The organism is Achromobacter sp. T5-5 (genome assembly GCF_055397965.1).
The window spans coordinates 3,164,974-3,217,627 of record NZ_AP027919.1 but is presented as its reverse complement, the minus strand read 5'-3'; the positions used below and the strand labels follow the sequence as shown (position 1 = coordinate 3,217,627).

Annotated in this window: 62 protein-coding genes (2 of these 62 running past the window's edge); 26 read left to right on the top strand and 36 right to left on the bottom strand. The window is 65.4% G+C overall.

The features are described from left to right. The 4 genes from ACZ50Q_RS14615 to ACZ50Q_RS14600 all read right to left on the bottom strand — a co-directional run. Nucleotides 1-50, bottom strand: the beginning of a protein-coding gene (locus ACZ50Q_RS14615) for a (R)-mandelonitrile lyase (RefSeq protein WP_464078770.1). 424 nt of this gene lie to the left of the window's left edge; only the first 50 of its 474 coding nucleotides appear in the window; its start codon is at nucleotides 48-50; its stop codon lies off the left edge, out of view. A 90-nt stretch (nucleotides 51-140) separates the two neighbouring features. After that, nucleotides 141-992, bottom strand: a complete 852-nt coding sequence (locus ACZ50Q_RS14610) for an aldo/keto reductase (RefSeq protein WP_464078769.1) — start codon at nucleotides 990-992, stop codon at nucleotides 141-143. Nucleotides 993-1,001: 9 nt separating this feature from the next. Next, nucleotides 1,002-1,595 carry a flavodoxin gene (locus ACZ50Q_RS14605; RefSeq protein WP_464078768.1) on the bottom strand — a complete coding sequence of 198 codons (594 nt, stop codon included), beginning with the start codon at nucleotides 1,593-1,595 and terminating at the stop codon, nucleotides 1,002-1,004. Nucleotides 1,596-1,611: 16 nt separating this feature from the next. Continuing rightward, the gene (locus tag ACZ50Q_RS14600) at nucleotides 1,612-2,601 is read right to left on the bottom strand and encodes an aldo/keto reductase (protein WP_464078767.1); all 990 of its coding nucleotides are present in this window, start codon (nucleotides 2,599-2,601) and stop codon (nucleotides 1,612-1,614) included. Between the two features lie 158 nt (nucleotides 2,602-2,759). On the opposite strand from ACZ50Q_RS14600, the gene ACZ50Q_RS14595 reads away from it, so the two are divergent. From ACZ50Q_RS14595 to ACZ50Q_RS14575, 5 genes are all read left to right on the top strand, one after another. Beyond that, entirely contained in the window at nucleotides 2,760-3,662 is a 903-nt protein-coding gene (locus tag ACZ50Q_RS14595) for a LysR family transcriptional regulator (RefSeq protein ID WP_464078766.1), read from the top strand. A gap of 5 nt (nucleotides 3,663-3,667) precedes the next feature. Then, nucleotides 3,668-4,561, top strand: a complete 894-nt coding sequence (locus tag ACZ50Q_RS14590) for a LysR family transcriptional regulator (protein WP_464078765.1) — start codon at nucleotides 3,668-3,670, stop codon at nucleotides 4,559-4,561. A 180-nt stretch (nucleotides 4,562-4,741) separates the two neighbouring features. Next, entirely contained in the window at nucleotides 4,742-5,566 is an 825-nt protein-coding gene (locus ACZ50Q_RS14585; protein WP_464078764.1) for a carboxymuconolactone decarboxylase family protein, read from the top strand. A gap of 2 nt (nucleotides 5,567-5,568) precedes the next feature. After that, complete coding sequence (locus ACZ50Q_RS14580) at nucleotides 5,569-6,648, top strand: alpha/beta hydrolase (protein WP_464078763.1); 1,080 nt, start codon at nucleotides 5,569-5,571, stop codon at nucleotides 6,646-6,648. A gap of 189 nt (nucleotides 6,649-6,837) precedes the next feature. Next, the gene (locus ACZ50Q_RS14575) at nucleotides 6,838-7,848 is read left to right on the top strand and encodes an alpha/beta hydrolase (protein ID WP_464078762.1); all 1,011 of its coding nucleotides are present in this window, start codon (nucleotides 6,838-6,840) and stop codon (nucleotides 7,846-7,848) included. A 155-nt stretch (nucleotides 7,849-8,003) separates the two neighbouring features. On the opposite strand, the gene ACZ50Q_RS14570 is transcribed toward ACZ50Q_RS14575, so the two are convergent. From ACZ50Q_RS14570 to ACZ50Q_RS14520, 11 genes are all read right to left on the bottom strand, one after another. Beyond that, nucleotides 8,004-8,996, bottom strand: a complete 993-nt coding sequence (locus ACZ50Q_RS14570; RefSeq protein ID WP_464078761.1) for a Bug family tripartite tricarboxylate transporter substrate binding protein — start codon at nucleotides 8,994-8,996, stop codon at nucleotides 8,004-8,006. An 85-nt stretch (nucleotides 8,997-9,081) separates the two neighbouring features. Then, entirely contained in the window at nucleotides 9,082-9,879 is a 798-nt protein-coding gene (hpaI, locus tag ACZ50Q_RS14565; protein ID WP_464078760.1) for a 4-hydroxy-2-oxoheptanedioate aldolase, read from the bottom strand. Between the two features lie 5 nt (nucleotides 9,880-9,884). After that, on the bottom strand, nucleotides 9,885-10,691 hold the full coding sequence (gene hpaH, locus ACZ50Q_RS14560) for a 2-oxo-hept-4-ene-1,7-dioate hydratase (protein ID WP_464078759.1): 807 nt from the start codon (nucleotides 10,689-10,691) through the stop codon (nucleotides 9,885-9,887). 32 nt (nucleotides 10,692-10,723) lie between these two features. Further along, nucleotides 10,724-11,155 (bottom strand): nuclear transport factor 2 family protein, encoded by a 432-nt coding sequence (locus tag ACZ50Q_RS14555; RefSeq protein WP_464078758.1) that lies wholly within the window; start codon nucleotides 11,153-11,155, stop codon nucleotides 10,724-10,726. Further along, nucleotides 11,152-12,396 (bottom strand): NAD(P)/FAD-dependent oxidoreductase, encoded by a 1,245-nt coding sequence (locus ACZ50Q_RS14550; protein WP_464078757.1) that lies wholly within the window; start codon nucleotides 12,394-12,396, stop codon nucleotides 11,152-11,154. Before ACZ50Q_RS14550 ends, ACZ50Q_RS14555 begins: the two co-directional genes overlap by 4 nt. After that, complete coding sequence (locus ACZ50Q_RS14545; RefSeq protein WP_464078756.1) at nucleotides 12,393-12,722, bottom strand: non-heme iron oxygenase ferredoxin subunit; 330 nt, start codon at nucleotides 12,720-12,722, stop codon at nucleotides 12,393-12,395. The genes ACZ50Q_RS14550 and ACZ50Q_RS14545 overlap by 4 nt, the downstream gene beginning before the upstream one ends. A 2-nt stretch (nucleotides 12,723-12,724) precedes the next feature. Then, complete coding sequence (locus ACZ50Q_RS14540; protein WP_464078755.1) at nucleotides 12,725-14,014, bottom strand: SRPBCC family protein; 1,290 nt, start codon at nucleotides 14,012-14,014, stop codon at nucleotides 12,725-12,727. A gap of 14 nt (nucleotides 14,015-14,028) precedes the next feature. Further along, nucleotides 14,029-14,520, bottom strand: a complete 492-nt coding sequence (locus ACZ50Q_RS14535; RefSeq protein ID WP_464078754.1) for an aromatic-ring-hydroxylating dioxygenase subunit beta — start codon at nucleotides 14,518-14,520, stop codon at nucleotides 14,029-14,031. 26 nt (nucleotides 14,521-14,546) lie between these two features. Beyond that, nucleotides 14,547-15,647: a cupin domain-containing protein gene (locus ACZ50Q_RS14530; protein WP_464078753.1), complete on the bottom strand. Its 1,101-nt coding sequence runs from the start codon at nucleotides 15,645-15,647 to the stop codon at nucleotides 14,547-14,549. 61 nt (nucleotides 15,648-15,708) lie between these two features. After that, complete coding sequence (locus ACZ50Q_RS14525) at nucleotides 15,709-16,710, bottom strand: ornithine cyclodeaminase family protein (RefSeq protein ID WP_464078752.1); 1,002 nt, start codon at nucleotides 16,708-16,710, stop codon at nucleotides 15,709-15,711. 3 nt (nucleotides 16,711-16,713) lie between these two features. Next, nucleotides 16,714-17,562, bottom strand: coding sequence for a fumarylacetoacetate hydrolase family protein (locus ACZ50Q_RS14520; protein WP_464078751.1), 849 nt, complete (start codon nucleotides 17,560-17,562; stop codon nucleotides 16,714-16,716). A gap of 208 nt (nucleotides 17,563-17,770) precedes the next feature. Between ACZ50Q_RS14520 and ACZ50Q_RS14515 the strand changes: the two genes are divergently transcribed. The 3 genes from ACZ50Q_RS14515 to folE2 all read left to right on the top strand — a co-directional run bounded on the left by ACZ50Q_RS14515 (nucleotide 17,771) and on the right by folE2 (nucleotide 21,036). Further along, nucleotides 17,771-18,517: a GntR family transcriptional regulator gene (locus ACZ50Q_RS14515; protein ID WP_464078750.1), complete on the top strand. Its 747-nt coding sequence runs from the start codon at nucleotides 17,771-17,773 to the stop codon at nucleotides 18,515-18,517. 344 nt (nucleotides 18,518-18,861) lie between these two features. Then, on the top strand, nucleotides 18,862-20,076 hold the full coding sequence (zigA, locus tag ACZ50Q_RS14510; protein WP_464078749.1) for a zinc metallochaperone GTPase ZigA: 1,215 nt from the start codon (nucleotides 18,862-18,864) through the stop codon (nucleotides 20,074-20,076). Between the two features lie 60 nt (nucleotides 20,077-20,136). Then, complete coding sequence (folE2, locus tag ACZ50Q_RS14505; protein WP_464078748.1) at nucleotides 20,137-21,036, top strand: GTP cyclohydrolase FolE2; 900 nt, start codon at nucleotides 20,137-20,139, stop codon at nucleotides 21,034-21,036. 75 nt (nucleotides 21,037-21,111) lie between these two features. On the opposite strand, the gene ribA is transcribed toward folE2, so the two are convergent. The 8 genes from ribA to ACZ50Q_RS14465 all read right to left on the bottom strand — a co-directional run bounded on the left by ribA (nucleotide 21,112) and on the right by ACZ50Q_RS14465 (nucleotide 27,128). Next, complete coding sequence (gene ribA / locus ACZ50Q_RS14500) at nucleotides 21,112-21,693, bottom strand: GTP cyclohydrolase II RibA (RefSeq protein WP_369825620.1); 582 nt, start codon at nucleotides 21,691-21,693, stop codon at nucleotides 21,112-21,114. A 255-nt stretch (nucleotides 21,694-21,948) separates the two neighbouring features. Continuing rightward, nucleotides 21,949-22,368: a YgiW/YdeI family stress tolerance OB fold protein gene (locus ACZ50Q_RS14495; protein ID WP_464078747.1), complete on the bottom strand. Its 420-nt coding sequence runs from the start codon at nucleotides 22,366-22,368 to the stop codon at nucleotides 21,949-21,951. A gap of 75 nt (nucleotides 22,369-22,443) precedes the next feature. Continuing rightward, on the bottom strand, nucleotides 22,444-23,850 hold the full coding sequence (locus ACZ50Q_RS14490) for an ATP-binding protein (RefSeq protein WP_464078746.1): 1,407 nt from the start codon (nucleotides 23,848-23,850) through the stop codon (nucleotides 22,444-22,446). 1 nt (nucleotide 23,851) lies between these two features. Continuing rightward, complete coding sequence (locus ACZ50Q_RS14485) at nucleotides 23,852-24,508, bottom strand: response regulator (RefSeq protein ID WP_092576099.1); 657 nt, start codon at nucleotides 24,506-24,508, stop codon at nucleotides 23,852-23,854. 54 nt (nucleotides 24,509-24,562) lie between these two features. Then, nucleotides 24,563-25,696 carry a Fic family protein gene (locus tag ACZ50Q_RS14480; RefSeq protein WP_464078745.1) on the bottom strand — a complete coding sequence of 378 codons (1,134 nt, stop codon included), beginning with the start codon at nucleotides 25,694-25,696 and terminating at the stop codon, nucleotides 24,563-24,565. Between the two features lie 155 nt (nucleotides 25,697-25,851). Next, complete coding sequence (locus ACZ50Q_RS14475; protein ID WP_076520816.1) at nucleotides 25,852-26,349, bottom strand: outer membrane lipoprotein; 498 nt, start codon at nucleotides 26,347-26,349, stop codon at nucleotides 25,852-25,854. Between the two features lie 37 nt (nucleotides 26,350-26,386). Beyond that, entirely contained in the window at nucleotides 26,387-26,815 is a 429-nt protein-coding gene (locus tag ACZ50Q_RS14470; RefSeq protein ID WP_076520815.1) for a hypothetical protein, read from the bottom strand. A gap of 76 nt (nucleotides 26,816-26,891) precedes the next feature. Next, nucleotides 26,892-27,128 (bottom strand): LapA family protein, encoded by a 237-nt coding sequence (locus ACZ50Q_RS14465; protein ID WP_076520814.1) that lies wholly within the window; start codon nucleotides 27,126-27,128, stop codon nucleotides 26,892-26,894. Nucleotides 27,129-27,424: 296 nt separating this feature from the next. On the opposite strand from ACZ50Q_RS14465, the gene ACZ50Q_RS14460 reads away from it, so the two are divergent. Continuing rightward, a complete protein-coding gene (locus ACZ50Q_RS14460; protein WP_464078744.1) occupies nucleotides 27,425-28,180 on the top strand; it encodes a carbonic anhydrase family protein in 756 nt (251 codons plus the stop codon). A gap of 178 nt (nucleotides 28,181-28,358) precedes the next feature. Here the strand turns inward: ACZ50Q_RS14460 and ACZ50Q_RS14455 are convergent, their stop codons facing one another. Both ACZ50Q_RS14455 and ACZ50Q_RS14450 read right to left on the bottom strand, forming a co-directional pair. Next, nucleotides 28,359-28,931, bottom strand: a complete 573-nt coding sequence (locus ACZ50Q_RS14455; RefSeq protein WP_464078743.1) for a class I SAM-dependent methyltransferase — start codon at nucleotides 28,929-28,931, stop codon at nucleotides 28,359-28,361. Nucleotides 28,932-29,212: 281 nt separating this feature from the next. Next, nucleotides 29,213-30,652, bottom strand: coding sequence for an NAD-dependent succinate-semialdehyde dehydrogenase (locus ACZ50Q_RS14450; RefSeq protein ID WP_076520811.1), 1,440 nt, complete (start codon nucleotides 30,650-30,652; stop codon nucleotides 29,213-29,215). A 215-nt stretch (nucleotides 30,653-30,867) separates the two neighbouring features. On the opposite strand from ACZ50Q_RS14450, the gene ACZ50Q_RS14445 reads away from it, so the two are divergent. After that, on the top strand, nucleotides 30,868-31,131 hold the full coding sequence (locus tag ACZ50Q_RS14445) for a hypothetical protein (protein ID WP_156902855.1): 264 nt from the start codon (nucleotides 30,868-30,870) through the stop codon (nucleotides 31,129-31,131). 46 nt (nucleotides 31,132-31,177) lie between these two features. Here the strand turns inward: ACZ50Q_RS14445 and ACZ50Q_RS14440 are convergent, their stop codons facing one another. The 7 genes from ACZ50Q_RS14440 to ACZ50Q_RS14410 all read right to left on the bottom strand — a co-directional run bounded on the left by ACZ50Q_RS14440 (nucleotide 31,178) and on the right by ACZ50Q_RS14410 (nucleotide 36,610). Beyond that, nucleotides 31,178-31,417, bottom strand: a complete 240-nt coding sequence (locus ACZ50Q_RS14440) for a DNA-3-methyladenine glycosylase (protein WP_464078742.1) — start codon at nucleotides 31,415-31,417, stop codon at nucleotides 31,178-31,180. A 33-nt stretch (nucleotides 31,418-31,450) separates the two neighbouring features. After that, nucleotides 31,451-31,999 carry a cytochrome b gene (locus ACZ50Q_RS14435; protein WP_254791918.1) on the bottom strand — a complete coding sequence of 183 codons (549 nt, stop codon included), beginning with the start codon at nucleotides 31,997-31,999 and terminating at the stop codon, nucleotides 31,451-31,453. 132 nt (nucleotides 32,000-32,131) lie between these two features. Beyond that, a complete protein-coding gene (gene ligD / locus ACZ50Q_RS14430) occupies nucleotides 32,132-34,666 on the bottom strand; it encodes a DNA ligase D (RefSeq protein WP_464078741.1) in 2,535 nt (844 codons plus the stop codon). Nucleotides 34,667-34,668: 2 nt separating this feature from the next. Next, nucleotides 34,669-35,634 carry a non-homologous end joining protein Ku gene (gene ku, locus ACZ50Q_RS14425; RefSeq protein WP_464078740.1) on the bottom strand — a complete coding sequence of 322 codons (966 nt, stop codon included), beginning with the start codon at nucleotides 35,632-35,634 and terminating at the stop codon, nucleotides 34,669-34,671. 25 nt (nucleotides 35,635-35,659) lie between these two features. Next, a complete protein-coding gene (locus ACZ50Q_RS14420) occupies nucleotides 35,660-35,938 on the bottom strand; it encodes a hypothetical protein (RefSeq protein ID WP_464078739.1) in 279 nt (92 codons plus the stop codon). A gap of 11 nt (nucleotides 35,939-35,949) precedes the next feature. Continuing rightward, a complete protein-coding gene (locus tag ACZ50Q_RS14415; protein WP_076520804.1) occupies nucleotides 35,950-36,342 on the bottom strand; it encodes a PRC-barrel domain-containing protein in 393 nt (130 codons plus the stop codon). Nucleotides 36,343-36,361: 19 nt separating this feature from the next. Then, a complete protein-coding gene (locus ACZ50Q_RS14410) occupies nucleotides 36,362-36,610 on the bottom strand; it encodes a hypothetical protein (protein WP_464078738.1) in 249 nt (82 codons plus the stop codon). Nucleotides 36,611-36,845: 235 nt separating this feature from the next. Between ACZ50Q_RS14410 and ppk2 the strand changes: the two genes are divergently transcribed. Continuing rightward, nucleotides 36,846-37,667: a polyphosphate kinase 2 gene (ppk2, locus tag ACZ50Q_RS14405; protein ID WP_464078737.1), complete on the top strand. Its 822-nt coding sequence runs from the start codon at nucleotides 36,846-36,848 to the stop codon at nucleotides 37,665-37,667. Nucleotides 37,668-37,684: 17 nt separating this feature from the next. Next, nucleotides 37,685-37,939: an RNA-binding protein gene (locus ACZ50Q_RS14400; RefSeq protein ID WP_464078736.1), complete on the top strand. Its 255-nt coding sequence runs from the start codon at nucleotides 37,685-37,687 to the stop codon at nucleotides 37,937-37,939. A gap of 42 nt (nucleotides 37,940-37,981) precedes the next feature. Here ACZ50Q_RS14400 and ACZ50Q_RS14395 read toward each other — a convergent pair whose 3' ends face one another. The 3 genes from ACZ50Q_RS14395 to ACZ50Q_RS14385 form a co-directional block, all read right to left on the bottom strand. Further along, entirely contained in the window at nucleotides 37,982-38,188 is a 207-nt protein-coding gene (locus ACZ50Q_RS14395) for a hypothetical protein (RefSeq protein WP_139208471.1), read from the bottom strand. 95 nt (nucleotides 38,189-38,283) lie between these two features. Beyond that, complete coding sequence (locus ACZ50Q_RS14390; RefSeq protein ID WP_464078735.1) at nucleotides 38,284-39,690, bottom strand: PepSY-associated TM helix domain-containing protein; 1,407 nt, start codon at nucleotides 39,688-39,690, stop codon at nucleotides 38,284-38,286. A 72-nt stretch (nucleotides 39,691-39,762) separates the two neighbouring features. After that, nucleotides 39,763-40,248 (bottom strand): DUF2946 family protein, encoded by a 486-nt coding sequence (locus ACZ50Q_RS14385; RefSeq protein ID WP_464078734.1) that lies wholly within the window; start codon nucleotides 40,246-40,248, stop codon nucleotides 39,763-39,765. A gap of 266 nt (nucleotides 40,249-40,514) precedes the next feature. Here ACZ50Q_RS14385 and ACZ50Q_RS14380 point away from each other — a divergent pair, with 266 nt between their 5' ends. From ACZ50Q_RS14380 to ACZ50Q_RS14345, 8 genes are all read left to right on the top strand, one after another. Continuing rightward, nucleotides 40,515-41,636 carry a PepSY-associated TM helix domain-containing protein gene (locus ACZ50Q_RS14380; RefSeq protein WP_464078733.1) on the top strand — a complete coding sequence of 374 codons (1,122 nt, stop codon included), beginning with the start codon at nucleotides 40,515-40,517 and terminating at the stop codon, nucleotides 41,634-41,636. After that, the gene (locus ACZ50Q_RS14375; protein ID WP_092576139.1) at nucleotides 41,633-42,172 is read left to right on the top strand and encodes a thiamine pyrophosphate-binding protein; all 540 of its coding nucleotides are present in this window, start codon (nucleotides 41,633-41,635) and stop codon (nucleotides 42,170-42,172) included. Before ACZ50Q_RS14380 ends, ACZ50Q_RS14375 begins: the two co-directional genes overlap by 4 nt. Next, nucleotides 42,169-42,495 (top strand): hypothetical protein, encoded by a 327-nt coding sequence (locus ACZ50Q_RS14370; RefSeq protein WP_464078732.1) that lies wholly within the window; start codon nucleotides 42,169-42,171, stop codon nucleotides 42,493-42,495. Before ACZ50Q_RS14375 ends, ACZ50Q_RS14370 begins: the two co-directional genes overlap by 4 nt. A 19-nt stretch (nucleotides 42,496-42,514) precedes the next feature. Beyond that, nucleotides 42,515-43,135 (top strand): DUF6162 family protein, encoded by a 621-nt coding sequence (locus tag ACZ50Q_RS14365; protein ID WP_464078731.1) that lies wholly within the window; start codon nucleotides 42,515-42,517, stop codon nucleotides 43,133-43,135. A 72-nt stretch (nucleotides 43,136-43,207) separates the two neighbouring features. Continuing rightward, on the top strand, nucleotides 43,208-44,158 hold the full coding sequence (locus ACZ50Q_RS14360; RefSeq protein WP_217646920.1) for a metal ABC transporter solute-binding protein, Zn/Mn family: 951 nt from the start codon (nucleotides 43,208-43,210) through the stop codon (nucleotides 44,156-44,158). Further along, nucleotides 44,155-44,925, top strand: a complete 771-nt coding sequence (locus ACZ50Q_RS14355) for a metal ABC transporter ATP-binding protein (protein WP_092576148.1) — start codon at nucleotides 44,155-44,157, stop codon at nucleotides 44,923-44,925. The genes ACZ50Q_RS14360 and ACZ50Q_RS14355 overlap by 4 nt, the downstream gene beginning before the upstream one ends. Next, the gene (locus tag ACZ50Q_RS14350) at nucleotides 44,922-45,827 is read left to right on the top strand and encodes a metal ABC transporter permease (protein ID WP_464078730.1); all 906 of its coding nucleotides are present in this window, start codon (nucleotides 44,922-44,924) and stop codon (nucleotides 45,825-45,827) included. The genes ACZ50Q_RS14355 and ACZ50Q_RS14350 overlap by 4 nt, the downstream gene beginning before the upstream one ends. Beyond that, nucleotides 45,824-46,849: a metal ABC transporter solute-binding protein, Zn/Mn family gene (locus tag ACZ50Q_RS14345; protein WP_464078729.1), complete on the top strand. Its 1,026-nt coding sequence runs from the start codon at nucleotides 45,824-45,826 to the stop codon at nucleotides 46,847-46,849. The genes ACZ50Q_RS14350 and ACZ50Q_RS14345 overlap by 4 nt, the downstream gene beginning before the upstream one ends. A 24-nt stretch (nucleotides 46,850-46,873) precedes the next feature. Here the strand turns inward: ACZ50Q_RS14345 and ACZ50Q_RS14340 are convergent, their stop codons facing one another. After that, nucleotides 46,874-47,812, bottom strand: a complete 939-nt coding sequence (locus ACZ50Q_RS14340; protein WP_464078728.1) for a LysR substrate-binding domain-containing protein — start codon at nucleotides 47,810-47,812, stop codon at nucleotides 46,874-46,876. A gap of 145 nt (nucleotides 47,813-47,957) precedes the next feature. Between ACZ50Q_RS14340 and ACZ50Q_RS14335 the strand changes: the two genes are divergently transcribed. The 6 genes from ACZ50Q_RS14335 to ACZ50Q_RS14310 form a co-directional block, all read left to right on the top strand. Continuing rightward, a complete protein-coding gene (locus ACZ50Q_RS14335; RefSeq protein WP_464078727.1) occupies nucleotides 47,958-48,980 on the top strand; it encodes a Bug family tripartite tricarboxylate transporter substrate binding protein in 1,023 nt (340 codons plus the stop codon). Nucleotides 48,981-48,986: 6 nt separating this feature from the next. Continuing rightward, on the top strand, nucleotides 48,987-50,510 hold the full coding sequence (locus tag ACZ50Q_RS14330; protein ID WP_464078726.1) for a UxaA family hydrolase: 1,524 nt from the start codon (nucleotides 48,987-48,989) through the stop codon (nucleotides 50,508-50,510). A gap of 23 nt (nucleotides 50,511-50,533) precedes the next feature. Beyond that, entirely contained in the window at nucleotides 50,534-51,340 is an 807-nt protein-coding gene (gene hpaI / locus ACZ50Q_RS14325) for a 4-hydroxy-2-oxoheptanedioate aldolase (protein ID WP_464078725.1), read from the top strand. A 154-nt stretch (nucleotides 51,341-51,494) separates the two neighbouring features. Further along, nucleotides 51,495-51,884 (top strand): hypothetical protein, encoded by a 390-nt coding sequence (locus ACZ50Q_RS14320; RefSeq protein WP_175493067.1) that lies wholly within the window; start codon nucleotides 51,495-51,497, stop codon nucleotides 51,882-51,884. Nucleotides 51,885-51,892: 8 nt separating this feature from the next. Then, the gene (locus ACZ50Q_RS14315) at nucleotides 51,893-52,114 is read left to right on the top strand and encodes a hypothetical protein (RefSeq protein ID WP_076520784.1); all 222 of its coding nucleotides are present in this window, start codon (nucleotides 51,893-51,895) and stop codon (nucleotides 52,112-52,114) included. Between the two features lie 204 nt (nucleotides 52,115-52,318). Next, nucleotides 52,319-52,654, top strand: the 5' portion of a protein-coding gene (locus ACZ50Q_RS14310; RefSeq protein ID WP_464078724.1) for a hypothetical protein. 1,128 nt of this gene lie beyond the right edge of the window; 336 of the gene's 1,464 nt are visible here — the first part of the coding sequence; the start codon lies at nucleotides 52,319-52,321; the stop codon falls past the right edge of the window.

Here is a 52,654-nt window from a genome sequence, read left to right as displayed (position 1 = left end):
GACGCACCAAGGGACAAGGCAAGGGCTGCTGCGGGGAGTCTCATGTTCATCCCTTCTGAAATCTCTTTAATTGGTTCATGGTGTTTGCTTGATTTCCTTGTTCATTTCATTTTCTTCAGAACAGGGCTGACCACGGCCCGTCAAATGTCGAGCTGACGCTCGCTCATCCACTTCACCATGGCCGGATTCCGGTGCGAGAAGAAGCTGCTTTCGCCGGTCTCAAGCTGGGCGATGCGGGCCATGTCCGCTTCATCCAGGGTGAAGTCGAGCACTTGCAGGTTCTCTTGCATCCGTTCCTTGCGCACCGACTTGGCCAGCGCCACGATGCCGCGCTGCGTCACCCAGCGCAGCACGACCTGCCCCACCGATTTGCCGTGCTTGCGGCCGATGTCCACCAGCGCTTCGTTCTGGAACAGGTTGTTGCGACCTTCGGCGAACGGCGCCCAGGCCTCGGCCTGCACGCCGTTTTCGCGCATGAAGGCCACGCTAGTTTCCTGCTGATGGAACGGGTTGACCTCCACCTGGTTCACGGCCGGCACGACATCGTTGAAGCCGATGATGTCCATCAACCGGTCGGGATGGAAGTTGCTGACACCGATAGCGCGAACCTTGCCGGCCTTCAGGGCGTCTTCCATCGCGCGCCACGATCCATGCACGTCACCGAATGGCTGGTGGATGAGGTAGAGGTCAAGATAGTCCAGCTGCAAGCGGCGCAGCGATTTGTCGATGGCTTGCTGGGTACGCTCGTACCCGGTGTCTTGCACCCAGAGTTTCGTCGTCACGAAGAGGTCGGCGCGCGGGACGCTGGCATTCTTGATGCCCCTGCCCACCGCTTCCTCGTTGAGGTAGGACGCCGCCGTGTCGATCAGCCGATAGCCGGTGTCGATGGCCTCGACCACGCAGCGCTCGCATTCCTGCGGGTCAGGAATCTGGAAAACGCCATAGCCGAGGATGGGCATCACGACGCCATTGTTCAAAGTGACTTGTTGCATGGTTAGCTCCTATGTTTTCGGGACGCCGCCGAGCCAGCTCGTCACGCGCTCCATCGTTCGCCGCTCCTGGTCCATCTCCATGACGAAACCATCGAGCAGCCGCGCCTTCGGCGCATCGCTTGCCAGCACTGACTTGCTGTTCCCTGGCCCGTAGCCGCCGTGGGTGATGAAGGGGATCAGGGCCTTTCCGGACAGGTCGTGCGCGGACAGGAAAGAACGGACCACTGGGGGCACGGTCGTGCCCCAGATGGGAAAGCCGAGGAACACCGTGTCATAGCCCGCGATGGCGGGCACCGTCGCCTCCAGAGGCGGCCTGTAGCCGCTCTCGGTCTCCTTGCGGGCTTGCTCGACCGTTTGCTCGTAGTCTTCTGGATAGGCACTGGCCGGCCGGATCTCGAACAGGTCAGTACTACGCGCACGATGTATCAGACCGGCGACGACGCGCGTATTGCCCGATCGTGAAAAATAGACCACCAGTGTCCGCGAGCCCACCTGTCGCATCTCACCGCCCTGAGCGTTCGATGCCGTGGCTGCGGCTCCCAGGGGAAGTGTCACAAGCGCAGCCATCACCGTACGTCGAGTCGAATCATGGGCGACAGTCATCCAAGCCTCCTTGATGTCATCGACCCACGCGGGCCTGTAATGCGGCCGGATAGCGGTCGCCTTGAATTTTCACGTCCCCCAAGGCCTGCGCGATCCTGGAAAGATCGGTGGCGGACAGGTCGACGGAGGCGGCGCCCAGGTTCTCTTCCAGGCGATGCAGCTTGGTGGTTCCAGGGATAGGCACGATCCAGGGCTTTTGGGCCAGCAGCCAGGCAAGTGCGATCTGCGCGGCCGTTACGCCCTTGTCCCTGGCAATCTGGCCGAGCAGGTCCACCAAGGCCTGGTTCGCCCGGATCGCCTCCGGCGAGAAGCGCGGCACTTTGCTGCGGAAGTCGTCGCTGCCGAAGGTCGCGCCGTCCTTGATGGCGCCCGTCAGGAACCCCTTGCCCAACGGACTGAAGGGGACGAAACCGATGCCAAGCTCTTCCAAGGTCGGCAAGACTTCCTGTTCCGGCTCGCGCCACCACAGCGAATACTCGCTCTGCAAGGCGGTGACCGGCTGCACAGCGTGCGCGCGGCGGATCGTCTGTACGCCCGCTTCCGACAGGCCGAAGTGCTTGACCTTGCCTTCGGCGATCAAGTCCTTGACCGTGCCAGCGACTTCCTCAATGGGCACGTCGGGATCGACGCGATGCTGGTAGAGCAAATCGATCACGTCGGTCTTCAGGCGCTTGAGAGAACCTTCGACGGCCCAACGGATGTGCTCGGGGCGACTGTTGAGGATCTGCTGCTTGTTGTCGTCGCCGAAGGTAAAACCGAACTTGGTGGCGATTACGACCTGGTCGCGCACAGGGGCCAGCGCTTCGCCCACGACCTCCTCGTTAAGGTAGGGGCCGTACACCTCCGCCGTATCGAAGAAGGTCACACCGCGATCGACTGCGGCGCGAATCAGCGATACCGCTTGCCGGGTGTCCGTGGCCGGCCCATAACCGTGACTCAGGCCCATGCACCCTAACCCGAGGGCTGAAACTTCCAACGTGCTATTTCCAAGTTTCCGCTTTTGCATATGTCTTACTCCTTCAAACGCGCCCGTCCAATATGACCCGCCAGAGTTCGCCATACGGCGGGACAGCTGGCGGCATCGCTACCTCAGCCAATGTAGCCATCATGTCTGGCCAGCACTAGAGAGTAAAATCCGCAAATACTTATGAGGTGAACTCATAGATGGCGAAAAACAGCTACAACGACCTCTTGGCGTTCATTGCGGTCGCGCGTGAACAGAGCTTCACGCGTGCCGCGGCGCAACTCGGCGTCTCCCAATCGGCATTGAGCCATCTGATTCGCGCTCTTGAGGCCAAGATGGGCGTTCGCCTGTTGACGCGCACCACCCGGAGCGTTTCGCCGACAGAGGCCGGGGAACGATTGATGCAAAACATCGCTCCCCGTTTCCAGGAAATCGAGGCCGAGCTGTTGGCTGTCGGAGAACTGCGGGACAAGCCGGCCGGCACGATCCGCATCACTGCCAGCGAGAACGCTGCCGACACCGTGCTCTGGCCCAGGCTTGCGAAAGTGCTTCCCGAGTACCCCCTGATCAAGGTCGAGATCAACGCGGAATCACGCTTCGTCGATCTCGTCGCGGAGCGCTACGACATGGGCGTGCGCCTTGGCGGCGATCTGGCCCGGGACATGACCACCGTACGCATCAGCCCGGACTTGCGTTTCGTGATCGTCGGCTCACCCGCCTACTTCGCCAAACGGCCCATTCCCTTGAGACCGCAGGAGCTGGCCGATCACGACTGCATCAATCTGCGCCTGATGAGCCACGGGGAGCTCTACGCGTGGGAGTTCAAGAAGGGAAAACAGCAGATCAGCGTTCGAGTCGATGGGCCGCTTGTCTTCAACCGGACCAAGCCCATCCTTCAGGCGGCGCTGGCCGGCTTTGGCCTTGGATACCTGACCGAAGAGATGGCTGCCCCCCATATCGCGAAGGGCCGCCTGCGGACGGTCCTCGCGGATTGGTGTCCGACGCTTCCTGGATACCATCTCTATTACCCCAGCCGCCGGCATCTGTCCCGAGCAATGACCGTGCTGATCGACGCATTGCGTCACCCCGAGAAAGAGGTGTGACTGATATGGCCCTGGAGACTTTCAGCGATGTTCTCGCCTTTGTTCATGTCGTGCGTGAAGGCAGTTTCACTCGGGCGTCCGCCCTGCTTGGCGTATCGCCCTCTGCCTTGAGCCATGCCGTTCGCGGCCTCGAAACCCGGCTGGGCGTCCGGCTGCTGACGCGCACCACTCGCAATATTGCGACCACCGAAGCGGGCGAACGCCTGTTCAACAGTGTGGCGCCTCGTTTCGACGACATCGATGCCGAGGTGGCGGCCGTCAAGGATCTACGCGACAAGCCGGTGGGAACCATCCGCATCACTTCCGCCGAACATGCAGCAACCAGCGTTCTCTGGCCCAAGCTGTCCAAGGTCATGCGCGACTATCCCGACATCAACGTCGAGATCAGCATCGACTACACGATGGCGGACATCGTCTCCCAACGCTTTGACGCCGGCGTTCGAGTGGGAGACCAAGTCGCCAAGGACATGATCGCTGTACGCATCAGCCCGGACCTGCGCATGGCGGTAGTGGGCTCGCCGGAGTACTTCGCCGCACGGTCCACCCCCCGCTCGCCCCAGGAACTGACTCGACACGATTGCATCCGGCTGCGACTTCCGACGCACGGAGGCTTCCTTCCTTGGGATCTTGACCGGGATGGCGAAGAGGCCAAGTACCCCGTCAGCGGCCAATGGGTGTTCAACAATAGTTCCTCCATTGCCCGGGCAGCCTTGGCGGGCTGTGGGTTGGCCTACGTTCCGGAGGATATGGTGTTGGAGGATATCGCCGCGGGGCGGCTTATTCGTGTGCTGCAAGACTGGTGCAGCCCGTATCCGGGGTACCACCTTTATTACCCAAGCCGGCGCCAGTCCTCCGGCGCTTTGGCAGTCATTGTCGAAGCATTGCGACATCGCGCATAGCCAGTTCGCGGCTCCGCGTCATTTATGAGTTCACCTCAGTAGTGAATGCGGAATCAGGGGCTTAATCGACGCGTCCGCATCCCGTAGCATTTCAGCTCCCAGAAAGGAAAGGCAAACTCAAGCCCTCATCCGGCGTTTTGCCTTTCGCCGACACCATGCCGCCACCCCTGGCCGATATGCATGCCGGCCAAACCGAGCAACGGGATGGAGCTGTCACCGATGATTCAAAAAAAGCCTGCTTACAAGCCCGCGATCAGCACGTTGGGCGTCGTGATGGCACTGACTTCCGGGCTAACGCTCGCATCCGGTCATGCCACTGCAAAAAATGAGGCAACGCAAGCGATGCCCGCACAAGCCGCCTCGGATACCTTGTCCGCCAAGCAGCAGGCCGTGCCCCTGATCGCCGCCTTCATGGCCGCAAGCGATATGCCCCAATTGAACACAGCCTTGAACCAGGGGCTTGACGCCGGCATGACCATCAGCGAGGCCAAGGAAATCCTGGTGCAGCTGTATGCATACGTCGGCTTTCCTAAAAGCCTTAACGCGCTCGGCGAACTCCTGAAGGTGGTCGAGGCACGCAAGCAACGCGGGATTCAAGACGCACCGGGACGCGAACCCAGCCGCGCCATTCCCACCGGGGACGAACTGATAGCGGTAGGCAAGGCCAATCAGACCCGCATCTCGGGCGCGCCGGTGACCGGCCCCGTCATGGACTTTGCCCCCATCATCAATCAATTCCTGCAAGCTCATTTGTTCGGCGACATCTTCGAGCGCGACAACCTCGACTGGCAGAGCCGCGAATTGGCCACTGTCGGGGCGCTGGCGGCCACGCCCGGCGTGGAAGCGCAGTTGCGTTCGCACATGCGGGCCAGCATGCGGGTAGGCTTGACGGCAGCGCAGTTGCGCCAGTTGACCCAGGTTCTGGCTGAGCGCGGCGACAAACAGGCCGCGGAGCGTGCGGATGCGGCCTTGACTCAGGCCCTTGCCGCGACCTCGGGACGCTGAACATGAACCTCACCAAAACCCTGTTCGCGTGCATCGCGCTGAGCTCGATGACGGCTTGCACAGCCCTCCCCGACAACCCGCGCAATGCCAGCGGTCCGCTTGTCATCCAGGAACAAGGCAGCTTCGCTGTCGGCGGAAGCGTCCTGCAGAAGCCTGGCCAGTACGACAACAACAAGCCAACCGCCGAAGGGCAGACATTCCACGGCGATCACCTCTACGCCTTCTATCAAGTCCCGCAGAACCCCAGACCGCTGCCTTTGGTCATGCTGCATGGTGCTTACCAATCGGCGCGTAGCTGGGAAACGACGTCAGACGGCCGTGAAGGTTTTCAGACCCTCTTTCTGCGTCGTGGCTTTCCGGTTTATCTCGTCGATCAGCCTCGCCGCGGTCGCGCCGGCAATAGCACCGTGGCAACCACGATCGAGCCCTCCCCCTTTGATCAACTGTTCTTCGATCAATTCCGGATCGGCAAATGGCCACGTTACTTCGACAACGTGCAGTTCGACCGCAAGCCTGAAACGCTGGATCAGTTCTTCCGTTCGGTCACGCCCAATACCGGTCCTTTCGATGCCGGGGTGATTTCGGACGCCATGGCCGCGCTGTTCGAAAAGACGGGGCCCGCCATCCTGATATCGCATTCTCAGGCAGGCGGACCGGGGTGGTTGACCGCGATCAAAAGCAAGAACGTCAAGGGAATCGTCGCCTTGGAACCCGGTAGCGGGTTCATCTTCCCTGAAGGGGAGCTTCCCCCCGCGATGCCAAGCGCGGCAGGGACGCTTACGCCCGAGGGTGTGCCGCTGGCAGACTTCGAGAAGCTCACGCGCATCCCGATCATCATCTATTACGGCGACAACTTTCCGACCGAGCCGACCACGGAGCGCGGACAGGACAACTGGCGGGTGCGCCTGGCCATGGCCCGCCTTTGGGTCGCTGCCATCAACAAACATGGTGGCGACGCGCAACTCGTGCACCTGCCGGAAGTCGGCATTCGGGGCAACACGCATTTTCTGATGTCCGACCTGAACAACATCCAGATCGCCGACCTGGTGTCACGGTTTCTTGCCGCGAAAGGTCTGGATTGACAAGCGCGCAAGTGCAGCCTGATGCATCGCCTAGACATTGGGAAATCCGCCCAGCTACCGCAACACCAGCCGCCGCAATCAACAATAGTGGGAATTGAGATGAAAGATCCATTTATCAGCAGAACCCGACGCGATTTTCTCGGCGCATCCGCGTTCGCTGTCACCAGTGCAATCATAGGAGTTCCAATAATGAGCGCCACCGCCACCGCCGCCGCAGCCGACTACAAGAAGAATCCCTTTACGCTGGTCTACGCTGGCGCCCTCTCGAAGAATGAACCGGGCAAGGTCAATATTCATCCGGTCAAGTACAAGCTGAACGGCCTGGATATCGTTGCCAACGTCTACACCCCGTCGAACTACGATGCGCAGAAAAAATATCCCGCGATCGTCGTGGCCCATCCCAATGGCGGCGTGAAGGAGCAGGTCGCTGGCCTGTATGCCCAGCACCTGGCCGAACTTGGCTACATTACGATCGCGATGGATGCCGCCTATCAGGGCGGCAGTGGCGGCGAGCCCCGCAGCACGGACAAGCCGCAATTCCGCATAGAGGACATCCACGGCGCAGCGGACTTCATCACTCAGTACCCGGGTGTTGATGCGACGCGCCTGGGGCTACTCGGCATTTGCGGCGGAGGCGGCTACTCGTTGTCCGCGGCAAAGTCCGACAAGCGCTTCAAGTCGATCGCGACCCTCAGCATGTTCAACTCCGGCCGGGTTCGTCGGAATGGCTTCGCCGATTCTCAACTGAACACGATCCAGCAGCGCCTGAAGCAAGCGTCCGAAGCACGCGCTCAGGAAAAGGCGGGAGGAAAGATTCCGTACTCTGGCGACGCCGACATGACAGATGCTCAGATTGCCGCGCTGCCGTTCGAAATGTACCGGCAGGGCTACGAGTATTACTGGAGGACGCACGCCCACCCCGGCTCGACCTTCAAGTACACGACCAGCAGCCTGTTGGATCTGATGCGCTGGGATGCAACCGAACAGATCGAATTGATCAACCAGCCCTTGCTGATGATCGCCGGCAGCAAAGCGGACAGCCTGTATATGACCGAAGAAGCCTTCCCGAAGGCCACGGGTACCAACGACAAGCAACTGTTCCTGATCGAAGGCGCGACCCATATCGAGACCTACTGGGTGCCCAAGTATGTGGATGCCGCGCTCGGTCAACTCAAGCCGTTCTACGCTCGAACCCTGTGATCGAAATAAGGCGACGTTGATGCAGCACGGGCGGTCCTCGCGCCAGCAGGCCGCCCGATTGACCGTACGCTGACTGCCGTCACCTCCCCTGTCGGTGCTTCGATACGGCGTTGACGGCGAACTGGTAGTCGCCGCCAACGCATCAGGTAAATGACTCAGTCGATCATGGCGCCGGCAGTACGAACGACCTTGCCCAATCGGTCGTACTCTTCATTTGAGAACTGTTTCAGTCCTTCGCGAGACGTCGGTGCGGGCTGAGCCCCCCTAACCTCCAATTGGGATCGCACTTCGGCTTGAGACAGAATTTTGTGCACGGCGGCGTTCACACGATCCAGTACCGCAGTCGGTGTCCCTTTGGGTGCATACAGTGCATCCCAGGCAAAGAATGAGTACCCCGGAACGCCCGCCTCGGCCACGGTAGGAATATCAGGCACGGAGGCTACTCGCTCGCTGGTGGTGACCGCAAGCGCTCGTAAGCGGTTCGCTTTAATTTGCGGTGCGACGTTTGGCATCACGTCGATCAGCAGGGAAAGTCGGCCACCCATCAGGTCGGTCATTGCCGCCGCTCCTCCTTTATAGGGAATGTGAACAATGTTTACGCCTGCCATCTGCTTAAGCTGTTCACAGGCCAGGTGCGAGGTTGTGCCGTTGCCGGCTGATCCACAGGTAAGCGAACCAGGCTTCGCACGCGCGGCGTCGAGCAGTTCTTGAAGCGAGCGGTAAGGATCATTAGGATTGACCACGACCGCGGCGGCGATCGTGGTCAGGCGCGAAATCGGTTCGAAATCGTCACGGGAGAATCCTGTCGTCTTGTAGAGCCAGTGATTGATCGCCTGCGTGCCATTGGTAGCGTATGCCAGCGTATAGCCGTTGGGTTCCGCGCGAGACGCAGTGGCCGTCCCGATATTGCCGCCGGCACCTGGCTTGTTCTCGATCACGATGGTCTGGCCCAGTTCGCGTGCCAGCGGCTCACTGATCAGCCGCGCCAGCGTGTCTCCACCGCCGCCCGCCGGGAACGGTACGATCAGGTTGATTGGCCGGCTGGGCCAAGAATCGCCACCGATCGCGCTGCTGACCGGTGCGGCCGATGCGACTAAGGATGCGATGCTGATGGCCCACAGGGCCCTTTTCGACTTGCCGAAACTCATATCGTTGTCTCCATAGGTTTTCCGATGGCCTTATCCTGGCCTTTCGGTGTGCAGAATCCTCGGCGAAATGTCCGCCGACTCTGATTCAATAAATGCCCGCCACGCCGCTGGTGGCGGCGCGGCCATACCCCGCAGCCAAATCGGTTGCGGCCCGAGCAAGCAATGTGGCGTCCACGCCCACGGCAGTGAACAGGCTGCCGCATGCGATGTACCGTGCTGCGAGTTTCTGGTCGCTGATCAGGATGCCCGCCGCCTTGCCGTGCAGCCGGATGCGCTTCAATGCGGCCTCGATAACCTCTTGCATTGCCGGATCACCAGGCCTTCCCAGATACCCATAGTCGGCCGCGAGGTCCGCCGGCCCGATGAAAACGCCGTCCACGCCGTCAACGGCGCAGATTTCGTCCAGCGCCTCGATCCCGCGCCGGGTTTCGACCTGAACGAGCGTGCACATTGCGCCATTAGCCTCATCCAGATAGGCAGGCAGTCGTTGCCAGCGCGAAGCCCGCGCCAGGGCACTCCCCACGCCCCGTATACCGGACGGCGGATACCGCATCGCCGCCACCGCCGCGGCGGCTTCATCGGCGCTCTGTATCATCGGCACCAGCAGCGTTCGCGCGCCCAAGTCGAGTAGGCGTTTGATCTCTACGGGATCATTCCAGGCTGGGCGCACCACGGGTTCCAATGGATAGGCGGCTAGTGTCTGCAGCTGCGCCAGAATGCTGTCCAACGTATTGGGCGCATGTTCGCCATCGATGAGCAGCCAGTCGAAACCAGCACCCGCCACCACTTCCGCGGCATAGCCATTGGCCAGCCCCAGCCACAGACCGATTTGAGAGTCGCCGCGCGCCAGCGCGGCTTTGAAGGTGTTGTTCGGTGTTTTCATGGACATCACTTGAAGCAGCAGCTCACGGCACCCAGCGGGCCGTAGTCGACATGAAAGACGTCGCCGCGCTCGGCATAGACGGGACGCGTGAAGGACCCGCTCAGCACGATCTGATCGCGCTCCAGGCCCACATCGTGGCCGGCAAGCCTGTTGGCCAACCACACCACGCCGTTCGCGGGATGGTTCAGGACGCCGGCGGCGAGGCCGGTCTCCTCAATCACGGCATTGCGCGACAGGATGGCGCCAACCCAGCGCAGGTCGACATCATTGACGCGGACCGGACGACCACCCATCACGACCCCGGCGTTGGCGGCGTTATCGGCGATGGTGTCGAAAACTTTGCGCGGCCGATGGGATTCGGGGTCTATCTGATGAGATCGCGCATCGATGATCTCCAACGCCGGAATCACGTATCGCACCGAATCCAGCACGTCGAACAGCGTGACGTTCGGCCCCCGCAGCGGCTTGTCCAGAATGAATGCGAGTTCGACCTCCAGCCGCGGCACGATGAATCGATCACGGTCGATCACCGCCCCGTCAGCAAACAACATATCGTCGAGCAGCGCGCCGAAATCGGGCTCGTCGATCTGCGACGACAATTGCATGGCACGAGAGGTAAGCCCGATCTTGTGACCCACCAGTCGGCGGCCTTCGGTTAGTTTGAGCTCGACCCAACGGCGTTGAATCGCGTAACCGTCGTTGATATCCATCTCGGGATGATCGAGCGATATTTGTCGGATCTGGGTGCGGGAGCGTTCCGCCTCGTGTAGGCGGCGCGCAATGGCATCAATGAGGGTGGCGTCAAGAGCCATGAATGACCTCTATTAGGAAAGGGATTCGGGTATCAGCGCGCGAGCGCCTCAGGAGGCAGGTGGCGGTGGCTTACCCGGCTGGCGAAGCGCCAGCCTGATTCGCCATGCACAAGCTCGTCAGTGCAGAAGCGGATCGCGACCAGACGTGGTGCTGCGTCCTGCGTACCCCCGTCGGTTCGGCTCTCGTAAGCAAGCAGATAGAAGCGCACGCGCGCGCGGCCGGGATCGGTAAGCTCCGCCTGTAGGTTGGTGACGATGTGCGCCGTCTGCCGAGCGGGGTCACGTGTGGCAAGCGCCGCCGCCACTTCGTCGGGACCGGTCAGCGCGCGCCCTTGCCGGTGCCAGGTTCCATCGCTGGCCATCAGCTTGGCAACATCGCCGTGACGCCGCTGGTCCAGCGCTTCAAAGAAATTCAGCACCTGCGCAGCGGCGTCCTCGCAGCGTGGGGGGGTCTTATCGTTCATGCCGTCAACTCCGAGTTCGCGGACGACCCGGCGGGGGCTGAGGCGTCACAGGATTGGTAGCCGGCGAGCGGCGCTTGCGCGTTCTGCTCGACCGATTTTCGAGCGGCTCGGAAGTCCCGACCGGCATCGATGCCGACCGCCGCGACCGTTACGCCGCTGGTATCCACGCCGAGGTAAAGCCTGCCGCCGCCGGGCGTGGCGCGCCACACTGTGTGCTGCGCCAGATTCGGGAAACCTGCGATCTGGATCATGTGTTCATATTGTTCGGACCAAAGCAGCGGCACCGGCATGTAAGCGACCGTCTGCCCCAGCATGGCGCGCGCTGCCGCGACGCCCTGATCCTGAGCGTTCTGCCACGACTCGAGACGCAGCCCCTGCGGCGCGCGGGGATGCGCCAGCACCGCCACATCGCCAGCCGCATAGATGTGCGGATCCGAGGTCCGGCAAGCGGCATCGACACGAACGCCCTGCCCGCAGTCCAACCCTGCCTCCCGCGCAAGCGCGTCGTTGGGTTGCATGCCCACGCCCACCAACACCAGATCGGCCACGATCACGCTGCCGTCGTCAAGGCGCACGCGAATGCCGTCGGCATCGTCGTTGAGCGCTGTCACGCCATGCCCCAGCCGTACGCAGACGCCGGCGGCCTCGTGGCGTTCAAGTAGCCATTCCGACACCGGCGACATCAGACTGCGGCCGCAAAGGCGTGGGCTGGCCTCGATCACGGAAACCGAACAACCCAACGAACACGCCGTAGCGGCTGTCTCCAGCCCAATCCAGCCGCCGCCAATGATTACGGTTCGCGGCGCTTTGGCGAATGCCCGCCGCAGCGCCAACGCATCGTCAAGCGTGCGCAACGTGTGCACCCGCGGGCTGTCGAGCCCCGGCAGACGCGGGCGGCAGGGACTTCCGCCGGTGGCCAGCAACAACTTTTCGTAGCTGATTTGTCGCCCATCGCCAAACAACACGACGCGGCTGGCCGGATCGATCTTCACGGCTTCCAGAGATGGCAGGAATTCAATCGCTCGATCCTCCATTTCGGCAAGCCCGAGAACCTCGGAATCCGCCACGCCGCTGACGCCAGTAATCAGCCCCTTCGACAAGGGCGGGCGCTCGTACGGTGCATGTCTTTCCGCGCCGCACAGCACGATGCGGCCGGCATGCCCGCTCTCGCGCAGCGTACGCGCCGCCCACGCACCCGCCTGGCCCGCGCCAACGATCAGCATGGTGCCGGGCGCGCTCATGCCGCCTCGGACCGTAGGAACACGGTGCCGTCCTCGATCCGGACTTCATAACAGCGCAGGTCGGAGGTCACGGGCGGACACTGATGTTTGCCTGTGGCGATTTCGAACACGCCTTGGTGCAACGGGCATTCGACTGTGCCATCCTCGACCCAGCCTTCGGCCAGACTGGCATTGCCGTGCGGACACTTGTCCTGCGTCGCACAAACCTTTCCGTCCAAGTCATAGAGACAGACGGCCTCCCCTTCCAGCATCACGCGCAGGGTGTGGGTGTCCGGCGAAATGTCCTTCACCAGCGCCACCGGTTTCCAAAGTTCGGTATCGACCATGATCAAAACCCCATTGCCTGGCGGTAATACTGATAGAACGACCGGATGAGCACCTCGGTCACCATGTAGTCAGCGGGTTCCGTGTCCCGCCCACCCATCTCCACGATGCCGCGCGCATCGGGATAGCCGGTGACGCCAATCTGGACCTGGTTGAGCATTTCGCTGTCGTCCATCGACACGAACCCCGCCGGTCCAAGCAAATTGGCATGTTTGAGACGCAATCGCGTCATCTCCTCATCGTCGTCTTCGTAGCCGTAATAGGTGAAGACCAGTTCGTGTTCAGTCGGGCTACGCGGTATCACGTGCCGCGTCTTGAGCGAGTTGGCCTGGATGCCGAACTGCGCCGCTGGAAACACCCACGCGCCGCCGACTCGACCCCGGTTGAACTCTTGCCTGGGCGTTACGGTTTCCAGATCGAGCAGTTCCAGGTCATTGCGGAAGCGGCTCATCTCGGAAGTCGCCTCCGTGACTTTCTTCCCTTCGTTGTGCGACACCATCACGCTGTGCGCGCCGCCGCCGGTCGGAATGCACTCGGATTTGGAATCGGCGCGCCACAGGCCGAAAGTGATATAGAACGTGTGCAGCAGCGTGGCGTGGTAGGGATCCTTGAGGTTTTCCAGGTACATCTTCCAATTGCTGGGAATCAATTGGCGGCTATACCCAAGCAACTTGAGCTTCTTTCCCGGCAGCATGTGATCAATTTCTGCCAACACCTCGGCCCCGCAGAATTCCTCGAAGCTGGGCGCCTCATCCGAAAACGTCGCCCAGATCGATCCGCCACGATTGACGCTGCGGAGTTTCCGGATCCCGTTCTGCTTGGGATCGAAATCGCGTGGCATGCCGCCCTTGCCCATCGCGCCGCGGCGGAACGGCACGCCCTGCAGATTGCCGTTCAAGTCATAGTTCCACTGGTGGTAGGGGCATGTGAAGTCTTTCACCTTGCCGGTGTTCTGCCAGCAGATTTGCGCACCACGGTGCGCACACCGGTTTTCGAGCACAGCGATCTCGCCGCTGTCGGTACGCACCATGATGACTGGGCTGGTGCCTATCCAGTTGCGCTTGTAGCAACCGACTTCCGGCACCTCGCACTCCAATCCAATGTAGTTCCAGGTCTTGCCGTTGAAGAAGACGTCCATCTCCTTTTGAAATACGGCAGGATCGGTGTAAACCCAGTTCGGTATGCGAGTGTGGCCTTCTTCGGGCCAGCGGCGTTCGATATGGATAGGTTGCTCGGCGATGGCCGGCGCGTGAGAGGAACAGGCCTCGGTGGGGTGGGTATGAGTGCAGGTCATGGCGGATTCCAGATTCAGACGGGAATGATGAGCGACGTGCGCACGCGGTAGTTGTCGTAGACACAGTCGCGGCTGGCCAGTCGCCAGCCCGCGTCCGTTTGCCTCCAGGTGTCGAGGTAGCGGCCAACCATATTCAGGCTAGGTTCGCGATCCGAGAGCGATTCCATGATGGCGAAGTTGGCCTGAGCAACCACCCGGTCTGCATGTTGCTGCCGTACTTTCACGCCGCTGATGAAGTGGCGCAGCGAACGTGGTTCGAACATGGTCGTCTCACGTAGCGCCGTAACCCGGTCCTTCAGCATGTTCTTGTTCATGCAGTAAATCAGGCCCAACGGCAGGCCGGCGTCGTGGTTCTCGCGTGACAACACGCGATAGTGGCAATCTTCGGTAAAGAAGTCCGGCCAGGCTTCAAGTTCACCCTCGTCCAGGCACAAGGCGTAATCCTCGTAGAGATCACGCAGTTCGGCACGCAGCGCCGCTGCGGAAACGTCGTTGAGATGGGGCATATCAGTACGGATCCTTGCAGTTGATATCAGCGCGCCGCGGCGAGCTGGGCCCTGTTGCTTTCGAAGCCGCCTTGGCTACCGAGCGCGAGAATGGGTTCTTGCATCCGCTCCTGCCAGATCAGGGACTCCATCGCGATCTGAAGTGGATGGTCCTGGACCGTGAGCGAAGATGTGGTGCTGTTTTTGGTGTGATGGGAATGCATGGCCCAGCCAGGCGCCGACAAGATCAGATCGCCGGCCTTCCAGTCGAGGCGCACTCCGTTGACCTTGCTATAGCCCTCACCGCGCAGGTAGTAGTTGATGGCGGAAGAACTGTGGCGATGCGGGACATGATGGTTGTCAGGGGGTGAACTCGAAATGGTGGCAAAGAAGCTGTGGGTGGTGCCGATGCGCCGCTCGGTGGCGGGGTTGTAGAGCACGAACAGACGGCGGCCGTTGTAACCCTTGGCGATGTCTTCTACCGACGGCAAGTGCGCTGCCACGCTGGCGTAGGGCCAATGCAGTGCCTTCGATTCAAGCACGTCGATGTCGATCAACCATTCATAGCCCAGCAGCCGCGCACCCTCGGTGCCAACTGGCGCGTTGAGCGCCAGGTCGCGCGCACGAGCGACTCCCGATGGCGGCCCTTCGCGACGCGTGGTGTTGGCGTCGGATGGTGCCACCTCACCTTCGAATTCCTCAACGAAATGCACCTCGAGCTTCTCGAGCAGCGGGGCATTGGAGTACGACAACCGCACCCAGGGTGTCTTGCCTTCGTTCCGATAGCTATGAATCTGCATTGAGGGGGTGTTCCAGACATCCCACTTGCCGATGGAAAAGGAGCGGCCTCCAACCTTTGCCACCCCTTCCCCGCTGATACAGATCTCCAGCATGTTGGAATTCTTGCGCAGGTTTAGTGTGCTTTCTCCCGGATTCACCACGTTGATCGTGACATCGGTTCCCGGCGCCAGGCCCAAACCCGGCGCGGTCGCCTCGGGATGAACGATCAAGCTGGCGCGGCGACCGTTGGCCGGGCGCGGTGCGTCGATCAATCGCTCAATTTCCCGATCAATGTCTTCCTTGGCTATCACGACCGACGGCCACATATTCTGTTGTCGGGGCGCCGCCCCACTCACGTCCACGAACATCTCGTTCTCCTCGTCTGTCGGCAGGTTCAGTCCGCCGGATTGATTTTTGGGGGGGCTGCCCTCAGCGCGCGAGCAGCAGGTTTTCGCGTGTTTGCGGAGCCAGACACTGGCCTAGGTCGCGATCACACGCGGCCTGATACACCACCCGGGCCAAAGCCAGGTCGGAGAGCCCCATTCCCATTCCTTTGAACAGCGTCATTCGTGCATCCGCCGGACGTGGCGAGCACGTACCGTCCGCCAGGAGATCGGACAACACCGACACGCCCTGCCACGGGTCATCGCCTGCGCCATAGCGTTCGCGGAGTTCGCGGGAACCGCGACGCGCGTTCTCAAGATCGTCAACAACCACGAGGTCGGCAAGCTCGAAGACGTCCTGCGTGAACTCCGCCTTGGCCGGCAGAATCGCCCCCACAGCGTTAAGGTGACGGCAGTCGCGCAAGGCGGCCGCATTGACAAAGGGGTGTTCGGCGCGCGTGATCAAGGTCACGATCTCGGCGCCCGCCAGCGCGCGGTCCAAAGTGATCGCTTCCACGACGGGGAACTCGTAGCGAGCCTGCGCCTGGCGCACGAACTCAGCGCGCTTCTCCGGCGTCGGGCTGTAAACACGTATGGACTGCAGGTTGCGAACCGCGGCCAGCGCCGCGAGCTGCGTTACCGCCTGCGGTCCCGTACCGATCAGTGCCGCATGCTGAGCCGTCTCGGGGGCCAACATGCGCGTAGCCAAGCCGGTGATTGCCGCCGTCCGCAACATTCCGAGCGCACGCGCTTCGATCACGGCCAGCAAGGTGCCTCGCTCTGCATCGAACAGCGTGAACACCGAACCGCCACCTTGGCGGGTATGCACCCAACTCTTGAAACCGCAGACACCACCGGTCCCTTGCACAACTGAGCCCAAAGCATGCATGGAACTGCCGTCGCCCCAGGTGGCCAGTGCTTTGGGCACATTGCGGGCGAGGCCACGGCCCTGGAGCGCCAGCGTGGCGGCCAGAGAATCGATCGCACGCGGCATGTCCAGCACGCTAACCACGTCGGCTTCGGAAAGATATCGAATCGCTTGTGTCATGGCTCAGCCTTGCTCGGTGGGTTCGTTAATCACGGGGTTCGATAGCCTGCCGACACCGGCGATATCCACTTCGAAGACGTCCCCCTCGCGCAAAAAGCGTGGCGGCTGTCGGGTGGCCCCGACGCCTTCGGGTGTTCCCGTGGCGATCACATCGCCCGCTGCAAGTGGCGTGAAGGTGCTGATGTACGCGATGAGTGTCGGGATTGAGAAGATCAGGTCGGACACTGCGCCGTCCTGCATCAGCTCGCCGTTGAGGTACGAGCGCACACGCAACGCAGTCGGATCAGGCAGCTCGTCGGCCGTGACCAGCCACGGCCCCAACGCGCCTGACCGCTCGAAGTTTTTGCCCGGCGTAACCTGCGCGTTGTGTTTTTGAAAGTCGCGCACCGAGTTCTCGGCCATACAGGTGTAGCCAGCAACATGCTCGAGCGCGCGTTCGACGGGGATGTGGCGCCCGCCGCGGCCAATAACGACAGCCAGCTCGGCTTCGAAATCGAGCTTTTCCGAGACTCGGGGCCGCCACACGGACTGCTGGTGGCCCACCAGGGAATCGCTGTATCGAGCAAAAACCGATGGGTGTTTGGGGACGTCCCGGCCCGCCTCCATCACATGGCGCCCATAGTTCAATCCCACGCAAAGTATCTTCCGCGGTGCCACAACGGGAGGCAACCATTGCAGTCCGGCTACCTTCAGTACGGCGCCGGGTTCCCGCGCCGCTCGCGCGAGGCTATCCGGCCCGGCAGCCAGCGCACTGCTTACATCAGGCCAATGCTTGGTCATGAGCCGGACGTGGTCGTCCTCGCGTACACCCCATGCCGGCACGCCTGCGTGCAAGAAGCTTTGAAGCTTCATCTTGTCTCCTCCTGTCAGACCAATGTCTCGTCCGAAAACATTGGCTCAACGCCTTTGCATGCAAAGACACTGAAAATCAACTGTCTTTGGTCCGTTTTTATTTATATTGCATGCAATATTGAGATTTCGCAAGTTTTTTTGCTTTGAAGCCAGCACCATTGCATGCAATGAGCCGCTACACTGTGGGCCTAAGGAGGGACGGACCGCCATGGCCGCACAAATCGACAAAGTCATCTCAGAGCTGCGTGACATGATTCTCTCGGGCGAGCTGACACCTGGAGAGCGAGTCGTCGAGCTTCAGTTCGCGGCCCGGCTTGGGGTGTCGCGTACACCGCTGCGCATCGCGATGACGGAGCTGGAAAAGGAAGGCTTGCTGGAACGACTCCCCTCACGCGGGTTTCGGGTTCGCGCCTTCACGGTCGAAGAAATCGGGGATGCTGTTGACGTGCGTGGCGTTCTTGAGGGGATGGCAGTACGTCTACTCGCGGAACGCGGCGTATCTCCGGATGTTCTCGTACGCCTGACCCAGGCAGTTGACGCCGGACGTCAGTTACTCGCGCCGGCGGTACATGACCCCCACGCCCTCGTGGACGCAAGAGCCTGGGGCAGAATCAACCAGCAGTTCCACGAGATCCTTTGCGAGGCCGCCGGCAATCGCGCCTTGCTTTCCGCGTTGGAGCACAACAACAAAACGCCTTTGGCCGGACCGGCCGCACTGACCCTGCCGTCGTCACCGTCTACGGTCGAGACACCTTATGTCCTTCGCGCGCAAGCGGACCATGAAGACTTGCTGAGAGCCATTACTCGACGTGAAGCAGCGCGTGCGGAAAGCCTCATGCGCGAGCATGCGTATCGCAGCCGCGAGAACAAGCGGGTCATGCTGGACTCAATCAAAACGGAACGCCATAGCATGGCGTTAAGCGCCAATGCGTTGGATTCGACAGGGTCGGAGTAAGAGGCGATACCTCCACTCTCCGTGAGGAAGTGTAGGAAGCTTCCCGCCAGCGGAATGCCGCATTCGATGACGATGCGGTGCCGCCACTGTTCATACGTTTCAGGAATCTTTTCGCTCGCTCCCCATCATTTGCCTGGCCGCGTGCTCTTCGTTAGCCACTGAGCACACAGGCAGAGACGCACAACGTCCATGCGCGATCGCCGACGTCCAATGCGCCTTTTAGTGTTATGTTATAACATCCTATTGACTGCTGGCCTGTCGTCCCATGTCTATCGGAAAGGCGCACCGGCGTTGAGCCAACACCCCCGCAGTCTCACTCATCCTCTTTGACGCTTTCATCGAACATGAATACCGGATTACCCCAAGCGAAGGCCCGCCATCTGCCCGTCACGGTCCTTTCCGGCTTTCTCGGCGCCGGGAAAACCACGCTGCTCAATCACATCCTGAACAATCGCGAGGGCCGGCGCGTTGCCGTGATCGTCAACGATATGTCCGAGGTCAATATCGATGCCGCGCTCGTACGCGAAGGCGGCGCCGAGCTGTCCCGCACGGACGAGAAGCTCGTCGAGATGAGCAATGGCTGTATCTGTTGCACCTTGCGCGAGGACCTCCTCATCGAAGTTGAACGGCTCGCCAACGAAGGCCGCTTCGATCAGTTGGTCATCGAGTCCACCGGAATTTCCGAGCCCTTGCCCGTCGCGGAAACCTTCACGTTCGAGGGCGAGGATGGGCGCTGTCTGGGTGAACTTGCCCGATTGGACACGATGGTGACCGTGGTCGACGCATACAACTTCCTGCGCGACTACAGCTCACGCGAAAGCTTGCAGGAGCGCGGAGAATCCCTCGGCGAGGAAGATGAGCGCACGGTGGTCGACCTGCTGGTCGAACAGATCGAGTTCTGCGACGTCATCGTGCTGAACAAGGTGGATCTGATCGCAGACGATGAGCGCGAGCGGCTGATGGCCATCCTGCGCAAGCTCAATCCCCGCGCCCGCATTGAAACGGCCGAGTTCGGCAAGGTGCCCCTGGACAGGGTGCTGAACACCGGGTTGTTCGACTTCGATGAGGCCTCCAAGGCGCCGGGCTGGCTACGCGAACTGCGGGGGCAACATACGCCGGAAACCGAGGAATATGGGATCCGAAGCTTTGTCTACCGGGCTCGTCGCCCCTTCCATCCAGAACGGTTCTTTGCCTATGTCGAGAGCGAATGGCCCGGCGTTGTGCGTTCCAAAGGCTATTTCTGGCTGGCCAGCCATCCGGAGATGGCTGGCTCCTGGTCGCAGGCCGGCGCGGTGGCCCGCCATGGGGCGGCCGGCTACTGGTGGGCTGCCATGCCCCCGGAACGTTGGCCCGAGGACCCCGAGTACGTGGCGATCATCCGCAAGAATTGGGTCGACGGCGTAGGCGACGCGCGCCAGGAGCTGGTGGTGATAGGCATGGATATGGACGAGGCTGCCTTGCGAACCCGTTTTGACGCCTGTTTGCTCACCGATCAAGAGATGGCCCAGGGTCCGCACGTCTGGAAGACCTGGAAGAACCCCTTTCCAAACTGGCCCTGACCTACTAGCCGCTCCGCGCGTGGCGTGGGGGGGCAATTCAACGCAATTCCGAGCATTATTGTGGACACCGTACTTCCCGACGTTTCAATCAACGAGTCTTCCCCGAGCTTGAGCTCCCTGGAATGGGTGGGCATGCAAGGCATCGATCTGCCCGTCGTCCTGGCAGAGCCGGGTTATCGCCGGATACTCCATGCGCGCGCCGATGTCCAAGTGGACCTTCCCGCGCGACATGTCAAGGGAATCCACATGTCGCGACTCTACCGGGAGCTGGACCACCTGAGTGATCCCCACGACCTTACGCCCGCCGCGCTGCGCAACGTGCTGGATGCCATGGTGGCAAGCCATCAAGACTGCGAAAGCCGGGGCGCGCGCGTCTGCTTGTCGTTCGATTTGCTGGTTCGCCGCCCCGCCCTGGTGTCCGACGGTCTGGCAGGCTGGAAGGCCTACCCGGTCCAGTTGCGCGCGGTGGTACGCGATGGCGTCCATGCGCTTGAGACTCAGGTCACGGTCCCCTACTCTTCTACCTGCCCTTGTTCGGCTGCCCTGTCGCGGCAACTGGTTGAGCAAGCGTTCCTTGGCGCCTTTGCAAACCAGGAAAGCATCGCGCCCGAGGCAGTGGCCGCCTGGCTGCGCCAGCATGCCAGCATTGCGACCCCTCACAGCCAGCGCAGCGAGGCCCGCGTCGAGATAACGCAGACGCCCGACGAGCAGACCTGGAATCTGTTGGCGCTGATCGATACCATCGAGGACGCCTTGGGTACGCCCGTACAGACGGCCGTCAAGCGGGCGGACGAACAGGCGTTTGCCGCCTTGAATGGCCAAAACCTGATGTTCGTCGAAGATGCCGCCCGCCGGATCCAATCCGCGCTGCGCCCGCGGTTCAAAGCCCCCCGCACCCACGTGCGGCATCTGGAAAGCCTGCATCCTCACGACGCCGTGGCGTGGGCCGATGGCGTCTGAGCGGCCCGCAGCATGCTGATTACCTGGCTATTAACGCCGAGGGACATCAACTGCCCATTGCCGGCGATTACCAGGTCAATCTTCGGTCTGCCCAAGCTCCAGCCGATGCTGAGTCCGCAAGGCTTTGGCCAGCAGATAGCCCTTGTTGTGTTCGTTCGGATAGACCCCGGTCAGGCGGCAGCCGCTGACCCGGATGCCCATGCGCTCCAGTTGCGTGCGCTTGTCGGGATTGTTGGTGAGCAGTTCCAGATCGTTCACGTCCAGCGCCCTGAGCATCTGGGCCGCGGGCGTGTAGTCGCGGTCGTCCAGGCCATGCCCCAGCTCCAGGTTGGCCGTGTAGGTGTCGTGGCCCAGTTCCTGCAGGCGGTAGGCGTCCAGTTTGGAGTAAAGGCCGATGCCGCGGCCCTCCTGGCGCAGATACAGCAGGTAGCCGCCTTCTTTGCTCATCAGACGCAAGGCTTCGTGCAGTTGCGGCCCGCAGTCGCAGCGCAGCGAGCCGAAGACGTCGCCGGTCATGCATTCGGAATGCAGGCGCACGAGCGGCATTGCGCCCGGCTCGCCGAACTTGAGCGCCAGATGGTCGCGGCCATCGGCCAGGCCGTGGAAGCTGTAGGCCAGCGCGAGCGCCTCGGAACCGTCGGCAAGACGGATGGGCAGCCGGACGGTGGCGCGGATGGAGGCTTCTGGCTGCGGGGCAGCGGCTTGGGGTGTAACGGGGTTCACGACAAACAGGCACTCGGTGGCGGATCGGGGTCGCCGGGAGGGCGACGGGCGCGACGACTGAATGGGGATATCAGGCGCCCTGGTGCAAGTATGGGCTGAACCGCCCGGGACAAGGCCGGTTTGCGCCATGCTTGCGCCAGCCCGACAGGATAACGTATGCGCCCGCCTTCGCGCGACCCGGTCGGCGCCCTACATCACGCGCACGCTGTCTACGTCGAATTCGATGCTGTTGCGGTCGCGGTCGAGTTCGCCGCGCAGTTCGACCTGGGTTTTGTCGTCGATCTTCTGGCCGGCCGGGAAGTCGTCGTTATCGATTTCGACGCGGATCTGGCCGGTGCCGTCATCGAAGGTGTAGTGGTCGTCGCCATCGTGCGAGACGATGCGGCCGCGCAGGATGGCGTTCTGGTCGTCGCGCCCGTTGGCAAGGAGTTCCTTGACGGTGGTGACGGCGACGGTGCTGGGGCCGCTGTACCCTTGGGCCGCCGGTTTGCCGGTGCTGGGCCCGGTGTAGCCCTGGGCGTGGGCCCCGCCCGCGAGCAGGGCGCCGGCCAGCGCGGCGCTGACGAGGAACGTGCGAGCGAAGGTCGATTGACGAGGGGTCTTGGTCATGGCGTGGCTCCTTGCGCGATTTGCGCGCCGTTGTTGAACATGGCGCCATTTGACGCCGCGAAGATGAAGCGGACCTTAGCTTTCGCGCACGGTCGTCGTCGCGCCTTCCAGCGGCAGAAGCAGCGTCACGCCCAGCCCCCGGCCGTTCAGCCCCGGCCCGAACCGCAATTCGGCCCCGTGGACCTGCGCCACCCGGGCCACGATGGACAATCCCAGGCCATTTCCAGCGACATTGGTGCCCAGAACCCGGAAAAAACGCTGCGTCAGCCGTTCCAGTTCCGCCGGCGCCACGCCCTCGCCGTCATCACTGACGGTCAGCGCGATGTGCTGGCCGGCGCGCTGGGCGGCGACGCGCACCTGGCCGCCGTCGCGCCCATAGGACACCGCGTTGTGGATCAGGTTGCGCAGGGCGGTGTACAGGGCATCGCGGTTGCCGTAGAGGACGCTTTCGCGTGCGTCGATCGTGATGACGGCGTTGCGCTTGGCCGCCGCCTGCGCGCAGGCATCGGCGGCGTCCTGCAGCAGCGCCTGCGCGGCGATGCGCTCGCGCGGCAAGGCGTCGGCCGATTGCGGGTCCAGGCGCGCGAGCTGAAGCAGGTTTTCGACCAGGGCGGTGGCGCGCATCATGTCGGCGCGCAGGCGCTGCAACTGGGCCGCGAGCGCGGGCGCCTGGTCGGACGGGTGGCTGCGTTGCAGCACCTGGATGCGCGACGCCAGGGCGGCCAGCGGGGTGCGCAGTTCGTGGGCCGCGTCGGCGGTGAAGCGGCGCTCGGCCTCCAGCGCACGGTCCAGGCGGCCCAGCAGCTGGTTCAGGGCCGCGGTGATCGACCGGACTTCGATCGCCTGGCTGTCGTCGGCTAGCGGCGAAAGGTCAGACGGCGACCGGGCTTCGATGCCGCGCGTCATGCGCTGCAGCGGCTTGAGCAGGCGCCGGATCAGGATCCCGTTGATCAGCCCGAGCAGCACCCACAGGCCGACCAGCGGCCACGCCAGCGATTCGAGCATGTCCCAGATGAGATCGCTGCGGTCGTCCCGTTCTTGTCCCACCTGCGCCGAAAAGCCCAGCGTGTCGTGGTGGCGCACGTAGACGCGCCAGTCTTCGCCGTCGGCGCGCACGTCGTAATAGCGGTCGCCGCGGCGCGCCGGGTCCACGAATGGGCGCTTGGGCGCGTCTTCGCCGCGCAGCAGGACCTCGCCGCTGCGCGAGACGAGCTGGTAGTCCAGCCGTAGCGCGGGTTGGGCGCCGATGGGCCGGGGTTCTGCCGCATCGCGGCCGATGCTGCCCTCGCCCAGCGCCAGGACCAGCCGCGCGCCCTCTTCCAGCCAGTCGTCGTAGGCGTCGTTGACCTCGTTGCGCGCAATCGCCAGCACGATCAAGGTGCTGACCAGCCCCACAAGGATGCTGGAGCCCAGCGTCGTGGTGATCAGCCGCCGGCGCAGCGAATAGCCGCGCGCGGGCCGGAAGGTCCTGGGCCGTCGCATGTCAGTCCGCCAGGCGGTAGCCCTGGCGCCGCACCGTCTTGATGAGATCGGGGGCCAGCTTGCGCCGCAGGTTGTAGATGTGGACCTCGATGGTGTTGCTTTCGACCTCGTCTCCCCAGCCGTAGAGCGATTCCTCCAACTGCGCCCGGGACACGATGTGGCCGGGACGGCGGATGAGCGCGTGCAGGATGGCGAACTCGTGCGCGGTAAGGTCCACGGGCGCCCCCTGGAACTGGACCTGCTTGGCCGCCACGTCCAGCGTCACGCCGCCATGGCTGAGCGCGGGTTCGGCATGGCCGTCGCGGCGGCGCATTGCGGCGCGTATGCGCGCCGACAGCTCTTCCAGGTCGAACGGCTTGACGAGGTAATCGTCGGCGCCCAGGTCCAGCCCCTCGATGCGATCGGGTACCGCGTCGCGGGCGGTGATCATGATGGCGGGCACGGTGTCGCGCCGCGCGCGCAGCCGGCGCAGGAGGTCGTCGCCGGTCAGCCCGGGCAGGCCCCGGTCGATCAGCACGCAGTGATAGTCGTGCGTGGCCAGCGCCGTCTCGGCGAGGTCGCCGCGCGTCACGCGGTCGACGACGTAGCCGTCGAGTTCCAGCCAGGACTCGATCGACTCGCCCAGGGATACATCGTCTTCGGCCAGTAGGATGCGCATGCGCCGACTATACGCGACAGGATGAAGCGAATCTTAAGACGCGCCCTGCCCGGTTCAATCCGCCAACTGGTAGCTGGTGCTGCGCCCGCCCGCGTCGGTCTTGCGCAAGAGATTCCGGTTCAGGAGGTCGGTGATGTCGCGCAGCGCGGTATCGGGCGAACACTTGGCGATGGCGGCCCATTTGCGGGTGGTGAGCTTGCCCTCGAAGCCATCCAGCAGCCGGTTCAACATCCGCGACTGGCGCTCGTTCAGCGGTTCGGCCGCCCAGCGCTGCCAATAACGGGTTTTGGCCAGCACCCCGTCCAGCACGCCGTGCGCCTGATCGACCGCGAGATGCAGCGTGGCGAGGAACCACGCCAGCCATTGCGTGACGTCCATGGACCCCTTCTGGGTCTGCTCCAGGATGGCGTAGTAGGCGTTGCGTTCGCGCTGGATCTGGGCGGACAGGCTGTAGAAGCGCTGCGGACTGCCGTCGGCGCGCGCCAGCAGCAGATCGCCGATGGCCCGGGCGATGCGGCCGTTGCCGTCGTCGAACGGGTGCAGCGTGACAAACCACAGATGCGCCAGCCCGGCCCTGAGCAACGGCGGCATCGCGTGCAGGCCGGCGCCGTGCGGCGCGCCGTTCAGCCATGCCAGGAATGCGCCTGTGTCGGCCTCCAGGCGCGTGGCCGGCGGGGCCTCGAAGTGCACGCGCTGGCGGCCGATCGGACCGGAAACGACCTGCATCGGCCCGTCGGCGTCTGTCCGCCACGCGCCCACGCTGATTCTGGACATGCCGGAGTAGCCCGTGGGAAACAGCGCGGCATGCCAGCCGAACAGGCGGTCGCGCGTGACGGGCGAGTGGCAGTTGGCGGTGGCGTCCAGGACCATTTCGACGACGCCTTCGACGTGCCGGTCCACGGGCGCCAACGCGCCGATGTCCACGCCGATGCGGCGCGCAATGGAGGAACGGACGGACTCCACGTTCAGGACCTCGCCTTCGATGGCGCTGGTCTTCACGACGTCTTCGGTCAAGGCGCTGAGGCTGGCCTGATCGCGCAGCGGCATGCCCACGTCGCGCAGGCGGCCCATAAGCAGGCCCTGTGCCCGGCTGACGTCGGCCAGCGGCCCGGCGAGCGCGGCGAGGTCAAAGCGCCAGTGGGGCCAATCCGCGTCCTGCCAGAGGTAGAGGTAATCTCCGCTTTTCATGCGGAGATTATGCGCGCCAATCACTGCATCAGCAAGCTATTCGCCGCAAATTATGCGGTAAATAGGCCGTCTAATCGCCGCAACGGGCCGCAACAGGCCGCGAGAGGCCCCGCCGCCCTGCCCCAGCCTTGCCACGCGCACCGCAGAAATACCGCTCAAATACCCACCACCCGGCTCACGCCGCCCTGCGTGACGACCTGGACGCGCTGTCCCGTCGAAATCGGCACGTCCGCTTCCTGGGTGATGACGCGAACGTCGCCGCTGTCCAGGCGGATGGTGATCTCCAGGCCTTGCCTGCGGGTGCTGGCGTTCTCGATTGCATTGCCGGCCATGGCGCCGCCGACCGCGCCGCCGACCGTGGTGATGCGCCGGCCGGAGCCGCCGCCTATCGCGCTGCCCGTCACGGCGCCCAGGGCGCCGCCCGCGATGACGCCCATGCCGGAGGTCTGGCTGGCCTGGATCGTCACCGGCCGCACCCCGATCACATACCCCAGGGTGACGGTCTGCGCACGCTGCGCCTGGTCGAAGGTGTAGACGCGCGATGAGGCCGTCGGGTTGGCGCAGCCGGCCAGGACCGCGGCCAGCCCGATGATGGCGCCCGCGGCGAGGATGTCGAGGTGGCGGCGCTTGGCTGCCTGCAGATGCTTGTGCATGATGGCTCTCCGGTACGGCGGGTTGGGAGGAACGGACCTATCGCGGCTGCGCCGGCGCGGGCGCCTGGGGCGCCGCCGGCTGTGCGCTGGTACGCATGAACTTCCCATTCGCGTCGAAGCCGCCTATCGGACGGCCATTGAAGAACAGGACCCGCCGCGCCGTCCATTGCGGCTGATCGGGGCCGATCTGGTCGTAGCCGGCCACTTCGAAGTCGTACTCCCAGCCGGACACCGGTTTGCCGTCTTCGCCGATGACCGTGGCCTTCTTCACGGAGTCCGCATATCCCTTGTCGCGGTAGCTGACGTAGCGCGTCGGGGGCATCGCGTCCCGCAGCGTGGACATGTACTGATAGAGGTCGTCGTCGCTGGGCGGCGTGCCGTACGTGGCCAGATCGCTCTTGGTCGCGACGGTGCCGGCGCAACCGGCCAGCACGCAGGTGGACAGGACAAGGAATAGCCGTTTCATCGGGAGGCTCCTAGGGGTACGTTCGCGCCCGGACGCAAGGCGCGCCGCGCCTGGCCAGGCGGGCAGTGAAGCGTTGCTACGTGGTCGGGCCGGCCGGGCGGCCGGTGGCGCCGCGGAAGGCGGAACGCAACAGGCTGAGGAGGAACCCGCCCGTGAACATGCCCAGGATATAGACGCCAATGACCAGGACCGAGACAGGCAAGGTGAAGCTGGAGGTCCAGAGCGTCAAGGTGACCGAATCGAAATTCTGGACCTTGAACGAGAGAACGATCGCCGTAAGCAACACAATTAATACGATGTACAGGTATCTCATGGGGCACCTTTCGTATCTGCTGGCTGAGTCGCCCCGAGGCCGCCGGGGGGCTTATCGTGCGAAAAAACTATGCCACTCCTGCACGCGGAAAACAAGAAAAAATCGGGGCGCATGCGATTTCCGGCGGCAGGACGCCCGGCCGCCAGGGCGCCGCGCCCCGCGGGCCAAACGTTGTCGGCCGGGATAAACAGGAAGAGAATGTCCTTCGCCGTGCGAACGGCAAGCTGTGGCCGGCCCATCGATGAATAGCCGCGTCCCGCGGTCTGTCTACATGGGCTGTAAAGAGAGGACACCTCATGGAAGCGATCAAAGATTGTTGCATGGCAGGGCACCCTCGGGACTTGGGACGGCGCGTCTGGCTGAAGGCGGGCGTCGGCGCAGGGACGGCCGCGATGATGGCGGGCGTGGCGCTTGCGCCCACCAAGGCTGAAGCCGCGTCGCTCACGCAGGCGGAGCGCGACGCGATGACGCCGGATCAGGTCATTGACATGATGAAGCGGGGCAATGCGCGTTTTCGCGAAGGCAAGCCCCAGAAGCACGACTACCTCGCGCAGAAGCGCTCGAGCGCCCTGGGGCAGTTTCCCGCGGCGGTGATCCTGAGCTGCATCGATTCGCGCGCCCCGGCGGAAATCATCCTGGACACCGGGATCGGCGACACCTTCAACGGACGGATCGCGGGCAACATTTCCAACAACGATCTGCTGGGCAGCATGGAGTTCGCCTGCGCGGCGGCGGGCGCCAAAGTGATCCTGGTCATGGGACACACGGCGTGCGGCGCGGTGGCCGGCGCCATCGACAACGTGAAACTAGGTCACCTGACCGGGCTCCTGGAGGTCATCAAGCCGGCAGTCGAGGCGACCAAGTACACGGGCGACCGCAGCGGCAAGAATGCCGAGTTCGTCGACGCCGTGGCCAGGACCAACGTCCTGCACACCGTGGAGGCCATCCGCAAGAACAGCCCCATCCTCGCGGGGCTGGAAAAGGAAGGAAAGATCAAGATCGTCGGGTCGATGTACGACCTGAGCAACGGCATGCTGACTTTCCTGGCCTAGCCAGCGGCGGCCTGGTTGCCGCCCCGCAAGCAGCAAGGCCGGCGGGCGACACGCTTGCCGGCCTCTCGCTGCCCTGCCCGCCCGATGGGGCATGGGACGGCAACAGATCCTTACCTTAAACCCGTGGCGTTTCCGGGCTCGAAACGATGTTCACGGGCCATCCGCCGTCCTTGCCGCGTCATCGCGCCCGGCTGAGGCTGTATACCGAGGCCGGCGGCAGGTTGAGCGGGACAAACCGCACCCGCCGGGCGTGCAGGCCGCAGTCTTCCAGCACGCGCGCAGAAATGGGGCACCGCACGCCATACGTGAAGAAATGCATGGCGCCGTCCGGATGCATCGCCTCAAATACCGCGGTGAGCAGCTTGCGATGGTGCACGTGGCTCATGTTGCGCAGCGGCAGGCCGCAGATGGCGGCGCCGATGCCATGCAGTTCCGGATGGCTGTCGCGCGACAGGTCCTGCGCGGACACCTGCAGCACGGCCGCCTCGGGAAACTGGGTGCGCAGGCTGGAGCTCATTTCGGAGTCCTGCTCGACCAGGACCAGACTGGACGGCGCGATGCCCTTGCGCAGCATTTCACGGGTGAACACGCCAGTGCCGCAGCCCAGTTCAAGGACTTTACCGCCCTGGGGCTGGATCGTTTCGGTGATGGCCGCCGCAAGCGCCGCGCCCGAAGGGGCCACCGCCCCCACGGCCGCGGGATTGGATAGCAGCGCCTTGACGAACTGCCTGCGTTCTTGCAGCCAGCTCATGGCCGGGCCGGTTGAGGTTCTGTGCCGGGCAAGGGACTTGGTGGGCGGCAAGGAAAGCATCGATGCGTGAATCTCCGGGGTCGACATTGTCAGGGAGACCTTACCTGCGCAGGGAGGGCCGGATCGGCAACGGTGCGTAAGCACCCATATCAATTGGAGAGCGCCGCGAGGGGCTGCGCCATTTTGCGACAGGCGCAAGTGGGCGCCTATCGGCCAAAAGAATCCCCCGCCGGATCCAGCCCGGCGGGGGATCGGGTCAGGCGCGCGGGCCTGACACGAGGTCAGACGCCGACGACCGACACCGCCTTGGTGACGAGATAGGCTTCCAGCGCCTCGGGGCCGCCTTCGGAGCCGTAGCCCGAATCCTTCACCCCGCCGAACGGCAGTTCGGCCGACGGCGTGGCGGGCTGGTTGATCCACACCATGCCCACTTCGAGGCGGCGCGACAGCTCGTGCACCGACTTGAACGAGCGGGTGAAGGCGTAGGCGGCCAGGCCGTAGGGCAGGCGGTTGGCTTCGCGGATGGCTTCATCCAGCGTCTCGAAGCTGCGGATCGCCGCGATGGGACCAAACGGCTCTTCGTTGAAAATATCGGCCTCGAGCGGGACGTCGGTGAGAATCGTGGGCGCGAAGAAATTGCCCGCGGTGCCCACGCGTTTGCCGCCGGTGGCGATCCGTGCGCCCTTCTCGCTGGCGTTCTTGACGATCTTGTCCATGGCCGCCAGGCGGCGGTCGTTGGCCAGCGGGCCGAGCGTGGTGCCTTCGGTCAGGCCATCGCCCAGCTTGAGCTTTTCGGCTTGGGCGACGAACGCCTGCTCGAACGCCGCCTTGACGTTCTTGTGCACCAGGAAGCGCGTCGGCGAAATGCAGACTTGGCCGGCGTTGCGGAATTTCGCGCCGCCCGAGGCCTTGACGGCCAGTTCCACGTCGGCGTCTTCGGCCACGATCACCGGGGCGTGGCCGCCCAGTTCCATGGTGACGCGCTTCATGTGGCGGCCCGCCAGCGCGGCCAGCTCCTTGCCGACCGGCGTGGAGCCCGTGAAGGTGACCTTGCGGATCACCGGATGCGGGATCAGGTAGCTGGAGATCTCGGCCGGCGAACCGAACACCAGGCCCAGCACGCCCTTCGGGATACCCGCGTCGACAAAGCAATTGAGCAGCGCCGCCGGCGAGGCCGGAGTTTCCTCGGGCGCCTTCACCAGGAAGGAGCAGCCGGTGGCCAGGGCCGCGCCCAGCTTGCGCACGATCTGGTTGACCGGGAAGTTCCAGGGCGTGAACGCGGCGACGGGGCCGACCGGCTCCTTGATGACCAGTTGCTGGGCCGCCGGGTTGCGCGCCGGCACGATGCGGCCGTAGACGCGCAGCGCCTCATTGGCGAACCAGTCGATGATGTCGGCGCCGGCCAGGACTTCGCCGCGCGCTTCGACAAGCGGCTTGCCCTGTTCCTGCGTCAGCAGGCGCGCCACGTCGTCCGCGCGCTCGCGCAGGAGGACCGCCGCCTTGCGCATGATGGCGCAACGCTCATGGGCGGACGTGTCGCGCCACGTCTCGAAGCCGCGCTGCGCAGCCGCCAGCGCAAGGTCGAGGTCCTCGCGGCCGGCGCTGGCCACCTGGCCGATCTTCTGGCCGGTGGCGGGGTTGACGACGTCGATGCGCGCGCCGCCGCGGGCCTCGCGCCATTCGTTGTCGATCAGGAGAAGAGTATCTGGGTAACCGTTCATGAATGCTCCGTGGTTGAAATGCGGCCGTCACGTGTCAGTCGATTCGGGCAAGCGCGGCGGAATCCGCCCGACGCCTGCCGGTATCGTAAGTGTTTGAGGGGGAGACGGGAAGTGCCGGGCGTCCGGACCGTCCACATGGCGGCGACCGGCCGGGCACGCCGCTTGCTGAAGGGGTTGCGCCTTTGGTCACCTAACCCTGATTACGGAGGACCCCCATGAGCTCGCCGGAACCCGTTTTTGCCCCGACCCAGGTCGGAAATATGATGGTGTCTTTGGGAACCCCTCGCCCGGCCGGCGCCGCACCGATCGCGCCCTGCCCGAGTGCGGCCAACGAGGAGATTCCGCCGTCGCCGCGCCATCCCGGCGAGGCGGAGCCGTCGGCCCGCGTCCCCCTGAGCGCCTGGCTGTCGCTGGCGTTCTGGGCGCTTGGCACCGCGCTGCTGTTCAGCCTGGGCGTGGCGTACCGCCTGGTCGCATGAGCGGCCAGGCCACCCGGGCGACCGCCCTGCGCGTCGCCCGTCCCCGCTAGCCCTCCTTCTTGCGCCGCCCCCACACGGACTCCTGCCGATAGGCGTTGGCCTGGCATAGCGTCCGATAGAACATGGCGCCGGCGCCGATGAAATTGCCCAGTTCCTTTTCCGACAGTTTGGGGGCGACCTCCTCCAGGTATCCCGCATACATCGACAGCACCCGGTCCCATTCGTCCAGCCGGGGCGCGGGCGCGGAAACCGAAATCATCAGGGCCAACAGCTCATCGCGCTGCATGATTGCCTCCTTTGCATAGGGGCGGCCCGGCCGTCACGACCCTTTGGTCATGTGCGTCAAGACACGCCGCCCGTCCGCCCGGCGATGCAGGAAGGCCATGCCGATGTGCCCGACGATCAGCGCCAGCAGGGTCCAGCCCAGGAGCCCGTGCCAGGCATTGGCAAGCTCGACCAGGGGTTCGATCTCCTGGTCGCGCGGGCTGAAAACCGGAATGCCGAACGGGGAATATCCCCGGCCGCGCGCATACGCACGCAGTATCCCGAGCGTGGGAATGGCGATCATCAGCAGGTACAGGACGAGGTGCCCCAGGCCCGCCAGCAGGCCGCTGTCCGGCCGTCGCCCAAGGTTCACCAGCGCCCAGACCCCGCGCAGCAGCACAAGGATCAGCAGCAGGAACCCCAGCGAGGTGTGGGTGGACCAGAAAAACGCCTCGATCGGGGTTTCGGGCAGGAGCTGCCGCACCGCCGCGCTGGTGAACTGCCAGGCCAGCAGCGCGGCCATCAGCCAATGCAGGCTTCGGCTGACAACGCCGTAGCCGTCCGGGCGGTCCATGACGCCCGAGGGAGAGACAGGGGGTGGCATAGGAAGCCTCCTTGCGGCGTGGGTGCTGCAAAAGGGTAATCATGCTTGGCGCATTTTGCCTACGGCCCCTCGGCCGGATGCAACGAATTGAAATGGCGGCCTGCGCGGCGGCCGTCGCCCCAGGCGCGCGCATCATGGCTTGAACTCCATCGCGGCCATGGCGCGGCCCAGCGACTGCGGGGCGTAGTCGGCCCAGGGCGCGTTGCCCACGTCCAGCCGGCCGTGAATGTCGCGGATGGTCCAGTGCGCCCCGCCGGTCAGCTTGTCCAGTTCTTCCCACGCCACCGGCACGGAGACGCCCAGCCCGGGGCGGGCCCGCGCCGACCAGGCGCAGACGGTCGTCGCGCCGAAGCCGTTGCGCAGGTAGTCGGCGAATATCTTGCCCACCCGGTTCTTCGGCCCGCTCTTGGCCACGAACAACTGCGGCAGCGTGCGCGCCAGATGTTGCACGATGGCCTGGGAAAACGCCTTGACCGTGTCCCACCCGTATTGCCTGCGCAGCGGCACAACCACGTGCAGCCCCTTGCCCCCGCTGGTCTTGAGCCAGGCCTGCAGGCCGATTTCCCGCAGCAGCACGCGCACCAGGCCGGCGGCCTGCTGCATCGTCGGCCACGCCACGCCCTCGCCCGGGTCCAGGTCGAACAGCATGCGGTCGGGCTTGCCGATGGCCGTCTTGACGGCGTTCCAGGTATGGAATTCGATGACATTCATCTGGACGGCCGACAGGATGGCTTCCTGCGTCGGAACTTCCAGCAAGGGCGGATGATCCGGATCCAGCCGCGCCGGCAGCGCCTTCACGCCCGGCATGGCGGCTTCCAGGTGTTTCTGGAAAAAGAACTCCCCCTCGATGCCGGCCGGCGCGCGCAGGAACGACACCGGGCGGCCCTTCAGGTGCTCCAGCATCAGCGGCGCGATCAGCCCGTAGTAACGGGCCAGATCCAGTTTCGTGAGCTGGGTGGACGGGTCGATGACGCGATCCGGGTGGGTAAGCTTGCCGCCCTTGGGACGCGCCGTTTTTGCAACGCGCGATGACTTTTTGGCGGACTGGCCGATGGCGGCGTCGTCCTCGATGTCCTTGACCGGCACGGCCTTCTCCCTGGAAATTGCCCGCACCGGCTTGTCCTGGCGCAGGCCCCGGAACACCGCATGGCGGATATGGCCGCCATGGGTCCAGTCGCCGAAGGACACTTCCGCGAGCAGCGTCGGCTTGACCCAGCGCACGCCGCCCGCGGCGGGCGCGCCCGACACAGGCTTGCGTTCGGTTTCGATGGCCGCCAGGCGCTTTTGCAGGGCAACGAGGCTCTGGTCATCGAATCCTGTCCCGACCTTGCCGGCATAGCGCAGACTGCCGTCGGACTGCGTGACGGCAAGCAGCAATGCGCCCAGTCCGGCCCGGCTGCCCTTGGGCGCGGTATAGCCGACGATGACGAACTCCTGGCGCCGCGCGCACTTGACCTTGACCCAGGTGTCGCTGCGGCGCGAGACATAGGGCGAGGACCGGCGCTTGGCCATGATGCCTTCCAGTCCCATCTTGCACGCCGTCGCCACCAGATCCGCGGGCGCGGCGTCCAGCGGTTCACTCAAGCGCAGGCAGTCGTCCCGGGCGGTGTCCATCAGTTGCCGCAGCAGCGCGCGCCGCACGTCCAGCGGCTCCTGGCGCAGGTCCCGGCAACCGATGAAGGGCAGATCGAAGGCATAGAAAACAATGTCCTGGGTGCGCTGGCCATCGAAGGCGTTCTGCAGCGACTGGAAATTCGGCATTCCATCGCGGTCCAGCATCACGATTTCGCCGTCCACCCAGGCCCACTTCGCGGTCAGCGCCTTGAACGCCTGGACCAGATGCGGCAGCTTTGCGCTCCAATCGTGGCCGTTGCGGGTGTACAGGCGCACGTCGTCGCCCTCTATCCGCACGAGCAGCCGGTAGCCGTCGAACTTCATCTCGTACAGCCAGTCCGGGGCGTGCCGGGGCACGCCGTCCACCAGCGTGGCAAGGTGGGGCTTGAGCCGCTCGGGCAGCGCCGAGGCGACGCCCGGCAGCCGGGCGGCGGCGTCCTCGGTCTCCTCCTCGGCGGCCTCGGCCGCCTCAGCCGCTTTGCCGTGCGCGCCGTGCCGCGCCTGCCGCAGCGGCACGACACTGTCGGGCATTTCATCCACCACGCTGAACTCGCGCTCGGGCCGCGCCCAATCGTCACGGTCCTTGATCAACAGCCAGGGCGGCTGCTTCTCGGATTCCTTGCCCTTGAGCCGGATGAGGGCCCACCGCCCCTGCAGCTTGACGCCCTGCAGGTCGAACTTCAGGTGGCCGTCGCGATAGCCTTTGCGCGGATCCCCGACCGGCATCCACTGGCCCTCGTCCCAGATGATGACCTTGCCCGCCCCGTACTGGCCTTCGGGAATCTGCCCCTCGAACTGGTTGTAGGCGATCGGATGGTCCTCGACCTGGACGGCCATGCGCTTGACGGCCGGGTCGTAGCACGGCCCCTTGGGCACGGCCCAGCTCTTCATCGCGCCGTCCAATTCCAGGCGGAAGTCGTAGTGCAGCCGGCTTGCCCAGTGCTTCTGGACGACGAAGGCGCGTGCCTGCGCATTCTCTTCGCCCCCGCCGGCGGGCTCCGAGGTCACGTTGAAGTTGCGCTTTTCGCGGTACTTCTTCAGGGGGTCGGCCATGGTCACGCCGCCTTGCGGGTTTTGCTCGCTGCCTTGCTTGCTGCCTTGCCTGCTGTCTTGCTGGCGCTTTTGCTCGCCGTCTTGCCGGCGGCCCGCGCCGTCGTCTTTTTGGCGGGCGTCCTGGCGGCCTTCTTCGCGGCGCTGGCGGGCGCCTTGCCGCCCTTGCCGCCCTTGCCGCCCTTCAGGCTGCGCTGCAGCAATTCAGTGAGGTCGATGACGTTGTCGGCGTAGGCAGGCGATTCCTCCTGCGGCTCGATGACGGTCTCGGTCTTGCCGGCGCGTGCCTTCTTTTCCACCAGATCCATCACCGCGGCCTTGAATTCGTCCTTATATTGCGACGGATCCCATTCGCCGGACATGTCGTCCACCAGCATCTTGGCCATCTTCATTTCGGCGGCGCTGGGCGTCATGTTGCGGGCGCCCGATTTGGGCAGGTCCAGGCCGTCCAGCGACTTGACCTCGTCGCCCCAACGCATCAGGTTCAGCACCAGCGCGTCGCCGGACGGAATCAGGGCCGCCAGGTGCTGTTTGGTCTGGATGACCACTTTGGCGATCCCGATCTTGCCGGTCTTGGCCAGCGTGTCGCGCAGCAAGGCATACACCTTGTGGCCCTTGTTGATGGGCGCCACGTAATAAGGACGCTCCAGATAGACGAAGGGCACGCCTTGCGCGTCGACGAACTGCTGGATCTCGATCGTCTGGGTGGTCCGGGGATAGGCATCCGCGATTTCATCGGGCGACACGATGACGTACTGGCCGTCCTCGTACTCCACCCCCTTGACGATGTTGTCCTTGTCGATCTCCTTGCCCGTGCGCTTGTTGATGCGCTTGTAACCGACCGGATCCATTGATCGCTTGTCCAGCCAGTCGAAATCGACGCCGGATTCGGTCGTGGCCGTGTGCAGGCCCACGGGGATGTGGACGAGTCCGAAGGAGATCGCCCCTTTCCAGATGGTTCGTGCTGCCATCGCTGTCTCCTGCGCGATGCCCGGCTCAGCCCAGGCGCTTGACCAGGCGGGCGACGCGGGCGATGCCCCCGGTTCCGCTGGCCGCGCGGCCCACCAGCGCCGTGCCTGCGGCTGTGATCACCGTGCGGCGCAAGACCGTCCGGCTGCGCATGCCGGCCAGCATCAGCAGCACGCCGGCGCCAAACACGATGAGATGCTCGCCCGGAAAATCCGGCCGGCGCGCGTCGATATCCTTAAGCTGCCGCAAGAGCGACGGCGCACGGGATTCGGCCTGGGGGGTTGCGACAACGGGTTCTGTCTGCATGGCGTCTCCTGTCATTTCGCGTATTTGAATTCGGGCAGCGCCTTGAGCGTGTCCTTGGTCGCATCCGGAAGCTGAAGCTGGTCCGCGGCCACCTGCATCTTCGACAGGGGCACCGTCACAAGATGGTTGCCCACGCCCAGCAGTCCGCCCACCGACAGCACGGCGTACGGGGCCCAGTCCGGCGGGCCCATGATCAGGTCGTCCACGGTGCCAAGCTTGTCCTTCTTGCCGTTGTAGACCGTCGCCCCGATGATTTTCGAGGCGCGATAGCCCGCCTCGACTTTGGCGACATCGACACGGACTTCGGTCACGGACTGCGGGGCGCCCTGCGCCCACGCCGGCGACGTGGCGCAGGCCGCGCCCAGCACGGCGGCCACACCCAACATTGCGGTCTTTGCAATCATGGCGAATCTCCTTGGCAAATCAGGAAGTGCGCTTGGCGTCGCCGGGCACGGGATCGTCGGCGGTGGCGTCCGAGGGTTCGAGATCCTCGTCGCTGACCTCGTCACTGACTTCGTCGCCCTGCGCGTTGTCGCTGGCGTCCGACGGCCGGATGGGCGCATGAGCGCCCTTGTGGTCTGCCGGGCGCACCGGCAGATCATCGGGCGTGGAGGTCGCTTCGACGGCGTTGTCTTGGGAAGGTGCCTGCCCAACGGAATTCTTCGGTTCCATTTTTCTCACCTCGGGGTTGGCTGCGGCCAGCGGAACGTGGCCGTCAATCCCCACAGCAAGTGTCGTGCCCGCCACGTGCGCGTCCGGGTGCCTTGCCCATGAATGGTGGGGTTCCGGCACCTTAATTTCATTGGTAACACGCTCCCAAAAGGGGCCGATCAGCAATATATTCAAAGTCCAGGGTGGCGCAGGATTGCGCCTTTCATCCGTGACGCGGGATTTCCGGAGAGCGATGATGGCCGACAAGAAAAAGCAGAAAACCCCTCCCGAGGCGGCCGAATCCGCCAGCCTGTCCCGAAAAGAGTACGACAAAGAGCTGGCCCTGCTGCATGTCGAACTCGTCAAGCTGCAGCAATGGGTTGTGGCCACGGGCGCCAAGGTATGCGTCGTGTTCGAGGGGCGCGATGGCGCCGGCAAAGGCGGCACGATCAAGGCCCTCACGGAGCGCGTCAGCCCGCGCATCTTCCGGGTGGTGGCGCTGCCCGCCCCCACCGACCGCGAAAAATCCCAGATGTACATGCAGCGCTACCTGCCGCACCTGCCCGCGGCCGGAGAGGTCGTGATCTTCGACCGCAGCTGGTACAACCGGGCGGGCGTCGAGCGGGTCATGGGGTTCTGCACCCAGGCCCAGGTCGACGCCTTCCTGAAGGCCATCCCGCTGGTCGAGCGCGTGATGGTCGATTCGGGCATCCTGCTTTTCAAGTACTGGCTGGAAGTCAGCGAAGCCGAGCAGACCCGCAGGCTGCAGGCCCGCATCGAGGACGAGCGCAAGACCTGGAAGCTGACCAAGATGGATCTGGATTCCTACAGCCGCTGGTACGACTACTCGCGGGCGCGCGACGACATGTTCAAGGCGTCCGACACCGCGATTGCGCCCTGGTTTGTTGGGCGCTCCGACAACAAAAAGCGGGTGCGGCTGAACATCATCAGCCATCTGCTCGAGCATATTCCTTACACGGCCGGCCCCAAGGAAAAGATCAAGCTGCCCAAGCGGCAGAAAGCCAAGGGGTACCAGGAACCCGATCATCCATACCGGTACGTGCCGGAAAAGTTCTGACCTGTGGAGGAATGGCGATGGCGGCCCTGCTACTGACCCCCGTGGAAGATTCGACTTCCGACGAGGACATCCGGAACTTCCTGATGAAGTATGGATTCCCGTCCCCCGACGGGTTCAAGCGCGTGCCCAGCGAAGGCGCACGCCCCGCGGTCGTGGTCACCTTTGACGGCGCGACGGAACCGGCGCTGCAGGCACTGCTGCCCCGGGTCAATCAGGTGTTCTGGAAGAACCATACCGTCACGGCGCTCGTCATGCGGGCGCCGATCGAGTGAAACAGGCGCCACCCCCTCCGAGCGGCGCCCTGCCCTGCGGCGTTACCACACGGACGCGGTACGCGGGCGGTAGGCTTCGCGCACGTACTTGGCCAGCTCGGCCTCGACAGAGGACATCACCACGGCCGGCGGGCGCTCCGGATGCAGCAGTTGCTGCGCCGCCGCAAGGGTGCGCAGCGCACGGCGTTCGCCGCTGCTCAGTTGCGAGGGGGTAGCCGAGGTGGACATGTACTTGAACTCTTCCATCATGCTTCTCCATAAGACAAGAAATGACCTTGCATCCTGTCTTCAGCAAGTAGCGTGCCCAAGCCCTGCCCTCGTGTTCCTGAGTTGCCTTTCGTCCGTCAATGACGGTTGGCGGCCATCCAGCGCACGACGTCCACCACCAGGAAGACGGCGAGGCTGACGCCCAGCACGGGCAGGCACCAGCCCAGCGCCAGCGCGACGCCCACGGCCGTCATGCGTCCTGGCCAGGAGAGTTCGCGCCACGCCTGCGTGAGCGTCTGCCCCGGCGCGCCCGGGGCGGGCCGGCGCAGCCACCACATCCGGTAGCCCAGGACGATCATGGCCGTGAGCGCGATGCCGAGGGCCGCCATGAGCAGTTGGTTCGGCCAGCCGAACAGAATGCCCATATGCATGTCGACGCCCCACCGGATCAGCTTGGCGATCAGCGGAAAGGTGTCGAAGTCCGCGCGGCTGGTGATGGCGTAGCTGGCCGGATCCACGGCGATGGTGTCGACCTGCGTGGGCCAGGACCGGTCCACCTCGCGCACCAGCCAGGCCTGGCCGTCCGCGCGCGGCGGCCGGATTTCGAGCTGGCTGCTGTCGATGCCGCCCGCGCGCGCCGCCTGCAGCACGCGGTCAAAACCCGCGGGCACATTGTTCGCCGCCGGCGCCATGGCGGCAGGGTCATGCTGGCCGCCATGATGATGCGCGTGCTCGCCGCCCGGCGCCATCGCCATGCCGCCGGCCCCCGGCAGCTTGAGCGACACCGATGGCGTGATCCACCCCAGTTGCGCGCGCAATTGGTCCACGCGCCCGCCGGCCCAGTTGGACCAGGTCAATCCGGTGGCGGAGAAAAACACCAGGCCGATCCCCACCCACAGCCCCAGCAGTCCGTGCCAGCGACGGGCGCGCAGCCGCGGGCTGCGCGCGGCCGCCGCCTTGTCGCGGCCGCGACGGGCAAACCACAGCACCATGCCGCCCACCGTGGCGAACCAGAGCCACGAAGCGGCCAACTCGCTGTAATTGCGGCCCACGGCGCCCAGCATCAGGTTGCGGTGCAGGTAATCCAGCTTGGTCCGGAACGGCAGCGTACCGCTGGTGCCGTAGACGGTCATGTCACCCTTGATCTCCAGCGTGACGGGATCCACGAACAGGGCGCGGCTTTCGGAATCGCCCATGCCGGGTTGCGTAAACATGACGCGCGTCGTCTGGCCCGGCCCGGGCGCGGGGCGCACGGCGAACAGGCGCGGGCCGGGGCCGATGCGGCGCTGCGCGGCCTCGACCTGGTCCGCCAGCGGCCGCGGCGTCCCGGTGGACGTGGTGCGAAGCTGGTCGGCGTAGATGACGCTTTCGAGCTGCGGCGTCAGCACGAACAGCGTGCCGGTCACCGCCGCGACGAGGATGAACGGGCCGATGAACAGGCCGACGTAGAAATGCAGGCGGGTGATGAGGGCGAGCAGCGCGCTGCCGCTCGCCGCCCGTGGCCGCGCGGACGCGGCGGGACTATCCAGGGTTTGCGTGGACATGATGATCTCGAAACAACGGAGGCCGCCCGCGGGGGGCGGCGATCGTGCGCGCGGAGCGCACGGCGACGGCGGTCATCCGGTGATTCGAGGGGGGGCGCGCTGGCCCAGCGGCGGGCCGGCGGCCGGCATGGGCGGGCGCGGGCTTTCGGCCCCCCGGGGCGCCTGGACGAACCCGCGCAGCAGCACGGGCGCCAGCGCGACGGCGGTGGGCAGGTCCAGCGCCTGATGCGCGATGAGTCCGAAGGGACATTCCTGTCCGGCGCCGACGTGCTGGGACGGGTCGTGGTGGCCCGAATGGCCGTGGAGCCCGTCGGCGTGGGCGTCGGCGTGCCCTTCAGCATGCCCGGGCGGCGCGGCCAGACCGGCCATGCCCGGAAAGGCCCCGCCGCCCGCCGAACAGAAACCCAGCGCCAGGCGGCCCTGCTTGAGCGCCTGCGCGTCGGGCATATACCCCACGGGTACGAACGCCCGGGCCGCCAGCAGAACCAGCAGCATCAGCCGCGCCAGCGTGGCGGCGCAGTCCAGGCGGAAAGGCGGACAGGAGGGTCGAGCGCGCATGCAATCGTTCCGGGCGCCGGCCGATTCCGGCGCCGAACCGGCATTTTATACATCCCGCCGCGGCGGCCCGCCCTGCGCCGCGCCTCGCCGGCTCCGCGAGCAAGAAAGACAATTGAGAACGATTATTGCTAGAATTCCGGCTGACACGCCCCTTAATTGGGTCCAGATCTACGGGACCAGCTCCCTCCCATCGCTCACCGGACAGCTTTTGAATGGCAAAGCCATCGCGCTCCAAATTATGGTTTCTCGTCCACAGTTGGCTCGCCTTGCCAATCTGGATTTTTCTCTTTTTCATCTGTGCGACCGGAACCATCGCCGTCATCAGCCAGGAAATCGTCTGGCTCATCAATCCTGCCGTGCGCGCGCAGGCACCCGATGCGGACACCCCGCGCATGGGCTACCAGGCCCTGATGGACGCCATCGCCAAACAGGAGCCCGAGGCCTCGGTGCAACGCCTGTCCTGGCCCGAGGAATCCCAGTTCGCCCTGTCCGCCAACGTCGGCTATCCCGGCGCGCGCTTCACGTCCATCTACGTCAACCCCTACACCGGCGCCGTGCAAGGCCCTGCCCTGAACTTCGACCTGCGCCAGTTCATGCGCGCGCTGCACGGCTGGCTGCTGATCCCGTTTACCAATGGCTATAGCTGGGGCTGGTACCTGGTCTCGCTGCTGTCGCTGCCGATGCTGGCCTCGCTGGTCACCGGCCTGGTCGTCTACAAGCGCTTCTGGCGCGCCTATTTCCAGAAGCCGCGCCTTCGCGTCGGCCAGGGCGCGCGAATCTTCTGGGGCGATTTCCACCGCCTGTCGGGCCTGTGGTCCGTCTGGTTCATCCTGCTGATCTCGGTCAGCGCAATCTGGTTCCTGGTGCAGGCGGTCCTGGCCGACACGGCCACGACCATCTCCACACAGGGCGTGCCCGCCGTCGTGGCGCGCGACGAAGTGCCCACGGTGACTCCGGGCCAGACCGTCAAGCGCCTGCCGCTGGATGAGATCGTCGCGGTCGCCGAGCGCGAACTGCCCGGCCTGGAGACGCAGCACGTGTTCTTCCCGGGCAACGCTTACGACCCGATCACGATTGCCGGCCGCGGCGCCTATCCGCTGATGTTCCAGTACGCCAAGATCAATCCGTACAGCGGCAAGGTCGAAGAGTTGCGCCGCCTGTCTGACCGCAATGGCCTGGAGTTCTTCACCGAATCCATGCGCCCGCTGCACACCGGCGACTTTGGCGGCTTCTGGCTGAAACTGGTGTGGTTCTTCTTTGGCCTGCTGCTGACGATGATGTCGCTCAGCGGCCTGTTGATCTGGACCAAGCGCACCGCGCAGGCCACGGCCAAGGCCCTGCGCCCTGCCCGCGCCGACCGCGCCGCCGCACGCGAGGTGACCGAATGAGCAAGACCGCTACCCTGGCTCCGGCCGCTCCCAAGCCCAGCTTCTGGCGCCGCTGGCGCTTCCACCTGAGCGCGCTGCTGCTCATCGTGCCCATCGTGTACGTCCCGAGCTACTTCGAGAACCTGGCGCTGTCGCGCGGGCTGATGGGCCTGGGCCAGCGGCCCGCCGGCGACGTGCAGGTAGGCCCCTGGAAACTGCAGTTCGCCGAATGGAAGGTCGAACCGCCCAAGTCCGATCCGGCCGGCATGGTCAAGACCTTCACGATGGCCCAGTGCGCTGGCTGCCAGGACCAGATCCGCGCGGTCTACCTGCGCGTGGGCAAGCCGCGCAGCCTGCGCGCCGCCGGTTCGATCTTCTTTGGCAGTCCCCACCGTGCCTTCGCCACCGTGCCGATTCCGCCGCGCACCGCCCCGGACGCCGATCTCTGGATCACGGCGGAAGGCTGGGACGGCTCGGTGCATCAGGCGCCCTGGCCCATTGCCACGGCCTCCCCCGCCACGGTCGAGTGGCTGAAGAAACAAGGAGCATCCCGATGAATGCATTTTTCGCGAACGCCCTGCGCGCGGGCCTGCTCGGCGCGCTGCTGACGGCTAGCGCCAGCGCCCTGGCGCACAACCCCATGGCCGAATGCAAGGCCGAGGGCAAGGAACAGATCCAGTGCACCGGCGGGTTCTCCGACGGCAGCGGCGCCGCGGGCGTCACCATGGACGTGATCTCCTATGACGAGCAGATCCTCGTGCCGGGCAAGCTGGACGCGGACTCCAAGATGACCTTCAAGCGGCCCGACGGCGAGTTCTACGTGCTGTTCGACGCCGGCCCCGGCCACGTCGTCGAAATCGACCACGTCGACATCCAGTAAGCCCCGGCCCTCCCGCACCATGCACACCCAAGTCATCCGCCCCGCGGGCGCCGGACACGAAACGCTCGCGGTGCTGGGCGCCTGCCTCGCCATCGTTGCGGCCGCCGCCGGCTACATCGGCCTGCGCGAAGCGCCGCCCGAAAGCGCCGCGCTTGCCGCCACGCAGATCGACGCGCGGCGCGACCTGACGCCCGCCGAACAAGGCATCTACGCGGACCTGCGCGTGGCCTACGACGAGATCGCGTTCGCCGTGCAGGCTGGCGAACCCCTGCCTTCGGTGGCCGACCTGGCCGCGCAGGGGCTTCCTCCCTTTGTCGCCGACAACAGCACGGCGGCGCGCGGCGGACATGCCTGGCGCCTGCAGCGCCAGGCCGGCCACGCCATGTACCTGGGCCAGACCGCTGACGCCGCCCTGGCCGGATCGTTCCTGCTGCGCGCGCAAGGCGCGGGCGGCAAGGATGGCCATGACCATGGCCACGACCACGGCAAGGCGGACGATGCCCAGCCCGACGTCTGGCTGGCCCGCGATGCCGCGGCCCGCGTGCCCGACCCCGCCGACGACGCCGCCCTGGCCGCCGCCGGCTGGCGCCAGGTGGTCGCGCAGTTCGACGCCGGCGTGACCCGCCAGAACAAGCCCTGACCGTTTTCCTCGCCTTCCGCCTTCCGCCTTTCGCCCTTCGTCCTTCGTCCTTCGACCCGAGCCTACGGATTTATGTCTGCCTTTTCGTCTTTGTCCCTGATCCTGCGCCGCTGCGCCGCGCCGCTGGCCGCGCTGGCGCTGCTGGCCGGCGCGCTGGCCGCGCCCGCCCACGCCGACGAGGCCAAGCGCCTGAAGATCGGCGTGACGCTGCATCCCTATTACAGCTACGTCGCCAACATCGTCGGCGACAAGGCCGACGTGGTGCCGCTGATTCCGGTGGGCTTCAATCCCCACGCCTACGAGCCGCGCGCCGAGGACATCAAGCGCATCGGGACGCTGGACGTGGTGGTGCTCAATGGCATCGGCCACGATGACTTCGCCGACCGCATGATCGCCGCCAGCGAAAAGCCGAAGATCCCGGTGATCGAAGCGAACGCGCAGGTGCCGCTGCTGGCCGCCGTGGGCATGGCCGCGCGCGGCGGCGATTCGGGCAAGGTCGTCAATCCGCACACGTTCCTGTCGATCACGGCGTCGATTGCGCAGATCAACACCATCGCCCGCGAACTGGGCCGCATCGATCCGGCCAATGCGCAGGCCTACACCGCCAATGCGCGCGCCTACGGCCAGCGCCTGCGCAAGCTGCGCGCCGACGCGCTGGGCCAGCTTGCCAAGGCGCCCAACGCGGACCTGCGCGTCGCGACCATCCACGGCGCCTACGATTACCTGCTGCGCGAGTTCGGGCTGGAGGTGACGGCCGTCGTTGAACCCGCGCACGGCATCGAGCCCAGCCCCGCGCAGCTCAAGGGCACGATCGAGCAACTGCGCGCCGCGGACGTCAAGGTGATTTTCTCGGAACTGAACTTCCCGTCCTCGTACGTGGAGACAATCCAGCGCGAGACGGGCGTGAAGCTGTATGCGCTGTCTCACATTTCGTACGGCGAGTACAGCCCCGAGCAGTTTGAAAAGGAAATGAAGCAGAACCTGGCCACCGTGGTGCGCGCCATCGAAGAGGCCGGCGCGTGAGCGGCCCCGTCGCGGCCCACTCGGCCGGCGCGCTGGGGCCGACGCTGACCTTCGACCGAATCGGCCTCACCCTGGGCCGCACCGACATCCTGAGCGACGTCGGCTTTACCGTGGCAGCGGGCAGCGTGCATGCGCTGGTCGGCCCCAATGGCGGTGGCAAGAGTTCGCTGGTAAAGACGCTGCTGGGCCAGATGCCGCATCGCGGCAAGCTCAGCGTGGCCTGGCCGGGCGAGCGGCCTGGCATCATCGGCTATATCCCGCAGGCGCTGGAGTTCGACCGCGGCCTGCCCATGACGGTCAACGATTTCATGGCCGCGATGTGCCAGCGCAAGCCGGCGTTCCTGGGCCTGTCGCGCGCGCGCGCCGCCGAGATCACCCACGCGCTGGAGCGCGTGGGCATGCAGGACAAGCGCAACCGGCGCATGGGCGCCCTGTCCGGCGGCGAGCGCCAGCGCGTGCTGCTGGCCCAGGGCCTGGTGCCCAGCCCGGCGTTGGTGGTGCTGGACGAACCGATGTCCGCGCTCGACGAAGCCGGCGTGCGCGTGTTCGAGGAACTGCTGGACGGCTGGCGAGCCCAGCGCGTGACCGTGCTGTGGATCGAGCACGACCTGGAGGCGGTCGGTCGCCTGGCCGATCGCGTCACGGGCCTGAACCGTCAGGTGCTCTGCGACGGCCCGCCCGCGCAGGTGCTGACGCCGGACCGCCTGCTGGCCCTCTTCTCCACGCGGCCGCGCGTCGCCAGCCTGACCCAGGAGCGCGCCGCATGAACGCCCTGTTCGACAACCTGCGCCAACTGGTGCAAAGCGCCGCCGAGTCCGGCGTGCTGCCCGGATCGCTGGCCTATGGCTTCGTGGTCAATGCCCTGCTGGCCGGCCTGATCATCGGGCCGGTGTTGGGCGGCCTGGGCACGCTGGTGGTGGTCAAGCGCTTTGCCTTCTTTTCGGAGGCCGTGGGCCATGCCGCGCTGACCGGCGTGGCGATCGGCATCCTGCTGGGCGAGCCCTATACCGGCCCCTACGGCAGCCTGTTCAGCTATTGCCTGATCTTCGGCATCCTGCTCAATTTCCTGAGCAACCGCACGCGCCTCACGCCCGACACGCTGATCGGCGTGTTCCTGTCGGTATCGCTGGCGCTGGGCGCGAGCCTGCTGCTGGTGCTGTCCGGCCGCATCAACATCCACATCCTGGAGAACGTGCTGTTCGGATCGGTGTTGACGGTCAACAGCAACGACCTCTCGGTCCTGACGTGCGTGGCGCTGCTGGCGCTGGCGCTGGCCCTGCCGAACTACAACCGCCTGATGCTGGCCAGCTTCAATCCGCAGCTCGCCGCCGTGCGCGGCGTGCCCGTCAAGGCCATGGACTACCTGTTCGTGATCCTGGTGACCCTGGTCACCGTGGCCTCGGTCAAGGTGATCGGCGCCATCCTGGTCGGCGCGCTGCTGGTGATTCCGGCGGCGGCGGCCCGGATGCTGGCGCAGTCGCTCAAGGGCTTTTTCGCGATGTCGGTGCTGTTCGCGATGATCGGCACGCTGGCCGGCATCATGTTGCCCATCGAGCTGGAACTGCCGGTGCCCTCGGGCGCGGCCATCATCCTGGTCGCGGGAATTTTGTTTGCCATCTCGGCCCTGGCGCGCAGCCTGGTGCCGGGCCTGAAAGGAAATGCAGCATGAGTGTGAAGTCGGGATACGTAACCTTGCGCCGGGCCGCCCTGGCGCTGGCGGTGGCCTCCACCCTGGGCGCCGCCCTCACGGCCCACGCACAGGAAGCCGCCACGACCGGCCGTGCGGCGCGCGCGGCACAGGCACAGGCACAGGCGCCGGCAGCCGGGTCCGCCGCAGCGGCCACGCCCGCCGCCGCCACCGTGCTGGCCGCGCACCCGGTGGTGTTTGCTCTGACCAGCAACCTCGCCCGCGACACCCACATCCGCGTCGAGCGGGCCGCCCCTGCCAATCTGCCGCCCACGCGCCTGTCGTCCTATTTCAGCGGGCGCGGCGGCGCCGCCCTGCATAAGGCGGCCGCCTCGGCGGACGCGGCGGTAGGCCTGCGCTCGATCTGGCCCGACGATCCGCTCTACCCCAATGCCCGCCGCGCCAACATCCGCATCATCGAGATCGACGCCGCGCGTCCGCTGGATGGCGCGCTCAACGGCATCGCCCTGCAGCGCGATGCGCGGCCCGGCGGCCAGTTCAGCGCCTATCCCTGGCTGAGCATCGTGAACCTCGGACGCATGGCCGACATCGTCGCCGCCGACCTGGGACGCCTGTCGCCCGCCGACGAAAAACGCATCGCCGACAACCTGGCCCAGATCAAGCGCACGCTGGTCGAACTGAACGCCAAGAGCCAGGCCGGGCTTGCCCAGGCCGAAAACGTGGCGGTGATCAGCCTGTCCGAGCGCCTGCCTTACCTGATTGCGGAATTCAACCTGGACCTCATCGACACCGACGCACGCGACGACAGGGACTGGACGCCGCAAGCGCTGGCGGAGCTGACCGCCAAGCTCAAGGACAATGGCGCCGCCGCGGCGCTGCTGCATCGCGAGCCCACGCCGGAACTGCGGCAGGCGATCGAGGCAGGCGGCGCGCAGGCGGTGGTCCTGGCCACCGAGGGCGCCGACCCCATCGCCGACCTGCAGGACAACGCGCAGCGCCTGCTCCAGGCCCTGGCGCCTTCCGCCGCCACGGCGTCCAAGTGACGCCATGCGCGGACGCGCGCCGGGCTATCCGGCGCCGTCCGCCGCGGCTTGTCTCAGGCATTCGATCAACTGCGCGCTGCCAGCCGGCAAGCCGGCTTCGCGCAGCGTGATGATCCCCACGGGCGGAAGCCCCAACGTCAACGGCACATCCAGAATCCGGCACAGCCCCTGGCTTTCAAAGCTGCGCGCGGCAGACCGGGCCAGAAATCCGACCGCGTTGCGCTCGCGCACGAAAGTCAGCGTGGCCAGATAGGACGAGGTCTCCATCAGGTCGGGCGACGGCTCCAGGCCATGGCGGTGGAACTGCTGCTCCAGCTTCACCCGCAACGACGCCCAGGGCGGCGGCATTACGCAGGGCATCGCCGCCAAGTCCGCCCATGCCGGCGCGGCCGCGCCCGCCAGCTTGCTGCCCGGCGCGGCGACAACCACCATCGGTTCCTCGAACAGGGCCTCGGTCTGCAGGTCGGGCGCCGCATAGCCTGGCTCCAGCCGGCCCACGAACAGGTCCAGCTCGCCGAGCCGCAGCTTGGGCAGCAGGTGGGTCAGGTCCCCCTCCTCGATCTGCACGGTCGCGCGCGCCGAACGCGCCTTCAGGGCCTGCACCGCGCGCGCCAGCAGCACCGGCAGCGCGACCGCCATCGCCCCTACCCGCGTCTTGCCGGCGGCACCGCTGGCCGCCGCATCGATCTCATCGCGGGTCCGCGCGTACTGCGCCAGCACGCCGCGCGCAAAGCGCACCACCGCGGCGCCCGCTTCCGTCGGTTCCGTGCCGCGCACGGACCGGTCGAACAACGAAAGGCCCAGCATGGACTCGACCTCGGACAGCATGCGCGAGACGGCCGGCTGGCTGACGGCCATGAACTCGGCCGTCCTGCCCAGGTGCCGGAATTCGTCCAGCGCCACGACCAGCTGCAGATGCCGCAATTTGAGGTTCGAGCGAAACACACGGTCCAGGTGCGCCATGCAGGCTCCCAATACATACCATTAGGGTTATCAAGCGATGAGCCAATTCTATTGGATTGTTATGTTTAAGCTCACGAGAATAGGTTCAGGCCGCCCCTGAAGCCTGGCCGGCGCGCCCCATAACAACGACACCCGGAGACAAACCATGAGGCACATCCCCACCCCTGACCTGCGCAGGCGCAGGCTTCTGGCCAGCGCGGCATGCCTGGGCGCGGCGGTCGGCACCGGCGCCGTCGGCCTGCTGACGCCCTTGGCGGCCCGCGCCGCCGGCTATCCGCAGCGGCCCATCACCTTCATCTGTCCCTGGCCGGTGGGCGGCACGGCCGATCAGTCCATGCGCGCCCTGTGCCAGGTCGCGTCCGGCGTCCTGGGCCAATCCATCGTGGTCGAGAACCGCGCCGGCGCCTCGGGCATGATCGGCACCAAGTCGCTGTCGCAGGCCCAGCCCGACGGCTACACCATCGGCCAGATTCCCATCTCGGTCACGCGCTTTTCGCAATTGGGGCTGCTGCAGCTCGATCCCCGCAGCGAACTCACCTATCTGGCCCGGACCTCCGGGCAGACCTTCGGCATCGCCGTGCTGGCCACATCCCCCTTCAAGACCTTGAAGGACGTCGTGGCGCATGCCAAGGCCAACCCCGGAAGGCTGACCTACGGACACGCCGGCATCGGCGGCGCGACCCATGTGGGCATGGAGGAATTCGCCATGGCGGCGGGCGTGCGCTTTAACGCGATTGCCTACAAGGGCGGCGCGGCGGCGCTGCAGGATGTGCTGGGCGGCCAGATCGATCTGCTGGCCGATTCCAGTTCTTGGGCGCCGCATGTCGAATCCGGCAAGCTGCGCCTGCTGGCGACCTGGGGCGAGTCGCGCACGGCGCGCTTTCCGGATGCGCCCACCCTCAAGGAATTGGGCTACGGCGTGGTGGTCGAGGCGCCGAACGGCATCGGCGCGCCCAAGGGCCTGGATCCCGCCGTCGAGCAAAAGCTGCGCGATGCGTTCCGCACCGCGGTCAAGAGCGACGCCTTCAAGCAGGTGGCCGACCGGATCGATGCGCCGGTGATGTACCTGGACGGTCCCGACTACCAGGCCTACATCGCCGCCGTCTACCAGCAGGAGACCGCGCTGATCGCGCGCCTGAAACTGAAAGAAATGCTGCAAAAAGGCTGATCCACTTTGAATCCCAACCCTTTGATCCGGCTGCACGCCAACGACAATGTCCTGGTCGCCAGGCAGGCCCTGGCGCTGGGCATGCACATCCCGGCGCTGGGGCTGCGCGTGCGGGCACAGGTGCCGGGCGGCCACAAGATCGCCGCCTGCCGCATCCCGGCCGGCACGCCGGTGCGCAAGTACGACGCCATCATCGGCGTGGCGGCCCGCGATATCGAAGCCGGCGACCACGTGCATGCGCACAACCTTGCGCTGGCGGACTTCGAGCGCGACCCGGCGTTCTGCCGCGACGCGCGGCCAGTCGCCCTGTTGCCCGAAGCCGAGCGTGCCACGTTCCAGGGCTTTGTGCGGGCTGACGGGCGGGTGGGAACGCGCAATTTCATCGGCATCCTGGCCTCGGTCAACTGTTCGGCGACGGTGATCCACCATATCGCGCAGCATTTCACGCCCGAACGCCTGGCTGCCTTTCCCAACGTGGACGGGGTGGCGGCGTTCGCCCAGACGAGCGGCTGCGGCATGTCTTCGCCCAGCGAGCATTTCGACGTGCTGCGGCGCACGCTGGCCGGCTATGCGCGCCATCCCAACCTGGCGGCCGTGCTGATCGTGGGACTGGGCTGCGAGCGCAACCAGGTCGCTTCATTGATCGAATCGCAGCACCTGGCGGACGACGCGCGCGTGCGCACGCTGGTGATGCAGGAGACGGGCGGCACGCGCGCCACGATCGAGGCCGGCATCCGCGCCATCGAGGAGCTGCTGCCGCAGGCCGATGCGGCCCGGCGCAGCAACGTGTCGGCGAGCCATCTGAAGATCGGCCTGGAGTGCGGCGGTTCCGACGGATATTCCGCCATTACGGCCAATCCCGCGCTGGGCGCCGCCATGGATATCCTGGTGCGCCACGGCGGCACGGCGATCCTGTCGGAAACGCCGGAAATCCACGGCGTGGAATACATGCTGACCCGCCGCGCCGTCACGCCGGAAGTCGGCCAGAAGCTGCTGGACCGGCTGGCCTGGTGGGAGACCTACACCGCGGGACAGAACGCGCAGTTCAACGGCGTTGTCGGCCACGGCAACCAGCAAGGCGGCCTGGCCAACATCTTCGAAAAATCGCTGGGGTCGGCCATGAAAGGCGGCACCACGCCGCTGCAGGCCGTGTACGAATACGCCGAACCGATCGACCGCGCCGGCCTGGTCTTCATGGATTCGCCGGGCTACGACCCGGTGGCCGTCACCGGCCAGATCGCCAGCGGCGCCAACCTGATCTGCTTTACCACGGGCCGCGGGTCGATGTTCGGCTCCAAGCCCGCGCCCACGCTCAAGCTTGCGAGCAACAGCGCGATGTATGCGCGGCTGCACGAAGACATGGACATCAATTGCGGCGCCGTGCTCGATGGCGAACTGGACATCGGGCAGATGGGGCAGCGCATCTTTGATCACATCCTGCGCGCCGCGTCGGGCGCGCCCACCAAAAGCGAAGCGCTGGGCCTGGGCAACCACGAGTTCGTGCCCTGGCACCTGGGCATCGTCAGTTGATCCCACATCAGGAACCCTCCCGCATGCCGGCACACAATTCCTTCAAATCAGCCCTGGCCGCTGCCCAGCCCCAGGTGGGCCTGTGGCTCTCCATGGCCGATCCCTATCTGGCCGAGGTCTCCGCGACCGCGGGCTTTGACTGGCTGCTCATCGACGGCGAACACGCGCCCAATGACCTGCGCGGCACGCTCGCCGCCTTGCAGGCGGTGGCGCCCTACCGCTCGCAGCCCGTGGTGCGCGTGGTCAGCGGCGAAACGGCCCTCATCAAGCAGATGCTGGACATCGGCGCGAAGAACCTGCTGGTGCCGATGGTGGACACCGCCGAGCAGGCGCGCGCGCTGGTCGCCGCCACGCGCTACCCGCCGCACGGCGTGCGCGGCGTCGGCAGCGCGGTGGGCCGCGCGTCGCGCTGGAGCGCCCGCGCGGACTACCTGGAGGTCGCCGATGACGAGGTCTGCCTGCTGGTGCAGGCGGAATCGGTGCAGGCCCTGGCCAACCTGGAGGCGATCTGCGACGTGCCGGGCGTGGATGGCGTCTTCATCGGCCCCGCCGACCTGGCGGCCTCGATGGGGTACCGGGGCCGGCCGGGCCATCCCGAGGTGCAGGCGGCCATCGAACGCGCCATGCGGGTCATCATCGCGCGCGGCAAGGCGGCCGGCACGCTGACGTCCGACCCCGCGCTCGCGCGCCGCTACCTGGAGCTGGGATGCGCATTTGTGGCGGTGGGCGTGGACGTGCTGCTCTACGCAAACAGCGCGCGGCGGCTGGCGGCCAGCTTCCTGTCGTCCGGTCCCGGCGACCCCGCGCCGGCCGCGTCCGCCGCGTACTGAGCCCCCCGGCCGGCCTGCAATCTGGTCTTGCACGCCCAGGCATTCAGGCATAAATTGATCAGTACCGCTTTTCGATCGGCCATCACGATTCGTCCGCCCGGATCGCGCGCGAAGGTTGTTTTTCTATCTTTTGTTCCGCCAAAGGAGCGATGCGATGCGAGTAAAACACCTGCTTGGCCCAGCAACCCTGGCCGTCTCGATGCTGTTCGGGGCTGCTGTCACGGCCGCCCCCTCCGAACCCGCCCCGATCATCACCGGCAAGCATTGGACCGAATCGGACGCCAACCTCAAAAAGGCCTATTTGCTTGGCATGGCGAACGTCCTCGAAGTCGAACGGGCCTATCAGCAGCGCAGGGCCGTGCCGGACTCCCAGACCCTGGTGCCGAAGTTCTCCATGGGGCTTCAGAACCAGACGCTGGACTCGGTACGAGACACGCTGGACCGCTGGTACGCGGCCAATCCGGGCCAATTGGATCGTCCCGTCGTGGAGACCATCTGGTTCGAGATCGTCATGCCCGCCACGAAGACGAAACGTACCCCCTAGGAGCCGCCATGAAAACGATTCGTACGATAGGCGTGGCCATCGCGATGGCATCGCTGGCCGCCTGCACCAACATGACCAAGGAACAGCAAGGCACCGTCACGGGCGGCCTGATGGGCGCCGCGGCGGGCGCCGGCATTGCCGCCATCGCGGGCGGCAGCGCATGGACTGGCGCCGCGATCGGCGGCGCTGCCGGCGGTATCGCGGGCAACATCCGCGGCGCCAATCAGTAAGAAACCCGCCGCGCTTCCTTCCCCCAACAACGCGCCGGCTCGCGCACAAGCGCCAGCCGGCGTTTTTTTGTCCAAGTCTTGCGTGCGCCCCACGCATCCCGCATCCCGCATCCCGCCAATCCGCCTGTCCGCCTGCCCGCGCTCGGCGTAGACTGCTACGCTTTGCGCCGCCAACCCACCCAACGCGATGCAGGCGTCACTTCCATGATGGTTCTACTGTGGTCCCTTCCCGCGCTGACCGTGATCGCGGCGATCGCCAGCGGGCGCGTCAACACGACCATCGCAGCGGTGCTGGGCCTGTTGGCGACCCTGCCCGTGGCGCTGTTCGCCGCGCCCGCGCCGTTCGACCTGCCCCAGCTCGCCCAGGCGTTGAAACGCGGGCTCTGGATCGGGTGGATCATTACCCCCTACATTCTGGGCGGCCTGCTGTTCTGGCAGATGGCGGCGCAAGGACGTGCGCCGCAAGGCGGGCCGGGCGAGGCGGCGCGGCCCGATCCGATCGCGCGCCGCAGGCTGCTGTTCTTTGCCTGTTTCCTGGTC

Excerpts from the sequence above, each read along its gene's own strand:
- ACZ50Q_RS14610 (WP_464078769.1), bottom strand. The coding sequence starts at position 992 with ATGCAACAAGTCACTTTGAACAATGGCGTCGTGATGCCCATCCTCGGC.
- ACZ50Q_RS14605 (WP_464078768.1), bottom strand. The coding sequence starts at position 1,595 with ATGACTGTCGCCCATGATTCGACTCGACGTACGGTGATGGCTGCGCTT.
- ACZ50Q_RS14600 (WP_464078767.1), bottom strand. The coding sequence starts at position 2,601 with ATGCAAAAGCGGAAACTTGGAAATAGCACGTTGGAAGTTTCAGCCCTC.
- ACZ50Q_RS14595 (WP_464078766.1), top strand. The coding sequence starts at position 2,760 with ATGGCGAAAAACAGCTACAACGACCTCTTGGCGTTCATTGCGGTCGCG.
- ACZ50Q_RS14590 (WP_464078765.1), top strand. The coding sequence starts at position 3,668 with ATGGCCCTGGAGACTTTCAGCGATGTTCTCGCCTTTGTTCATGTCGTG.
- ACZ50Q_RS14585 (WP_464078764.1), top strand. The coding sequence starts at position 4,742 with ATGCCGGCCAAACCGAGCAACGGGATGGAGCTGTCACCGATGATTCAA.
- ACZ50Q_RS14580 (WP_464078763.1), top strand. The coding sequence starts at position 5,569 with ATGAACCTCACCAAAACCCTGTTCGCGTGCATCGCGCTGAGCTCGATG.
- ACZ50Q_RS14575 (WP_464078762.1), top strand. The coding sequence starts at position 6,838 with ATGAGCGCCACCGCCACCGCCGCCGCAGCCGACTACAAGAAGAATCCC.
- ACZ50Q_RS14570 (WP_464078761.1), bottom strand. The coding sequence starts at position 8,996 with ATGAGTTTCGGCAAGTCGAAAAGGGCCCTGTGGGCCATCAGCATCGCA.
- hpaI (WP_464078760.1), bottom strand. The coding sequence starts at position 9,879 with ATGAAAACACCGAACAACACCTTCAAAGCCGCGCTGGCGCGCGGCGAC.
- hpaH (WP_464078759.1), bottom strand. The coding sequence starts at position 10,691 with ATGGCTCTTGACGCCACCCTCATTGATGCCATTGCGCGCCGCCTACAC.
- ACZ50Q_RS14555 (WP_464078758.1), bottom strand. The coding sequence starts at position 11,155 with ATGAACGATAAGACCCCCCCACGCTGCGAGGACGCCGCTGCGCAGGTG.
- ACZ50Q_RS14550 (WP_464078757.1), bottom strand. The coding sequence starts at position 12,396 with ATGAGCGCGCCCGGCACCATGCTGATCGTTGGCGCGGGCCAGGCGGGT.
- ACZ50Q_RS14545 (WP_464078756.1), bottom strand. The coding sequence starts at position 12,722 with ATGGTCGATACCGAACTTTGGAAACCGGTGGCGCTGGTGAAGGACATT.
- ACZ50Q_RS14540 (WP_464078755.1), bottom strand. The coding sequence starts at position 14,014 with ATGACCTGCACTCATACCCACCCCACCGAGGCCTGTTCCTCTCACGCG.
- ACZ50Q_RS14535 (WP_464078754.1), bottom strand. The coding sequence starts at position 14,520 with ATGCCCCATCTCAACGACGTTTCCGCAGCGGCGCTGCGTGCCGAACTG.
- ACZ50Q_RS14530 (WP_464078753.1), bottom strand. The coding sequence starts at position 15,647 with ATGTTCGTGGACGTGAGTGGGGCGGCGCCCCGACAACAGAATATGTGG.
- ACZ50Q_RS14525 (WP_464078752.1), bottom strand. The coding sequence starts at position 16,710 with ATGACACAAGCGATTCGATATCTTTCCGAAGCCGACGTGGTTAGCGTG.
- ACZ50Q_RS14520 (WP_464078751.1), bottom strand. The coding sequence starts at position 17,562 with ATGAAGCTTCAAAGCTTCTTGCACGCAGGCGTGCCGGCATGGGGTGTA.
- ACZ50Q_RS14515 (WP_464078750.1), top strand. The coding sequence starts at position 17,771 with ATGGCCGCACAAATCGACAAAGTCATCTCAGAGCTGCGTGACATGATT.
- zigA (WP_464078749.1), top strand. The coding sequence starts at position 18,862 with ATGAATACCGGATTACCCCAAGCGAAGGCCCGCCATCTGCCCGTCACG.
- ACZ50Q_RS14495 (WP_464078747.1), bottom strand. The coding sequence starts at position 22,368 with ATGACCAAGACCCCTCGTCAATCGACCTTCGCTCGCACGTTCCTCGTC.
- ACZ50Q_RS14490 (WP_464078746.1), bottom strand. The coding sequence starts at position 23,850 with ATGCGACGGCCCAGGACCTTCCGGCCCGCGCGCGGCTATTCGCTGCGC.
- ACZ50Q_RS14485 (WP_092576099.1), bottom strand. The coding sequence starts at position 24,508 with ATGCGCATCCTACTGGCCGAAGACGATGTATCCCTGGGCGAGTCGATC.
- ACZ50Q_RS14480 (WP_464078745.1), bottom strand. The coding sequence starts at position 25,696 with ATGAAAAGCGGAGATTACCTCTACCTCTGGCAGGACGCGGATTGGCCC.
- ACZ50Q_RS14475 (WP_076520816.1), bottom strand. The coding sequence starts at position 26,349 with ATGCACAAGCATCTGCAGGCAGCCAAGCGCCGCCACCTCGACATCCTC.
- ACZ50Q_RS14470 (WP_076520815.1), bottom strand. The coding sequence starts at position 26,815 with ATGAAACGGCTATTCCTTGTCCTGTCCACCTGCGTGCTGGCCGGTTGC.
- ACZ50Q_RS14465 (WP_076520814.1), bottom strand. The coding sequence starts at position 27,128 with ATGAGATACCTGTACATCGTATTAATTGTGTTGCTTACGGCGATCGTT.
- ACZ50Q_RS14460 (WP_464078744.1), top strand. The coding sequence starts at position 27,425 with ATGGAAGCGATCAAAGATTGTTGCATGGCAGGGCACCCTCGGGACTTG.
- ACZ50Q_RS14455 (WP_464078743.1), bottom strand. The coding sequence starts at position 28,931 with ATGAGCTGGCTGCAAGAACGCAGGCAGTTCGTCAAGGCGCTGCTATCC.
- ACZ50Q_RS14450 (WP_076520811.1), bottom strand. The coding sequence starts at position 30,652 with ATGAACGGTTACCCAGATACTCTTCTCCTGATCGACAACGAATGGCGC.
- ACZ50Q_RS14445 (WP_156902855.1), top strand. The coding sequence starts at position 30,868 with ATGAGCTCGCCGGAACCCGTTTTTGCCCCGACCCAGGTCGGAAATATG.
- ACZ50Q_RS14440 (WP_464078742.1), bottom strand. The coding sequence starts at position 31,417 with ATGCAGCGCGATGAGCTGTTGGCCCTGATGATTTCGGTTTCCGCGCCC.
- ACZ50Q_RS14435 (WP_254791918.1), bottom strand. The coding sequence starts at position 31,999 with ATGCCACCCCCTGTCTCTCCCTCGGGCGTCATGGACCGCCCGGACGGC.
- ligD (WP_464078741.1), bottom strand. The coding sequence starts at position 34,666 with ATGGCCGACCCCCTGAAGAAGTACCGCGAAAAGCGCAACTTCAACGTG.
- ku (WP_464078740.1), bottom strand. The coding sequence starts at position 35,634 with ATGGCAGCACGAACCATCTGGAAAGGGGCGATCTCCTTCGGACTCGTC.
- ACZ50Q_RS14420 (WP_464078739.1), bottom strand. The coding sequence starts at position 35,938 with ATGCAGACAGAACCCGTTGTCGCAACCCCCCAGGCCGAATCCCGTGCG.
- ACZ50Q_RS14415 (WP_076520804.1), bottom strand. The coding sequence starts at position 36,342 with ATGATTGCAAAGACCGCAATGTTGGGTGTGGCCGCCGTGCTGGGCGCG.
- ACZ50Q_RS14410 (WP_464078738.1), bottom strand. The coding sequence starts at position 36,610 with ATGGAACCGAAGAATTCCGTTGGGCAGGCACCTTCCCAAGACAACGCC.
- ppk2 (WP_464078737.1), top strand. The coding sequence starts at position 36,846 with ATGGCCGACAAGAAAAAGCAGAAAACCCCTCCCGAGGCGGCCGAATCC.
- ACZ50Q_RS14400 (WP_464078736.1), top strand. The coding sequence starts at position 37,685 with ATGGCGGCCCTGCTACTGACCCCCGTGGAAGATTCGACTTCCGACGAG.
- ACZ50Q_RS14395 (WP_139208471.1), bottom strand. The coding sequence starts at position 38,188 with ATGATGGAAGAGTTCAAGTACATGTCCACCTCGGCTACCCCCTCGCAA.
- ACZ50Q_RS14390 (WP_464078735.1), bottom strand. The coding sequence starts at position 39,690 with ATGTCCACGCAAACCCTGGATAGTCCCGCCGCGTCCGCGCGGCCACGG.
- ACZ50Q_RS14385 (WP_464078734.1), bottom strand. The coding sequence starts at position 40,248 with ATGCGCGCTCGACCCTCCTGTCCGCCTTTCCGCCTGGACTGCGCCGCC.
- ACZ50Q_RS14375 (WP_092576139.1), top strand. The coding sequence starts at position 41,633 with ATGAGCAAGACCGCTACCCTGGCTCCGGCCGCTCCCAAGCCCAGCTTC.
- ACZ50Q_RS14370 (WP_464078732.1), top strand. The coding sequence starts at position 42,169 with ATGAATGCATTTTTCGCGAACGCCCTGCGCGCGGGCCTGCTCGGCGCG.
- ACZ50Q_RS14365 (WP_464078731.1), top strand. The coding sequence starts at position 42,515 with ATGCACACCCAAGTCATCCGCCCCGCGGGCGCCGGACACGAAACGCTC.
- ACZ50Q_RS14360 (WP_217646920.1), top strand. The coding sequence starts at position 43,208 with ATGTCTGCCTTTTCGTCTTTGTCCCTGATCCTGCGCCGCTGCGCCGCG.
- ACZ50Q_RS14350 (WP_464078730.1), top strand. The coding sequence starts at position 44,922 with ATGAACGCCCTGTTCGACAACCTGCGCCAACTGGTGCAAAGCGCCGCC.
- ACZ50Q_RS14345 (WP_464078729.1), top strand. The coding sequence starts at position 45,824 with ATGAGTGTGAAGTCGGGATACGTAACCTTGCGCCGGGCCGCCCTGGCG.
- ACZ50Q_RS14340 (WP_464078728.1), bottom strand. The coding sequence starts at position 47,812 with ATGGCGCACCTGGACCGTGTGTTTCGCTCGAACCTCAAATTGCGGCAT.
- ACZ50Q_RS14335 (WP_464078727.1), top strand. The coding sequence starts at position 47,958 with ATGAGGCACATCCCCACCCCTGACCTGCGCAGGCGCAGGCTTCTGGCC.
- hpaI (WP_464078725.1), top strand. The coding sequence starts at position 50,534 with ATGCCGGCACACAATTCCTTCAAATCAGCCCTGGCCGCTGCCCAGCCC.
- ACZ50Q_RS14320 (WP_175493067.1), top strand. The coding sequence starts at position 51,495 with ATGCGAGTAAAACACCTGCTTGGCCCAGCAACCCTGGCCGTCTCGATG.
- ACZ50Q_RS14315 (WP_076520784.1), top strand. The coding sequence starts at position 51,893 with ATGAAAACGATTCGTACGATAGGCGTGGCCATCGCGATGGCATCGCTG.